Raw genomic sequence first — 55,693 nt, 5'->3', positions numbered from 1 at the left:
CTCGGAGGCGCCGGCACCCATCGGCCTCGTCCGCGTCGCAGGCCCCGTCTCAGCGTCCCGAATTGGCGGCCGCCGTGAGGCTTGGCGGAACAGGGGATGTGCTCGGCGCGGGCTCCGCCAGGAACATCCGGCCGGTCGCGAAGGCGGTCGCGTTGACGAGGCCCATGGCGACGAAGCCGGCCGAGAGGGCGACGAACATCCCGGTCAAGCCCAGCCCGAGCCTCGCCGCGATCCAGGTTCCCCCCAGGGCCACGGCCATCCGAAGGACGCTCGCGGCGAGCGGCCAGCCGACACGCCCGGCCCCCTGGGCCGCGAAGTAGAGGGCGAGGCCGGCCCCGAAGAATCCGTAGAAGGGTGCGACGACGCGCAGGTAGGTCGAGCCGGTGGCGAGCATCGCCGGATCGTGCCCGAACAGGCTGAGCCACCCGGCAGGATGGAGGGCGGCCGTGAGGCCGATGGCCTCCGTCAGGACACCCGCCACGAGGGCGCCGGTCAGCGCGGCCTGACGGGCGCGTGCGTGCATCCCGGCCCCGAGGGCGGTCCCGACGAGGGCGGCGATCGGCGAGCCGAGCCCGAACACCAGGGGGACCAGCAGGTACTCAAGCCTCGCGCCGGTCCCGTACCCCGCCACTGCCGCCGGTCCCGCCGTCCCGACGAAGCCGGTCGCGGCGATGACGGTGACGTTGGAGGTCATGCTGGCGATGCCGGAGAGCAGGCCGACGCGCAGGATCTCGCGGGACGGCGCCCAGGTCAGCCTCGGCGGACGAGGGCTCGGGCGCAGGACACCCCGGCCGGACCAGATGTAGGCGGCGAAGAGGGTGGCGCCGACGGCGTAGTAGGCGGCGAAGGCGACACCGCCGCCCACGACCCCGAGGCGGGGGAACGGCCCCCACCCGAAGATCAGCGCGGGCGAGAGCGGGATCAGCAGGACGGCCCCGGCGCAGGTCACGCCGGCCGGGAGCGCCATGTTGCCGGTCCCACGGATCACCGCCGCCAGCGCGTTGAACAGCCAGATCAGGATCGCGGCGCCGAACACGACGGTCGCGTAGGCCGTCGCGGCCCGGAGCGAGGCACCCGTACCGCCCATCGCCGCGTAGAGGCGCGGTCCCAGGGTCAAGGCGAGCAGGCTGGTCACCGCGCCGAGGCCGAGGCTGATGGCGGCGGCGTGCCACGCGAGCAGACCCGCCGCGTCCTGCCGACCGGCGCCCAGGGTGCGCGAGACCGCCGACTGGATGCCGCCGCCCATGCCGCCCGCGGACAGCATCTGGACGAGCATGACCACCGGGAAGACGAGCGCCATTCCGGCGAGGGCGTCGGTGCCGAGCTCAGCGACGAAGTAGGTCTCGATCAGGCCGATGGAGGTCTGGACGACCATGACCGCGACATTCGGCACGGCCATCCGGGCCAGCGTCGGCAGGAGAGGGGCCGTCAGCAGTCGGCGCGTCCTGATGTCCATGAAGGCTTCCTCGTCCGTGACAGCTTCGGCGGCCGGCTACGCGATGCCCGAGGAGCGAACTCGGGAGATCGGGCCCCCTCGTCCGGCTTCGGGGGGATTGGACAGGAGCCCCGGCCGGCCATCCGAGACCCGGATGTTGGCGTCGACGATCGTCACGCCGGTGGGGCCTCCGAACTGCCCAAGGCCCTCGATCTCGGCGCCGCTACCCTCGACCATCCCCGCGGCCGGCACGACCTCGGTGGCCTGGACCAAGGCTGGCTTCAGGGTCACGGAAATCCGGGCCGGCCAGGCCGGTGCGTACGATGACCAGCCCGCATCCATCGCCGGCTCCCCCGCGGACCCTCGACGGTTCGATATGACGCTCATAATCTATTATGATCGTCATCTATCGTCAACGGCCTTCCCGTCTGCCAAGCGAGGCTTTCTTGGACAATCGGGCCGCGCATCCCGAGCCGGCGGTCGGCGAGGCCCGGGGCCCACGCGAGGTCCTCGAAGCCCGGGGTGTTGCCTGTGTCAGCGCCGATCTCCCGGCCGTCGCGACACGCGGTCGTCACGCCCTCCCTGGTCAAAGGGATTCTGCGGAACCTCGAGCCTTTCGCGACGCCCGATGCGCTGAACCCGATCCTGGCCCGCTTGCCAGCAATCCGCTCGCAGCAGTGCGGTGACACGGCAGCAGCCGCAGCGCCCGCACTCGGATGCCAGGGTGATGATGGCAGGGGTCAACGCGTCCTCTTCGGCCGACACGGAGGGTACATCGCGTCGCGTGCCGCGGCGCTGGTCGACGGTCCGGCAGGCGTGGCGTTCCGGAAGACCGTACCTCTCCCGGATATCTGCAACCGCCTAGCGGCGTCGCTCGGATGCTACGAGGCTCCGGCCGCCACGTCCGCCAACATCTGCTTCTTCAAGGTCAGATCGGCCACGAGCCGCCGCGGCCGAGCCTTCTCGCGGTCTGGATCCTTCATCTTCCGAGCCTGATCGACTCGGAGACCGGCGTACGCCTTGCGCCAGCGAGAGGCACTCTGCTCAGAGATCTCCGCTTCCGCGCACGCATGCGCCAAGTTCTTGCCCCGGGCTGCCTGCACCTCGATCTGGTGCAGCTTCGGCGCGACCTGCTCCGCGCGCGTCGTCCGACCGCGCCGCCTGTCCGGCTCCTCCGGTCCTGGCAGATCCTCTCGATCAGCTCGGTCCGAAGGCGGCCGGTCAGGTCAGCCTGGACGCAGGCCGGGCGCCGTCCTCGTCGGAGGTTTAAACCGTCCCGCCTGCCCACGCGTCGACCGGGCCTCGGCATGCCCTCGAGACTACTGCCTTCAGACCCGACGGCACCGTCGCGCGGGACGTTCTCGCTGCCGCTGCACGCCCGCCGGGGCTCGAATCCGGACGGGCCGCCCGGTTCGCCGGTCGGAGCCTTCTTGTCTCGCCCCTAGGCTTTCATCTCGGCGAGCATCTTCGCGCCCTCGGTCAGAAAGAACGCCTTGATCTTCGGGTTGCGGACCCGCAGGGCACAGTGCCTCGCGATCTCGCTCATCGACCGGTTCTTCGGATTGTTGAGGAGATCGATCAGGTACGTCTGAGCCAGGGCCTCGGTGTCGATGGTGAATGGCTGGGGGTCCACGAAGCACCTCTCGCTTTGACCTGCCCGGCGCGCCGTGGCGCGCCTCGATGCCCCGCCGACCGATGAATGGCGATGCCGTGTCGAGCGCCCCTAGCGCGTCGCCTGCAAATCGATGATTGGGCCGCCGATGTCGAAGAATTCGTCGTCGGTGAACTCTGCCAACTCGATCTCCTCGCGCGGACGCTGAAACGGCAGGAACGCGGAGATCATTCCGAGACACAGCGCCCCGGCAATCAGGACGGCCAACAGCGCGAGGGTCATGGTCAACATCGGAACGCAATGCGATGTCAGACATATAGAACGGTAATCTTAACACTTGCTTTCGGTGCATGGGATACCGCCCGGTAACCGCGGGCCGCGAACCTGCCGCCGGGCCGCGTTGCGTATCGGCTCGGCTCACACGCTGGTGAGATCAGGCGCTCCCCCGCCCCGTGAGCAGATCGGGGCGGGGCCGAGCGGGCTTACCGACCGAGCGACGGGCCGCCCGACGTGCCGCCAGTGCCGGGCGGCCCACTCGTGGGGGTGCCGCCAATGTTGACGCCCGGCGTCGTGCCCGGGATCGACGAGTTGCTCGGGTTGGCCTCATTTCCACGGGTGACCGGGCTCGGTCCGAGATCCCGGGCACCCGAGCCGGCACCTCCGGTTGTCGCCGGCGGGGCGACCCCGGTGTTTCCCGCGCCGCCCGTCACCGTTTGCGCTGAGACCGGCGCGGCCAGGGCGATGGACAAGGCTCCTGCGAGCGCCGCGAGCGTGCGAGTCATGAAGTCGTCCCTGCGATTGCTGTGGCACAGGAACGGTTGATGTCGAGGGAAGTTCAGGGACGGGCGCGTCCATCACCCGCGCGCCGTTCGCCAGCCCGCGGCCTCCACCTCGCGGCAGAGTAAGCGCTCCCCGGAGCCCGTGTCGATCACGGTCCGGTCGTAGTCCCTGCTTCCGGGAAGCTGGTCGATCTCGTCGCCCTTGCGCGGGATGTCGCCCTCGATCGCGCAGACAGCCCGCGTGAGCGCTGCCGTGGGCGCCGCGGGCTTCTCCATTTCCGGCCGGTCTCGACGCCACTGGCGCAATCGGCACGCTTCCAGTCCGACGGCGGATGCGGGTCCCGCAGATCACCCCGGTGTCGCCGTCGGTGACCGAAACGCGGCTGATCGGTAAACGCTCGGATCAGCCCGCAGCGATGAAAACCGGTCAGCCTGACCTCACCCGCAGCCTGTTCCCTCGGCGACAGCGCTATCGAGGGGGGCAGCAACGGCGGTGCGCATCCCGGTGCACCCCGAGGGTGACTGATCTGAGCAGGCTTCTCGCTGGTCCAGAAATAAAGAGTTCGTCGCGGGACCGTCGAGCATTTCGCCTGCGCGAGACCACCATTCGCGCTCGAATGTATCACCACGCGACGTTATTTAGTTGCAGGCCCGCGCATTGGCCGCGATTCCAGCTCAATCGAACAATGTTATATCATCATCGACGGGTAAATTATTACTGAATTATCATCTGGCCGACATCGAGGCTCAGCGTATGGAAATATAGATCCAGCTCGTCCGGCTGAATTCTGCAGTGGCCCCTCACTGCCGCCGGAAGGAACCGCATCCCATGTGCATCGTGAGACAAAAGTGCAAGTGCTCGACCCGCGTTCGGTATCAAATCGGGCAATCGCTTGGTTCACGCAACAAGTGCGCGCATCCGGTCGTGCGCTGGATCGGCTTCTCTAAACGTCGACGTAGTGAGATATCTCGGAGACGATCTGTCGGACAAGTAAGAATCAGCGTCATTCAGTTGAGTTGGGCACAGACATTTGGTCGACCGGTCAGTGTAGCGACGACCGGAATCGTTCAGCCTATGGCGACGGTGGTGCCGTTCGAATCGCCCTCGCGTTGACCGGCTCGAAGCCGATCGCGAGACGAAGAGACCGTTCTCGAGACGGCCGGTCTGGGGGTTCGCGGCCAAGGGGCGCGGCTAACGATCAGCCATGCAGGCTGTCGGCGACGTCGTCGGGGATCTGTACCCCACTGACCGGAAATCGTGACGCTCTCCGCCTCGCCGGTCTCACCGCCGGCCACCACCTTCGGCGCCGCTGCGCCCGGCATCCGGCGTCCGGCATCCGCTTGGCCAGATTCTCGGCCTTCTTCGCCACCCCGCTCCCGGCCCGCGCCGGCGTCCTGTCCGCGGCCGACGGTTCCTCGAAGGCGCGCTGGAACTGCCCCGCTGGCGCGTGCCGAACCCGCCCGCCACCTTCCTGCGGCGTAGCGCGGGCTCGTCAGGGAGGGCGCCGGCAAGTTCGCGTTGCGCACCCCGCGTTGCGCGACGCAAGTGAGCGAACTGCCGGTTGCGCACTTACAGGGTTCGCACCGTCCGGCTTCGCGACTGCCGGGGGTGGAGAGCGGAAGCCACCTCAGGCCAAGGGTCGACACTGGACAGGCGGTCTCGCGCAGCTGAACGTCAAGATTGACGCGGATCATTCTGCGGATCCCGTCGTATCTACGCTTTCGCCGTTCGACGGGGCAGCGCAAGCGTCGCCGTCGCGCTAGGATGGTTGAACGTCGTGATGAAGCGATCATGAAACCGGATCGACCGGACGGTGTGAAGCCGCGTCGTGTCCTCTTCCTGGGAGCGACCGGCACAATCGGCCGGGCAACGGTTCGGGCACTGGTCTCGCGCGGCCACGAGGTCGTCTGCCTCGTCAGGCGCCCTGCCGAAACCGCAATCCCGTCAGGCGCTACCGCGCGCATCGTGGATCTGACCGACACGGTGTCGCTGGCGCGCGACGGTATCCGCGGCGAACGCTTCGACGCCCTGGTGTCGTGCCTCGCCTCGCGCACGGGGCTGCCCGACGATGCCTGGGCGATCGATTACGGCGCGCAGGTCGAGGCATTGCACGCGGGCCGCACGGCCGGCGTCACGCATGTCGTGCTTCTGTCGGCGATCTGCGTCCAGAAGCCGATCCTCGCTTTTCAGCGCGCCAAGCGCGCCTTCGAGGCAGAGCTGATCGCATCGGGGCTCGACTACACGATCGTTCGGCCCACCGCCTTCTTCAAATCGCTCTCGGGACAGATCGAACGCGTGAAACGCGGCAAGCCATTTCTGGTGTTCGGGGACGGGACCTTGACGGCCTGCAAGCCGATCAGCGACGACGACCTTGGCCGCTATCTCGCGGACTGCCTCGACGATGGGGACCGCCGCAATCGCGTTCTGCCGATCGGCGGCCCGGGCGAGGCGATCACGCCGCGCGCGCAGGGCGAGCGGCTCTTCGCCCTTCTGGGGCGCGAACCGCGCTTCACGCACATTCCGGTCGTGCTGCTGGACGCGATCGTCGCCGTTCTGACGACGATGGGCCGATGGGTACCGGCCCTGGCCGCCAAGGCCGAACTCGCGCGGATCGGGCGCTACTACGCGACGGAGTCCATGCTCGTCCTGGACCCGGCGACCGGGCGATACGATGCCCAGGCCACTCCGTCGACGGGATCGGAGACGCTCTTCGACTACTATGCGCGCGTGGTCCGTGGCGAGGCGGTCGCCGAGCGCGGCGACCACGCGGTGTTCTGACGACGCGCGACAGGAGGTGTCGACTTTTCCGGCAGTTTCACTCCGGAGCAGACCGGCATCTTTCGGCCAGCTTCTGCCGCGGCGCATGGCTCTCCCCAACGTCTTAAATGGATGGTTCCCTGCCCGACCGCATCTGGATTGTGGACGCATCGAAGCGGGCGTAGCCGTGGACATCGCTCGAGATCCTCTCGAGGTCGCTCGCTGCATCCGCTTTGCGCACCTGAGACAAGGGCGGTTAACTCCGCGGGTGGAAGATGCAACCACGCCCTCTGTGGTCGTCTCTTCATCATTCCAGCGTTGGCTAACCCGCTCCCATGATCCGCATTCTCGGCAAGGCCAGTTCGATCAATGTTCGCAAGGTGCTTTGGACCTGTGCCGAGATCGGATTGGATTACGATCGCCAGGACTACGGCAGCGATTTCCAAGCAACGGATACCCCGGAATTTCTGGCTCGCAACCCGAACGGCCTCGTGCCCGTGATTGAAGACGCGGCAGGGGCCTTGTGGGAGTCAAATACGATCTGCCGCTACCTCGCTGCGAGCGCCACTCGGACGGATCTGCTCCCTGCTGACCCACGTGGACGCGCTCTGGTTGAACAATGGATGGACTGGCAAGCGACCGAGTTGAACGCGTCTTGGCGGGCGGCTTTCCTCGGCCTCGTTCGTCGTGATCCGGCCTACGCCGATCCAGACCGGATAGTGGCGGGGGTCGAGGCCTGGAACGCGAATATGGGGATCCTTGACCACCATCTCTCCTCAACCGGAGCTTATGTGACCGGAGGAGCCTTCACGTTGGCGGATGTCGTTCTCGGCTTGTCCGTAAACCGTTGGCGCATGACGCCAATGGAGCGCCCGAGCTATCCCGCCGTCTCGGCCTATCATGATCGCCTTCTCGCTCGATCCGGCTACCGAGACCACGGGGCGAATGGGATTCCTTAGTGGGATGCCAACCGCGCCTTCAATCCGAGGTTGCTGGACGATCGATAAGTGGCGGCTTTCGGCAGGCAACGACCGCTCTCCGAACGCCTGGGTTGGGTAGCTTGCGAGTCGGCAACGTGGCGTGGATTCCCGCCGGTCAGCTTCGGCGTCGCAGATCTGTCGGAGCGCACGCCGTCATCCGGCCGCGTCGATATCCCTTCCGGCCCCCGGCGGGTACAGGTCAATGATCGGAACGTGCAGAACAAGAACTTCATTAGCGCTCTTGCTTTTTGTGGCGAAGGCTATAGACAGTACCGACGACTAAGATGATAAATCAACAGCCTCCGCGTCGGCGCAAAGCGCCACTCTCGAGTTCAAGAAAGACGTTCTTGGTCGGCATCTTACCAAGAGAATGGAGCAAAATATCTGCTTCGGCCGCCACAGCTCCGTTCATTTATTTGCATCCAAGTCCGTTCGATTAAGACTGTGGCCCCAAATGAATACGCGCTCACTCGATAGCAAGAACTCGAGAGGCCACCCGTGACCGAGAGATGGTCTGATTGTTGCTCCGACCGCAGAAGATAGCAATCCGTTTCGTCAGGACATCATCATGCGATATGAACATGGTGTTTCTGTTGTTCTTGCCACGCATAACGGATCGAGATTTATCCGCGAACAGCTCGAAACTCTCGTCGGACAAACAGTACATCCTCTTGAGATCATCGTTTCCGACGACGCATCTACGGATAACACGCTGGAAATTGTCCGAAATTTCTCTTGCGGCAGCGCAATCGAGTTCAAAATCCATGAGAACGTGCCCGCGCTCGGCTTTCGAAGCAATTTCTTGAGAGCCGCTCGGTTGGCGCGTGGAAAATTCGTCGCCTTCTGCGATCAGGACGATATCTGGGACACGAAGAAGATCGAGTTTTGCTCGCCCTATCTGGACGATCGCAGCGTCTCGATGATCGCCCATACGGCCATCACTATCGACTCCAGCAATCGCGAGCTTGGCGTCTTTCGGCAAGGCATTCATCGTACCGGCCTCAGAAAACCGCTCACCTACGATCCGTGGTTGACGTTCTTCGGATTTTCGATCGTCTTTCGACGGGAACTCTTGGATCTGTGGGATGTCGATGACCGTTTTATCGATTTCATTGTCCCCAGCGAGATGATCGCTCACGACCGTTGGGTAATGTTCCTGGCGCAAGTCGTCGGTCAGACCGTCGAGATCGATGTACCCCTGGTCCGCTATCGGCAGCACGCCCATAATCTGTTCGGACACGGTGAGCGCGAGCGGAGCGCGGGTCGGAGGACGGTAGCTGGGGGCTTGGATCCCTACAGGGAAGCCACGACCGCCATGATCGATATCGTCGAACGGCTTCCGGAAGCGACGGCTGAGCATTTTCCACTCTTCGATCGGGCAAGGGCGGCCGCTTTCTTTCGCAGCGCGCTTGACCAGCTCGAGAAGCGCGAAGCGATCTATCGAACTGAGACGCGCCTAGAGGCGCTCCAGGGCCTGTCGGCACGTGTCGCCGGCGGAACCTATCGGGCGGTTCACAACGGCCGTCCACGATGGCGATCGATCGCGAAAGATCTCAGATTCGCACTCCTTCGTCGTTGACTGCCTTGACGGGCTTGCAACAGGCCCCGTCGAACGTCTTCATGCAAGCCTTTACGACACAGCATCGCCTGTCCTTCCGACTTAAGCTTCGGTTTTACCGGACACTGGATTTAGGCTTGCTATGCCGCCGAGATTTACCGGCGATCGGCGAAAATTTCGCTCCACGACGAGCACTGCGATCGAGCGGGGAGTTTGGGCCAACGCTTCGGACGGTCGCCGCATCATTGTCGAGATGCCGGGTCCCGCCCCGAACAAAGATTGCCGAACCGCCGGCGGATGGCCGCTCGCGAACCTTCATACAGACCTCGCCACATGGTCCCGCGTCACCGGATGGCTGCGTTGCGCAGCCAGTCGATCAGCACCCCGATGCGTCCCGCCTGGGCCGGATGTCGCGGGTGGACGACCCAGTAGGGGTGCGCGTCGAGGACGGGCCCGAAGGGTTGAATCAGCGTGCCGCTCGCCAGGTCGTCGGCGGTCAGTACGACCGAGACCAGCGCTATACCCTGACCGGCGATCGCGGCCTGGATGACGTGGCCTTCGTCGCTGAAGCGAATGCCCGCACCGCCATCGATATCGGTGATCCCGGCCTTCCGCAGCCAAGCCGGCCAGGTCGGCGTCTCGTCGGTCAGGTCGGGCCACTCGAAGTGCAGCAGGGGGTGGCGGGCCAGATCGCTCTTGGATCGAATGGCGAGACGCGGACTGCAAGCGGGTGCGACTCGGTCGACCACCAGCCTGTGCGCGTCGAGGCCGGGATAGGGACCGGGCCCGTATCGGACGGCGACGTCCACGCCGTCGCGGGCGAAGTCGAACAGGCTGTCGGACGCGTGCAGTCGCAGATCGCAATCGGGATGCGCGGCCCGGAAGTCGGCAAGCCGAGGCACGAGCCACTTCGCCACGAAGGCGGTCGGGGCCGAGAGCGTGAGAACGCCGGCCGCGTGCCGGCCGCGGATCTCTTCGATGGCTCGGGCGAACGCGTCGAAACCGTCGCGCAGCACGGGCAGCAGAACGGTGCCCTCGGCGGTCAGCCGGACCCGGCGCGTCTCGCGGTGGAAGAGACGCAGCCCCAGGATCTGCTCGAGAAGCCGGATCTGATGACTGATGGCGGTCGCCGTGACACCCAGCTCGTCGGCGGCAGCGCGGAAGCTCAGGCGGCGCCCGGCCGCCTCGAAGGCCCGGAGCGCCGCGAGGGGGGGAAGCGATCTCCGCATCGTCATGGCTGAACGTAGCTCATCGACCCCGTGAGGAGAACGCGTTCGTCATCCCGCAGCCCGGCTGACACAAGGTTGGCCGGTCAGGACGGGAGGCCCTCTTGAAGGCGATGGTGTTGACGAAGTTCGGGGGGCCGGACAGCTTCGAGCTCCGGGAGCTGCCGGACCCTCGGCCGGGACCCCGGCAGGTCCGCGTGGCCGTGCATGCCACGTCGATCAACCCGCTCGACTGCCAGATCCGCCGCGGCGACTACGCCGATCAGGTCGCGCTGCCGGCCATCATCGGGCACGACGTGTCCGGCGTCGTCGACCAGGTCGGATCCGACGTGACCGAGTTCCGCGCGGGGGATGAGGTCTATTACACGCCGCGGATCTTCGACGGTCCGGGATCGTACGCCGAGTACCACGTGGCGGATGCCGGCATCGTCGCGCGCAAGCCGGTCAACCTCACCCATTCCGAGGCCGCGAGCGTCAGCCTCGTCGGCGTGACCGTCTGGGAAGGGCTGGTCGAGCGGGCCCGATTGCAGGTCACAGAGACCGTCCTCGTCCACGGCGGTGCCGGGGGCGTCGGGGCGATCGCCGTCCAGGTCGCGAAGGCCATTGGGGCACGGGTCCTGGCGACGGCGCGCGGCAGCGACGTGGCGCGCGTCGAGCGGCTCGGCGCCTCCGCCGTCATCGATTTCGAGCGCGCGGACTATGTAGACGCCGTCGATCGCCTGACCGAGGGCAGGGGCGTCGACGTCGTCCTGGACACGATCGGCCGCGACACGCTCGCGCGCTCCCCGCACATCCTCCGCGAGGACGGGCGCGTCGTCACCCTGGTCGACACCGCGACGCCTCAGAACCTCATCGGCGCCTGGGGCCGGAACGCCACCTACCACTTCGTCTTCTCACGCCAGGACGGCCGGAAGCTCGACGCCGTGACGCGCCTCCTCGAGCGCGGCCTCGTGATGCCGCGAGTCGGCCTGGAGTTTCCCCTCGACGAGGTCGCCAGCGCCCACGCGCGCTCCGAGGAGGGTCGGCTCGGAGGCAAGATCGTGCTCCGGGTGAGATCGTGAGGCGGCCGGACCTCGATCGCTGTCCCTGACCTGACACCGGCAGCGTCCGGCGCCGCGAAGGGAAGCGGCTCACCTGAGATCGAACCCGCGGAAACCGTGATGTCGCACCGTGGCAAGCCCGACCGGTCGGCGGGTCGAGCGGCACCCGGAGGCACGCGATCCTGCCGTCGACGACCTCGGTTACGTCCGTTCCGGTGACCGCGACCGGCCCGATCCCGATCCGCCTTACATCGTAGGGATCCCAGGCGGTGGTTCCCGACGGCCACGTCGACCGGGGTGAACCGGTTGAGGGTCGGGGATCCTCGCGCGACCTGGGCACGACGGATCTTCCCGGCGGCAACCCGACCCGACCGCGAACTTAAAGATCTGAGACGCCGGACACTCGGCCGGTGCCGGTCGAATGCCGACCTACGCGCGCCCGAAGTGACGGAGCACGAGGGGCTCGGTCCGGGTAAGCTTGAGGCCGCGCGGCTGCGAGCGGCCGCTCCGGCCGGCGACGACGGCCAGGCCGACGAGGCCGACCGATCCTGTCAAAGCCACGGCCACACACCACCAGAAGGCGACATCGAGCATGGCTGTCCACGGGGCTCCGGTTGCACCGGAACTGTCGGACCGTACGGTAAACGGAGCGTTAAACGCGCGTTCGACCGAATAGCGTAAGCGCCTGCGGCCCGAGCGCCGTGTACTGCCGAGACATGGGCGCCGAATTCGGGCGCCGGAGAGCGTCGCTGAGCTCTCGGCGCGTCGATCCTACGCCCAATTGATGAAGGCGCGGAACGGAGCGCTGCCGCTACGACCCGAATCCGGTGCGGATGACCTTCAGGGACAGAGATGCAGATCGGGATCGTCGGCTGCGGTTACGTCGCCGACTTCTACATGACGACCCTCGTGAACCACCCCGAACTGCGCCTCGCCGGCGTCTACGACCGGGACCCGGAGCGGCGCGCCGTCTTCTGCCGTCACTACAACGCCCGCGCGTTCGACAGCCTCGAGGCCCTGCTCGCCGAGCCGGAGATCGGCCTCATCCTGAATCTGACCAATCCGCACAGTCACTACGTCGTGACCAAGGCCGCCCTGGAGGCCGGCAAGCACGTCTACTCCGAGAAGCCGCTCGCCATGGAGTACGCCCAGGCCGAAGCGCTGGTGGAACTCGCCGAGGCGAAGGGCCTCTCGCTGAGCGGCGCGCCCGCGAGCATCCTGGGCGAGGCGGGCGCGACCGTGCGGGAGGCCGTCGCGTCCGGCCAGGTCGGGTCGGTCCGGCTCGTCTACGCCGAACTGGAGGACGGGCCGGTGTTCCGGGAGCCGGTGCATGAATGGCGGAGCGTGACCGGCGCCCCCTGGCCGGCCGAGGACGAGTACCGGGTCGGCTGCACCCTGGAGCACGCCGGCTACTACCTGACCTGGATGAGCCTGATGTTCGGCCCGGTCGAGCGCATGACCGCCTTCGCGTCGCGCCTGTACCCGGACAAGGGCACCGGCCAGCCCCCGGACTCGGTCGCCAACGACTTCTCGACGGCGTGCCTGGAGTTCCGATCCGGCGTCGTCGCGCGGATCACCTGCGGCCTCGTCGCGCCGCAGGACCGATCCCTGCACATCATCGGCGACCGGGGCGTCCTGACCGTGACCGATTCGTGGGCCAGCCAGGGCCCGGTCTATCTCCGTTCGCCGAGCGGCGAGGCGCCCGGGCGGCTCGGCCGGCTGCTGCACCGGATCCAGCGCTACCTGCCCGGGCGGATCTTCCTCGGTCGGAAGCTGCCGACTCCCCGCTTCGGCGGCAAGCTGCCCAGCTACCCGTCGCAGATGGATTTCGCCCGCGGACCCGCGGCCCAGGCCGCGGCGATCCGGGCGGGCGTTCCGGCGCCGCTCCCGGCGCGGTTCGTGCTGCACATCACCGAGATCGCGCTCGCCATGCAGAATGCCGGCGGCGGCGCCGTGATCCAGCTGAGATCCAGGTTCTAGCCATGGCACAGACCGTCTCGTGGGGCGTCCTCGGCACCGGGGTCATCGCCCAGCGCTTCGTCAGCGACCTTCTCGGGCGGCCGGACGCGCGCCTCACCGCCGTCGGGGCGCGGAGCACCGGGAGCGCCCAGGCCTTCGCCGCGGCCTTCCCCCAGGCGTCCGGCGCGCCGGCCGCCGTCGCCGGCGTCGAGGCCCTGGCCGCGCGGCCGGATATCGACGTCGTCTACATCGCCACGCTTAACAGCGACCACATGGACAGCGCGCTGGCCTGCATCGAGGCCGGCAAGTCGGTCCTGATCGAGAAGCCGATCGCGCTCTCGGGCGGGCAGGCGCGGCGCATCGCGGAGGCGGCGCGGCGGAAGGGCGTCTTCTGCATGGAGGCGATGTGGATGCGCTTCACGCCCGGCGTCGTGCGGGCCAAGGCGATGCTGGAGGCGGGCGAGATCGGCGATCCCCTGCATCTCGACGCCCGCCTGTTCTTCCCCCGCGCGCCGAACCCGCCCGGACGGACGGACGTTCCGGCCGAAGGCGGGGTGATCCTCGATCTCGGGGTCTACCCCGTGTCGCTGGCGCTCCACCTGTTCGGCGCACCCACCGAGGTCTCGGGCGTCGGCCTCGATCGGGGCGGTGCGGCGCCGCAGCAGGCCGCGCTCGCGCTCGGCTGGAACGCCAGGACCGCGACCCTGAGCTGCGGCTCGACCGGAGAGGCCGACAACGCCGCCGTGATCGTCGGCACGCGCGGCCGCATCCACCTGCACCGGCAGTTCCTGTGCCCGCCCTTCCTCACGCGCGTGCGCACCGCGGCCGCGCCGGCGCCCGCCGACCGTGCCCCGCCGCGCCGCCAGGCCATCGGCCGACTGGCCTTCGCGAAACGCCTCCTGCAGCCGCTGGACTTCCGCCGCGTCGCGCTGATCCCGACGCCGTACCTCGGGTTCGGGCTGCGGCATCAGATCGACGAGGTGCATCGCTGCCTGCTCGCCGGCGCCCGCGAGAGCCCGATCATGCCGCTCGCGGACAGCATCCGCACCCTCGACATCCTCGATCGCGTCCGCGCCCGGCCGCAGCCGCTGGAGGCCGTCGCCTAGGAGGGGTGTCCGGACCGGGTGCCCGTCCCGAGCGGATGATCCGTCCGGGCAGGTCGCGGCGCCGTTCCCGGCGGTCGAGGTCAGGTCGTCTTCGTCGCCTTGGCGGGAGGCAGCCTGCGCAAAATCCGCGCGATGTGCGCGCGCAGGGCCGACGTCTCGGATTCCGGCCCGGCCTGCCCGGCGGGTTCGGCTGGCTCCTGGAGGGTGACGAGAAGGTCGGTCATCGACGAGGGCGCTGTGATGGGAGACCGACTCTACCGTCGAGCCTGGCCGGTGAATACATCATTTCATAGATTTTCTCGACCGGGACTTAAAGTGTTTAGGCCGGCGATAGACGCGACCCGATGTCGGAAACAGGGGTGTGTGTCCCGCCGGCCGCGACATTCGCGCCGGTGAATTGCATCGCCGATGTCTTGATGGAGACCCGCGGCCGCAGTCCCACCACAATGCCGGCCGCATCACATATCCGTCATCGTCCGCCACGACGATCGGAGGCCTCGGTACTTTACCACCCCTTCGACCGATCTCCGATGTATCGTCGCGCACGGCGACTGAGAGGCTGCCGTAGCCGGCGAAGACAGGCGCAGGAGGGAAACCGTCTGTGCGCTGCGTGACGGATACAGTTGACCATTGCGGTTACACCGTCCCTGGGCGTACAACCAACAGCCAAGCCATGCGTCCAGTGCAACTAGGAATTGCGCAACTTATTGGTGCGCTAAGCAGTTTTCGGTTGTGTTTTTTTCCGCGACTCTGGGTAAGTGCCACTCATCCAGCATGCTGAAGGTTTCCGTTCGATGTCGTCCTCCCCGAAGCCCAAGTCCGCCACCGAGACCGATCGCTCGATCGGCGGCCGCATCGCGGCGCTCCGCGTGGCACAGGGCCTGAGCCAGACCGATCTCGGTCAGGCCATCGGCGTCAGCTTCCAGCAGGTTCAGAAGTACGAGAAGGGGCGCAACCGCATCGGCGCAGGGCGTCTTCAGGCCATCGCCGACCTGCTGAGGGTGCCGGTGGACACGTTCTTCGCGGATCCGCGGGACAACGGCGGCGGACGCGTCGGACCCGCGGCCCTGTTCGAGGATCCGAAGGTCATGGAACTCGTCCTGGCCTTCACCAGCATCACCGACGAGACGACCCGCGGCGGGATCCTGTCGATCGTCAAGGCCGCCGCCACCCTCCAGGAGAGCCGCGCGGCCGCGCAGCGTCCGGACGCCGTCGACGAGGCGTGACGGCGCGGCCCTGTCCATCTCTTCCCGCGACGGGACATACCGGCGCCCCCGAGCCGCGCGCAGCGTGGCGGCGCGATTTAATCCAAATTAAACCAAGACAAAGACCCGTAAAGATGTAGAGAAGCTGCCGCGTCCGGAGCTGATCTACAGCGCATGAGCGGACGGCATGCTTCGCTCTGACGTTGGAAACCGGGTCCTGACCATGCCGATCGAGACGTCGAGAGCCTGGGGCCGCGGCGAGCTGTACGAGACCCTGTGCCTCCTCGTGATCGGCGTCGGGATCTGGTTCGTCGGCGTCACGCTCGGGACCTTCGCGTATCTGAACAGCGTCGTCGCCACCTACAACCTCACGGACCTGCTGCTGCTCGCCGCCTGCATGGGCGTGGCGCAGTGGGGCGCCAGCATCCGCAAATCGATCATCCTCCGGCGGCTCATGCTCGAGCGCGCCGCCGCCGCCGCGCAGGCCGAGGCGATCGCCCGGCACGACGGGCTGACCGGTCTGGCGAACCGTCGCCGCTTCATCGACGCCGTGGAGCGGGCGCACGCGCCGGGCGCCGCGGACGCGGCGGTGCTCCTCATCGACCTCGACCGGTTCAAGCCGGTCAACGACCTCTACGGCCACGCGGCCGGGAACGCGGTCCTGTGCGCCGTGGCCGAGCGTCTCCAGCGGCTCGTGCCGTCGGGCGGCCTGGCGGCCCGTCTGGGCGGCGACGAGTTCGCCATGCTGGTCCCGCTCCGCTACGAGAGCGAGGCGCTGCGGCGCCTCGCCCAGGCGGTCATCGCGCGCATCGCCGAGCCGGTGACGTGGAACCAGAACGACCTGAAGGTCGGGGCCACGGTCGGCGTCGCCGCGGTGTCGGCCGAGCACGGGGACGCCGACGCGATCCTGCACGCGGCCGACCTCGCCATGTACCAGGGCAAGAAGGACGGGCGCGGCAATGTCCGCTTCTTCCGCAGCGCCATGGACGCGGAGCTGCGCGCCCGCGCCCGCATGGAGACGGAACTTCGCCTCGCCATCGAGACGGGCGCGATCGAGCCCTTCTACCAGCCGGTGGTGTCGCTCCCCGAGAAGGAGATCGTCGGGGTCGAGGTCCTGGCGCGCTGGCGCCACCCGACGCGCGGGGTGGTGGGCCCGAGCGAGTTCATCCCGGTGGCCGAGGAAACCGGGATGATCGCGGATCTCAGCTACAGCCTGATCCGCCGCGCCTGCCTGGATGCCCGGGCTTGGCCGCCGCACCTGATCCTCGCGGTGAACATCGCCCCGCAGCAGTTCCAGGACGCGTGGCTCGCCCAGCGCATCCTCGGGATCCTGACCGAGACCGGCTTCCCGCCGCAGCGCCTGGAGGTCGAGATCACCGAGAGCGCCCTGATCCAGGACCTGGAGGCGACCCGGACGACCCTGCTGTCGCTGCGCGAACTCGGCGTGCGCATCGCGCTGGACGATTTCGGAACCGGCTATTCCAGCCTGTACCACCTGCGCGAACTGAAGTTCGACAAGCTGAAGATCGACCGCAGCTACGTCGACGCCATCACGATGAGCGACGAGCGGGCGAAGCTCGTCGACGCCATCATCAAGCTCGGGGCGAGCCTCGGCCTCTCCACCACCGCCGAGGGGATCGAGACCGACGCCAGCCTCGACTGGCTCTCCGAACAGGGCTGCCATTTCGGCCAGGGCTACCTGTTCGGCCACGCCATGCCGAAGGCCGAGATGGACGGCGTGCTCGCCGCCGCGCGATCCCCGGCCCCGTTCCAGGATCTCGCGCGGGCCTCGTGAGGCGCGGGATTCCGCCCGCGCGGCCGCATCGCGCCGGTCAGCGCGGCGCCCTGTAGGCGGAGCCGTCGGCGGCCCCGAGCGGGTTCTCCACGAACCGGCCCGTCTCTGGAACCGCGACCCGGTCGAAGTCCGCCGCCAGGGCGTCGAGGGCGCGGCGCATCTCGGGCCCCTGCAGCGGCCGGCCGTGTCCGGTGATGACCCGCTCCGGGGCGAGCGCGGCGAGCGCCCGCACCGAAGCGCGCGCCGCCGGCCAGTCGATCGTCAGGTACATCGGCGGCCCGTGCAGCTCCGGCGCCTGCGTCGCGACCGCGTAGGCGGATTCCTGCGCCGTGGTGATGAAGGCGTCGCCCGCGATCAGCGTCCGGTCGGATTCGCGCCAGAGCGAGACATGGCCCGGCGCGTGGCCGGGCGTGTGGATCCAGCGCCAGCCGGGCAGGGGCGGCACCGAACCGTCCTCCGGCAGGAGGCGGAGCCGCCCGGAGACGTCGACCGGGCTCGTCGGGAACAGCGGCGACAGGCGGCCGAGGAGTCCGCCGCCGACGCTCGGATCCGGCGTCGGGTAGGCGGCGCTGCCGTCGAGATAGGGCCGCTCCAGGGCGTGCACGTAGACCGGGACGTCCCAGTCCTCCGCGAGGTCCTCCAGGACGCCGACATGGTCGAAATGGCCATGGGTCAGGACGATCGCGGCCGGCCGGGCGCCTTCGCCGAAGCGGGCCCGGGCCGCGGCCTCGATCCCGCGCTTGGCGCCGATCACGCCGGCATCGATCAGGACCCAGCCCCGGTCGCCCGCGCCGGGGGGCCCCACGAACACGACGTTGACCAGGACGTGGCGCTGATAGGCGACGTCGTCGGCGATGGCGTGGGTGGCGTCGTCCCGCTCGGCGTCGCGGCGGGGATCGTCGGCCCGGGCCTGCGGGTCGACGGGGATCTGCTGGGCCATCTGGGGCGGCTCCCGTGCACGGTCGCGGAGGGGACGGTCGGGCCCGCGGCCCGGGTGTCCCGGCGCCGGATGGCGCGAGCGCCCGTACCCTGGCCAACCGGCCGCTCCCGGGCGTGTTCCTGACGTCGTCGCCTCTCCAGGTCCGGCCCCGCACGGGAGGCCGCGGCCTCACGCCTGTCGACACGGACCCCATATTGGCGGCATCGATACCGGCCACCCCGACGCGCCGTCGCAGGTCACAGCATGGCACCGAGCCCTCTCGCCCTCATCGCCTCCGCCGCCCTCGTCGCCGTGATCGCTACCGGCACCGGGGCGATCGTCCTCCAGCAGGGATCGCGGTTCAGCCATTCCCGGAAGGTCGGCGGCCCGTTCACGATGGCGGATCTCGACGGCCGCCCGGTGACCCAGGCCGATCTCCGCGGCAAGCCGTCCGTCCTGTTCTTCGGCTTCACCCACTGCCCGGATGTCTGCCCGACCACGCTCGCGACCCTGGCGTCGGCCCTCGGCCGGATGGGCCGCGACGCGGACCGCCTCAACGTCGTCTTCGTCACCCTCGACCCGGAGCGGGACACGCCCGACACCCTGCGGGCGTACCTGGCCTCGTTCGACCCGCGGATCCGCGGCTTCGTCGGCACGCCGCAGCAGGTCGCCCGCATGGCCGATGCCTACCACGTCGCCTACAAGCGCGTGCCGACTAAGGACGGCGACTACACGATGGAGCATTCCGCCACCGTGGCGCTGTTCGACAGGACCGGCCGCATGGTCGGCGAGATCGGCTACGGCGAGGACGAGGCCAACACCTTCGCGAAGCTGATCACCCTGGCGCTGCCGGGGCAGTGCCCGCCGGGGGGCGGCGCCAACCTCTGGACGACCGACGGCAGCACCGGCAACTGCGGTCCGCGGAGCTGAGCCGCGGCCGGGAAATTGCGCCGCCGCGCCGGCGTGGCTAGAGGGCGGCGCGGGTCGCGAGGCCCGACCGAATCCGGGGGTTCCAGCTTGATCACGCGCCGCGTCCTGACCGCCATCGGGCTCCTCGCCCTCGCGCCGTATCCCGGCCTCGCCCGGGCCGCCGGCGGCGGGCCGCGCCTCGCACCGCCCGAGCCCATGGACCTCGACCGGCTGAAGGATCTCGCCCGGACGCTGCGGGACCGGCCCTACGCGCCGCCCCCGGAGGCGCCCGCCTCGGCGGCCCTCGACGCCCTGACCTACGGGCCGCTCCAGGAGATCCGCTACCCGCCGGGCCACGCCCTGTTCGCCGACAGCCCGTACCCGGTGACCTTCTTCCACCTCGGAAACTTCTTCCGCCATCCCGTGAAGGTCTACGCCCTGGAGGGCGGGCAGGCCCGCGAGGTGCTCTACAGCCACGACCTGTTCACCTACCCGCCGGGCAACCCGGCCAAGGACGTTCCGGACGGGGCGGGCTTCGCGGGGTTCCGGTTCCAGAAGGCGCCTGCCGGGCAGCCGGGCGACGACGGCGACTGGCTGGCCTTCCTGGGCGCTTCGTATTTCCGCGCCGCCGGGGACGGCGCCCAGTACGGGGCCTCGGCCCGAGGCATCGCGATCGACACGGCGCCCGGGCCCGGGAAGACCGAGGAATTCCCGGTCTTCACGCGCTTCTACGTCAGCCCGGCCGCGGACGGCGCCGTGACCGTGCTGGCGCTCCTCGAGGGTCGGAGCCTCACCGGCGCCTACCGGTTCGTCGCCCGGAAGGAGCCGCACGTCGTCATCGACGTCGCCTGCACGGTCTACATGCGCGAGGCGGTCGAGCGGTTCGGCATGGCGCCCCTGACCTCGATGCTGTGGTACTCGGAGGGCATGAGCCGCTTCCTCGCGAGCGACTGGCGGCCCGAGGTGCACGATTCCGACGGGCTGCTGATGCAGACCGGCGCCGGCGAGCTAATCTGGCGGCCGCTCAACAACCCGCCCCGCCTCAGCGTCAGCGCCTTCGCCGACCGGTCGCCGAAGGGCTTCGGCCTGCTCCAGCGCGACCGCGCCTACGAGAACTACATCGATGACGGCTTCGAGGAGAACCGTCCCGACATCTGGGTCGAGCCGCAGGGCGACTGGGGCCGCGGCAGCGTCCAGCTCGTGGAGATCCCGACCCATCAGGAGACCGACGACAACATCGTCGCCCTCTGGGTGCCGGACGACGCGCCGCAGGCCGGGTCAGACCGCAGCTTCGCCTACCGGCTGCGCTGGACCGTCAAGGAACCGGTCGCCACCGACCTCGCCCGGTGCGTCGCGACCCGGGCCACCAAGGCCGCGTGGCTCGCGGATGCCGACAGACGCCCGGGCCGGGCCAACCTCATGCGGCAGCTCGTGCTGGAATTCGAGGGCGCGGCCCTGTCGGGCCTCGATCCCGAGAAAGCCACGGTCGCGCTCACCCTGTCGCGCGGCAGCGTCGAGGAAGTCGGCGCCACCTGGGCGCCCTACGGCAAGCCGAGCCCCTGGCGGGTCTTTCTCAAGGTCTACGCCGAGGGTCCGGATCCGGTGGAGATGCGTCTACAGCTGAGATCCGGGGATCGGCTGCTGTCCGAGACCTGGGCCTACCAGTACTACCCGCAGGCACCCGGCACGGTGCTGTGAGCGGCACTGCCGCCGGATCTCGGGTCACCCGGACAGGTTCGGCGCCGGGCGGGCGCGACCCGGCCCGGGCCATCGTCGCATCGGAGACCGCCATGACCGGCGAGACACCGCCCGGCCCGCACCTCCCGGAGGTGCTGACGCGGCTCCTCAAGGCGCCCCGGGCGGCGATCTGGCCGACTCCGGAGGACCGGAATCGCCTGCGGCCCGGCCGGTCAAGACCGCGGCAACCGAGCCGCGCCGTCCTGGGTGTCTGGATCTGGGCGATCCTCTACAACGTTCTCGGCTTCGCGATCCTCGCGGCCCTGTGGTGGACGATGCGCTGACCCGATGAGCCGACACGCCCTGATCCCCGGCCGAGCGCTTCTCGCGGCAATCCTCCTGCTCGGCCTCGCCCCCTCCGCGGCGCAGAGCCAGGGGGACGCGCTCAATGCCGACGACGGAACCGGGGCGGTCAAAGTCTGCTCGCCCGTGGCGATGCCGCGCTGGCGGTCCATGACCCCGGTGCCGAAGACCTGGACCTTCCTGGACTGCATGGGCTTCGCGGGCGAGATGGGCGCGACCCACTTCCAGCTCGGCTGCCTCTTCGCCAACGTCACGCCCCACGCCCAGAAATACGCCTGGGGCGCGATGGTGCCGATCGAGAAGTCGGCCATGGCCAAGGCGCAGCCGCCGATCCCCAATTGCGGCTGGTAGGGCCCGCGCTCAGCCGTCGGCGGGCTGCCAGTCCAGGTCGAGGGCGAGGCGGGCGCGGAAGACCGTGCTGCCGGTCGCGTCGCGGACCCGCGCCTCCAGCACCAGGCCCGCATCTCCGGGGGCCGGCCGGTCCGCCCGGACGCGGAGCCGGTCATGCACGGCCTCGATCAGGGCCTCGGTCGCCGACAGGCACGCCTCGTGACGATCGGCGAAGGGCAGCCCCTCTTCGTCGAGGGACAGGCCGCGGTCGTCGGTGAAATCGGTGAAGTAGCGCATGGCGCAGAACCTCACGGCCAGCTGAGGAGCGTGCGCCGCGACCTGAGCGGTGTCGTTAACCTGTGTGTGGGCGCCGCACGGCCTCGCGCGACGGGCCGCCGGATCCTCGCGCCGCGGCGACCGCGCGGAGAACGCGGTCGCGCGGGCTGCGATCCACCCGCCCTCAGAAAAATGTATGAGTGTGGACAGACGCCGCGCGTGCGGCCGGACTGATCCGGCCCCGAACCCTCTGCACGAAAGTACGATATGGCCGGCGCGGTCGGCCCGGTACCCCTCGGTGCGCGAGCTGCCGCAGCCGCCCTCGCGCGGGTTGCCCTCGCTCGGGCTGCCCTTGCGCGGGCCGCCCGTCTCGGCGGACACTCGGCGGCCGGTAAGCCGCGCGGCGTGGTTCGCGCCGATCCGACACGCCGCTCAGGCCCGCGGCGCCGCTCCCGATAGCGCGGCACGCAGTCTTCGGCGGGCGCCCCGAAGGCCCCGCTGGCCGATCCTCGAAGGGGATGTGACCTGCCCCGCTTCTTCCTCAACGTCCGGCGGCACGGCACGCTGATCGCCGATCGGGAGGGCGACGAGCTGCCCGATCGGACGGCGGCCGAGCACCTCGCCCGCGACATCCTGCGCGAGATGCGCCGCCTGCCGCATGTCTACGGCGCGCCGCGCGGCTGGCGCGCCGACACCTTCGTGATCACCGACGAGGCCGGCGCGGTGGTGGCCGAAGTCCCCTACGCCAGCGTGCTCTGAGGCCGCCGCAGCGGGCCGATCAGGCGCTCGTACTCGGCCTCGGCCGGGCCGTAGGTCTGGCCGGCGGCCTCTTCCAGGCGGGTGCGGCTCAGGACCCGGATCCGGCCGCGCCGGGCCCGGATCAGGCCGGCGCCCTCCAGGGTGTGGATCGCGACCGTGACGGTCGGCCGGCGCACGCCGAGCATGATCGACAGGAACTCGTGCGTCACCGACAGGTCGTCGCCGTCCTGCCGGTCGTGGTACATGAGGAGCCACCGCGCGAGCCGCTCCTCGGCGGGCGCGCCCGCGTTGGCGATCGCGGTCTGGGCGACCTGGACCAGGAAGGTCTGGACGTAGCGCAGCAGCAGGTTGCGCAGCGACGGGCTGGATTTCAGCGCGTCGCGCAGGGCCGGCACGGAGATCCGGCGCCCCCGGCCGGCGACCTGCATGAAGATCTGGTACGGGATCGTGTCGGTTCCGAGCAGCAGCGCCGGCGCGGCCATGCCGTCGCGTCCGAACAGGCCGATCTCGATGCGGCCGCCCTCTGCGAGGGTCGACACCACCGAGCACAGGCCGGTGTCGATGAAGACCGCGTGCGGAATCGCGGCGGCCGGCTCGACGAGCACTTTGCCGAGGGGCAGGTCGATCGCCTCCAGATGAGGCCCGAGCAGTGCGCCGTCCGCCTCGGATAGGGCGGCCAGAAGGCGGTTCTGATGCGGCATCGGCAAACGCGTACGCAGAGATCGATCGCCGCGCTCCGACTCTCGTGCGGGAACCGCGGCGCATCCCCGAGCCATGCTCGGATCACCACGCAATAGCGAGCGGATATTGCATCTAGCAGGGGAAGCGTCTGCAATCAGACAAAGCTTTAGGGACGGATTTCGGATGTCCTGGCAACCGCGCGCGGATGAATGCGCAAACCTTCCTTTAAGATCTGCCCGCAGACTGCCGGGTGCCGGATCGCGATGTGATCGGGATGTGATGGGGGTGCGGCGAGTCCCGAAGCGCCGAGCACTTGCCACGAGCACTTGCCAACAGCGGCCTGCACGGTCGCGCTTTGACGCGCGGGTCGGATCGCGTTACAGAAAGTGCGACGGAGCAAGCAAGAACCATGCCGTGAGCAGCGTGGCTCCGGCTGGCGAACCGCGCCGGAAGGGCATCGGGGCCTCGCATGAGTTTGGTGCAACGGCTGGAAGTGCGTCAGGGCCAGGCCCTGGTGATGACGCCGCAGCTCCTGCAGGCGATCAAGCTTCTCCAACTCTCGCACCTCGATCTCTCGGCCTACGTCGAGGCCGAGCTGGAACGCAACCCGCTGCTGGAGCGCGCCGAGCCGGACCTGCCGGGTGCGGGCGAATCCGCCGAATCGGGCAGCCATGCCGAGGAGGCGGGGACCGACGGCTTCGACGCGCCGGAGCCCGACTCGTGGCTCTCGGCCGACCTCAACCCGAGCCGCGGCGAGATCGAGAGCGACTTCGACACACGCCTCGACAACGTCTTTCCCGACGAGAGCCCCGTCCAGGCGCGCGAGGCGGGCGGGGGCGACATGCTCTCGCTGACGCCGCCGCCCTACGGCAGCACCGGCGGCAGCTTCGACGCCGAGGCGCCCGATTTCGAGGCGACCCTCACGGCCGAGACCTCGCTGCGCGAGCACCTCGCGGGCCAGCTCGACCTCGCGACCCGGGAGCCGGCCGAACGGCTGATCGGCGGCTTCCTGATCGACGCCGTCGACGAGGCTGGCTACCTGCGTGAGACGGTGGAGGGCGTGGCCGAGCGGCTCGGCGCCGACCCGGCCCTCGTCAGCCGGATGCTGGCGCTGGTCCAGACCTTCGACCCGCCCGGGATCGCGGCCCGCGACCTCGCCGAGTGCCTCGCGATCCAGTTGCGCGAGCGCGACCGGTTCGACCCGGCGATGCAGGCGCTGGTCTCGCGGCTCGACCTCGTGGCCAAGCGCGACTTCGCGGCCCTGCGCCGGCTCTGCGGCGTCGACGACGAGGACCTCGTCGACATGCTGGGCGAGATCCGCCGCCTGGATCCGAAGCCCGGCCGGGCCTTCGGGTCGAGCGCCGTCGAGGTCCTGGTCCCGGACGTGTTCGTGCGCGCGGCGCCGGACGGTTCCTGGCTGGTCGAGCTGAACAGCGAGGCGCTGCCCCGGGTCCTGGTGAACCAGAGCTACTACGCCCGCGTCTCGCGCAACGCCGCCGCGGAGGGCGACAAGGCCTTCCTGTCGGAAGCGCTGCAGAACGCCAACTGGCTGACCCGCTCGCTGGAGCAGCGCGCCCGCACCATCCTGAAGGTCGCCACCGAGATCGTCCGCCAGCAGGACGGATTCTTCGTCCACGGCGTCACCCATCTGCGGCCGCTGAACCTCAAGACCGTGGCCGAGGCGATCGGCATGCACGAATCGACCGTCTCGCGGGTCACCTCCAACAAGGCCATCGGCACGAGCCGCGGGACCCTGGAGATGAAGTACTTCTTCACCGCCGCGATCCCCGGGGCGGCCGGCGCCGCCGCACACTCCTCCGAGGCGGTGCGCCACCGCATCAAGCAGCTCGTCGACGGCGAGACGCCGGACGACGTGCTGTCCGACGACGCCCTGGTGCAGAAGCTGCGCGGGGAGGGCGTCGACATCGCGCGGCGCACAGTGGCGAAGTACCGGGAATCCCTGCGGATCCCGAGCTCGATCGAGCGCCGCCGGGAGCGCTTCGCCCACGGGTCGGGCCAGCACGTCGCCCTGGCGCTGCGCTGATCGGCCCGGACGGGGTTGCGCCGGGCGCCCGTCCGGCCCATCCGTCTCGGCCCTCGATCGACGCTTGGATCTGCGATGACCCCGACCGGAACGCCCTCGCGCAGCCTCACCGCCATCGTGCTCGCGGCCGGGAAGGGCACGCGGATGCGCTCGGACCTGCCGAAGGTGCTGCACCGGATCGCCGGGCGCAGCATGCTCGGCCACGTCCTGGCCGCCGTCCAGGCGGCGGGCGCGGGCCGGATCGCCGTGGTGGCCGAGCCCGGCCGCGACGACGTCGCCGCCGAGATCGCGCGGGCCGCCCCCGGCGCCCGGGTCTTCCCGCAGGCCGAGCGCCTCGGCACCGCCCACGCGGTCCTGGCGGCCCGGGAGATCCTGGCCGACCCCGACGACGACGTGGTGATCGCCTTCGGCGACACGCCGCTGGTCTCGGCCGACACCTTCCTGCGCCTCCGCGCGCCCCTGGCCGACGGCGCCGCGGTGGCCGTGCTGGCCTTCGAGACGGCGACGCCCACCGGCTACGGGCGGGTGCTGACCGAGGGCGACCGCGTGCTCGCCATCCGCGAGGAGAAGGACGCGAGCGCGGCCGAGCGGGCCGTGACCCTGTGCAATGCCGGGCTGATGGCGCTCGCCGGACGGCACGCCCTGGCCCTGCTCACCCGCATCGGCAACGACAACGCCGCCGGCGAGTACTACCTGCCCGACGCGGTGGCGCTCGCCGTCGCCGACGGGCTGCCCGTCACGGTCGTGCCGGTGGACGAGGCCGAGGCGCAGGGCGTCAACGACCGGGTGCAGCTCAGCGTCGCGGAGGCCGCGATCCAGGCGCAGCTGCGCCGCAGCGCCATGCTGGGGGGCGCCACGCTGATCGCCCCCGAGACGGTGTTCCTCAGCCACGACACGGTGCTGGGACGCGACGTGATCGTGGAGCCCAACGTGGTGTTCGGCCCCGGCGTGCGGGTCGCGGAGGGCTGCACCGTGCGGGCCTTCGCGCATCTCACCGAGACCAGCCTGGAGGCGGGCGTGAAGATCGGGCCGTTCGTGCGGCTGCGCGGCCACGCCGTGCTGGAGGCCGGCGCGGAGCTCGGCAATTTCGTCGAGCTGAAGAACGCCCGGATGGGGGCCGGCGCCAAGGCCGCGCACCTCACCTATCTCGGCGACGCGGAGGTCGGCGCCAAGGCCAATATCGGCGCCGGCACGATCACCTGCAATTACGACGGCGTGCTGAAGCACCGGACCACGATCGGCGCGGGCGCGTTCATCGGCTCGAACTCGGCCCTGGTCGCCCCCGTCTCGGTGGGGGAGGGCGCCTACGTCGCCTCGGGCTCGGTGATCACCGACGACGTGCCGGCGGACGCCATGGCGGTGGCCCGGGGCCGGCAGGCGGTGAAGCCGGGCTGGGCCGGGGAGAAGCGCGCGGCGCTGCAGGCCGAGAAGGCGCGGCGCGGCAAGGCGTGAGGCCGGGCACGCCGCGCGGGCGGGGCTGGCCCTGCGCCGTGCCGATCCGGTAGAAGTCCCGCTCGGCCCCGCACGGCGCGGGGCGGCCCGGACCTTGCGCACGACCTGCGCGCGGCCATCCGGGCGCGACAGCGAGAGACACTCCTATGTGCGGCATCGTCGGCATCGTCGGGCGCGACGCGGTGGCGGGGCAGGTGATCGAGGCCCTGCGGCGGCTCGAGTACCGCGGCTACGATTCCGCCGGCATCGCCACCCTGGAGCACGGCCGGCTGGCGCGGCGCCGGGCCTCGGGCAAGCTGGTCAACCTGGAGGCCAGGCTCGCACAGGAGCCGCTCACCGGCACGATCGGCATCGGCCACACCCGCTGGGCCACCCACGGCCGGCCCAACGAGACCAACGCCCACCCGCACGCCACCAAGCGGCTGGCGGTCGTGCACAACGGCATCATCGAGAACTTCCGCGAGCTCAAGCAGGAGCTGGAGGCCGACGGCGTCGTCTTCGAGACCGAGACCGACACCGAGGTCGTCGCCCAGCTCGTCAGCCGCAACATGGATCGGCAGATGGGGCCGGTGGAGGCCGTGGCCGCCGCCCTGCCGCGGCTGCGCGGCGCCTTCGCGCTGGGCTTCCTGTTCTCCGGCGAGGAGAACCTGCTGATCGGGGCCCGCCACGGCGCGCCGCTGGCCATCGGCTTCGGCGAGGGCGAGACCTACCTGGGCTCCGACGCCCTGGCGCTCGCCCCGTTCACCGACGCCATCACGTATCTCGACGAGGGCGACTGGGCGATCCTGTCCCGCGGCGGCGCCGAGATCCGCGACGCGTCGGGCGCCACGGTCGAGCGCGCCCGGCAGACGATCGCCACGCAGGCCTACCGGATCGACAAGGGCGAGTACCGCCACTTCATGGCCAAGGAGATCCACGAGCAGCCCGAGGTGGTGGGCCGCACGCTCGCCCACTACGTCGACATGGCGCAGGGGCGGGTGGCGCTGCCCGAGGCGCTGCCCTTCGACTTCGCCAAGCTCAGCCGCGTCTACATCACCGCCTGCGGCACGGCCTACTACGCGGGGCTCGTCGCCCGGTACTGGTTCGAGCAGGTGGCCCGCCTGCCGGTGGAGATCGACGTCGCCTCCGAGGCCCGCTACCGCGAGGCGCCGCTGGAGAAGGACGGGCTGACGCTGGTCATTTCGCAGTCGGGCGAGACCGCCGACACGCTGGCCTCCCTGCGCTACGCGAAGTCGAAGGGCCAGCACACGCTGAGCGTGGTCAACGTGCCGACCTCGACGATCGCGCGGGAATCCTCCGTGGTGATGCCGACGCTGGCCGGGCCGGAGATCGGCGTCGCCTCCACCAAGGCGTTCTCGTGCCAGCTCACCGTGCTGCTCTGCCTCGCCATCGCGGCGGGCCGCGCGCGCGGCACCCTCGACGCGGCGGGCGAGCGGCGGCTGATCGACGGCCTGATCAAGGCGCCGGGCCTGATGGCCGAGGCGCTCACCCACGAGGCGGCGATCGAGGGTCTGGCCCGGGAGGTCGCGAAGGCGCGGGACGTGCTCTATCTCGGCCGCGGCACCAGCTACCCGATGGCGCTGGAAGGCGCGCTGAAGCTCAAGGAGATCAGCTACATCCACGCCGAGGGCTACGCAGCGGGCGAGCTGAAGCACGGGCCGATCGCGCTGATCGACGAGAGCGTGCCGGTGATCGTGATCGCGCCGCACGACGCGGTGTTCGAGAAGACCGTCTCGAACATGCAGGAGGTGGCCGCCCGCGGCGGGCGCATCGTGCTGATCGGCGACGCCAAGGGCGCGGCCGAGCACGGGCTCGACACGCTCGCGACCTTCACCATGCCGGCGCTCGACCCGACAGTGGCGCCGATCGTGTACGCGGTGCCGATCCAGCTGCTCGCCTACCACACGGCGGTGTTCATGGGGAAAGACGTCGACCAGCCCCGCAATCTCGCCAAGTCGGTCACTGTGGAATAGCCGCCGCCGATCGCACCCACGTCCGGTTCGGAAGCGGCGCCGTCTTTGCGAGCGGAGCGAAGCAATCCAGTCCGCGCTATGCTGCCAGAGGTTGCGCGACGCTGGGTTGCTTCGCTGCGCTCGCAAAGACGGTCTGCGCAATCCTGCTGACCCCGGTACGAGGCCCCCATGACCGCCCATGACACCGACGTCCTCCGCTGGCTCGACGGGCAGGAGGGCGCGATGCTGGCGCTCCTCGAGGAATTGGTGAACATCGATTCCGGCTCCTACGACAAGCCGGGCGTCGACGCGGTCGGCATCCGCATCGCGGAGTTCCTCGCCGGCCACGGCATCCCGGTGACCACGATCCCGGTCGACGGCTACGGCGACGCGCTGAAGGCGAGCGTGGCCGGATCGGGCGGCGGCAACCGGCCGGTGGTGCTCATGGGCCACCGCGACACCGTCTTCCCGAAGGGGGAGCCGGCCCGCCGGCCGTTCCGGGTCGCCGACGGCCGCGCCTACGGGCCGGGCGTCGCCGACATGAAGGCGGGCCTCGTGATGAACGCCTTCGTTCTGGCCGCCTATCACCGCGCCGGCGGCGCGCCGGTGCCGCTCGTCGGCCTGTTCACCAGCGACGAGGAGATCGGCTCGCCGGCCTGCCGGCCGATCATCGAGGAGACCGCCCGGGGCGCCCGCGCGGTGCTGAATTCCGAGCCGGGGCGGCCGACCGGCAACGTCGTCACCGGCCGCAAGGGCGGGGTGTTCATGCACCTCGAGGTGCTCGGCAGGGCGGCCCATTCCGGCGGCAACTACGCCGACGGGCGCAGCGCCATCCTGGAGCTCGCCCACAAGACCGTCGCGCTCCACGCGCTCACCGACCTCGACCGCGGCACCACGGTGAATGTCGGCCTGGTCTCCGGCGGCCAGTCGGTGAACACCGTGGCGCCCCGGGTGACCTGCGAGATCGACCTGCGCTACGTGACCCCGCCCGACCGCGAGGCCGCCATGGACCGGATCGCCGCGATCGTGGCCGGATCGACGGTGCCGGACACGACCGCGCATCTCACCATCAAGGGCGAGTTCCTGCCGCTGGTGCAGGACGAGGCCTCGCGGGCCCTGTTCGAGACCTACGCAAGGGTGAGCGCGGAGGGCGGCAACCCCGTCACCGGCGAGTTCGCCGGCGGCTGCGCCGATTCGGGCTTCACCGCCAGCGTCGGCTGCCCCACGCTCTGCGCCGTGGGCCCGGTGGGCGGCAAGGCCCACTCGCCCGAGGAGTACCTGGAGGTGGGAAGCCTCGTGCCGCGGGCGCGCGCGGTGGCCGAGACCATCGCGGCGCTCTGACGGCTCAGAGACCGACCATCGCCAGCCCGGCCGCGCCGTAGCGGTCGCCGGTCACCGCCTCGGCGGGCATCGCGTCCGCGATGGCCCGCAGGTCGGTCTCGGCCAGGACGAGACCGGCCGCCGCCGCGTTCTCCTCGAGGTTCCGGATCTTGCGGGCGCCCGGGATCGGCACGACGAAGTCGCCCTGGTTCAGCACCCAGGCGATGGCGAGCTGGGCCGGCGTGACGCCCTTGTCGCGCGCCAGGGCGGCGAGCGTGTCGAGCAGCCGCTGGTTGGCCGCGAGGTTCTCCGCCGCGAAGCGCGGCATCGTGCGGCGGTAATCGTCGGCGGCGAGGCTGTCGCGGTCGCGGATCGCGCCGGTCAGGAGTCCGCGCCCCAGGGGGCTGTACGGCACGAAGCCGATCCCGAGTTCGCGGCAGGTCGGCAGCACCTCGGCCTCGGGATCGCGGCTCCAGAGGGAGTACTCGCTCTGCACGGCGGCGATGGGGTGGACCGCGTGGGCCCGCCGGATCGTGGCAGCGCCGGCCTCGGACAGGCCGAGCGCCCGGACCTTGCCGGCCCGCACCAGATCGGCCATGGCGCCGACCGTGTCCTCGATCGGCACCGCCGGATCCACCCGGTGCTGGTAGAACAGGTCGATGACGTCGACGCCGAGGCGCCGGAGCGAGGCCTCGCAGACCGCCCGGACGTGCTCGGGCCGGCTGTCGACGCCGATGATCCGGTCGGGACCCTGGCCGGTCTCGGAGATCTTGAAGCCGAACTTGCTGGCGATGATCACCCGGTCGCGGACCGGCGCCAGGGCCTTGCCCACCAGCTTCTCGTTCTCGTAGGGGCCGTACATCTCGGCCGTGTCGAAGAGGGTGATGCCGAGGTCGACGGCGCGGCGCAGGGTGGCGGTGGCCTCGCCCTCGGGCTGGCCGCCATAGGCGTAGCTCATGCCCATGCAGCCGAGGCCGAGGGCGGAGACGGTGAGTTCGGTTCCGAGTCGGCGGTGATTCATGCGGGCCTCCCGTGATGCGGCCCGGACTTCGCACGGGCCGACGGCGGCGATAATCCGTGACCTGCGGCGCAGGCTGTTCTATGCGGCTCAACAGTGAGACGCGCCGACCTCCCCGCCCTGTCGCTCTTCGCCGCGGTCGCGGCACGCCGGAGTTTCCGCGGCGCCGCGCGCGATCTCGGGCTCTCGGTCTCGGCGGTGAGCCACGCGATCAACGGCCTGGAGGCGAGCCTCGGCGTGCGCCTCCTCGCGCGGACGACCCGCAGCGTCGCCCCGACCGAGGCGGGCCAGCGCCTGCTCGACGGTCTCGAGCCCGCCCTCTCGGCGATCGCCGACGCGGTCGAGGCGGCGACCGCCGCGGAGCGGCGGCTCACCGGGACGCTGCGGATCTCGGTGCCGCGGTCGGCCGCCGAGATGCTGCTGGTGCCGCTCGCCGTCACGTTCACCCGCGCGCATCCGGGCGTCGAGATCGAGATCCGCGCGCAGGACGGCTTCCGCGACATCGTCGCCGAGGGATTCGATGCAGGCGTCCGCTTCGCCGAGAGCCTGGACCAGGACATGATCGCGGTGCCGCTCGGCCCGCCGCAGCGCGGCGCGATCGTCGCCGCGCCGGACTATCTCGCCCGCCACGGGACGCCCGCGGACCCGCAGGACCTGCACCGGCATGTCTGCGTCCGGCGCCGCTTCCCGAGCGGCGGCCTCTACCTCTGGGAACTCGAGAAGGACGGGATCGCCCAGTCGATCCCGGTCACCGGCACCCTCGTCCTCGACGATGACGGGCTGGTGGCCGAAGCTGCGCGCGGCGGCGCAGGCCTCGCCTACCTCTTCGAGGCGCAGGTGGCGGCCGACATCGCGGCGGGCCGCCTGATCCGGGTCCTCGACGCGTGGTGCCCGCCCTTCCCGGGCTTCTTCCTCTACTACCCGAGCCGCCGCCTGATGCGGCCGGTCCTCCGGAGCTTCGTCGATCACGTCCGGGGCGGCTAGCGCCGCCGGCCCGCCTAGGGGCGCAGGGCCGCCACGAGGCGCAGCAGGAAGCCGTCCAGGGCCGCCTTGTCGATCCAGCGCAGGATCGCGACGAGGTCGTGCTCGGGGTCGCACCAGATCACGTTGTTGCCCGCCCCGAGGGCGCTGAAGGCCGAGGCCGGCAGTTCCGGCTTGGCGGCCGCGCCGCGGTTCAGCCACCAGAGGTAGCCGTAGCTGTCGAGGGTCGGAGAGGGCGTCAGCATGGCGCGGATCCAGCGCTCCGAGAGCAGCTGCCGCCCGTTCCAAGCGCCGCCGCGGGCGACAAGGAGGCCGAAGCGGGCGTGGTCGTCGGCCCCGATGAACAGGCCGCCGCCCCAGTGGCCGCCGCCGGGGACCGACTGGACCCGCGCGCCGTCGACCGCGACCCAGGCCGTGTCGTAGCCGTGCCATGCCCAGTCGCGGGAGGCGCCGATCGGATCCATGATCCGCTCGCGGAGCACGTCCGGGAGGGCCCGGCCGAAGCGGCGCATCAGGCAGTACGACAGCAGGTTCACCCGGACGTCGTTGTACTCGTAGTAGGTGCCGGGGCGCCGCAGCGCCCGCGCCTCGCCCTTGCGGCTGTTGTCGGCGCCCGGGCCGATCTGCCGGAAATGATCGACCTGATCGGACTTGCCGAACAGGGTCCCCTGCCACTCGCTCGACTGCTGCAGGAGGTGGCGCCACGTGATCGCGCCGTTGTGCGGGCCGTCGAGGAGCGGGTCGGGTACGCTGTCGCGCACCGGCGCGTCGACGTCGGGGATCAGGCCGTCGTCGTGGGCGAGGCCGGCCAGCACCGCGAGGTAGCTCTTGGCGATCGAGAAGGTCATGTCCGGGCGGGCCGTGTCGCCCCAGGCGGCGACGCGCCGGCCGCCCTTCAGGATTACGCCCGCCGGGCCGCCGCGCGGGCGCACCGGCCCGTCGACGGTGCTCCAGGGCCCCGTCTCGTTCCACTCGACGATCCCGACGTAGCGCCCGTCGGGATAGTACAGGCTGCGCGGCCACGCGCTCTCGTGGGCCTGCGCGAACGCCACCGCGTCCGCGAGCCGCCCGGCATCGAGCCCCGCCGCACCCGGGTCCTGCTCCGCCCAGTCATCCGTCGGCCAGTACGGCCCGGTCGCTTCGGTCACGCGCGTCTCCTGACGGTCCTCTCCGGTCCGGGCGCATGCAGGGCCTGCGCCGCGGATCGGACCCTCCGTAGAGCCATCGGCCCCGCGAGGGCAGGGCGCGCGGGTGGGTTCAGGCCTCGCCCCGCACGACGGGGCCGGATGTGTCAGCCCTTCCCGGTGAAGCGCACGGCGCAGCCCGGACGGGCCGCGACGAGGTCCGCGCCGCGCGCGCGGCCCAGGACCATGCAGGCGGTCGACAGCCCGTCGGCGACGAGCCCCGTCGGCGCGGTGACCGTCACCGACGACAGGCCGCGCGGCGACCGGCCGGTGGCCGGATCGAAGATGTGGTGGTCGGTGCGGTCGTCCGAGAAGCTCATGTTGTAGTCGCCCGAGGTCGCGGCGAAGCCCGTGAACGGCGCGATGACCGCGGCGACCGCCCCGGGATCGCGCGGATCGGCCAGCCCGAGGCGCCAGGGCGTGCCGTCCGGATGCGCGCCGGCAGCACCGAACTCGCCGGTATCCACGAAGGCGTCGTCGATGCCGCGCGCCCGGAAAGCCGCCATGACCTGGTCGGCCGCGTAGCCCTGGATCAAGGCGTTCAGGGTCAGGGCCGTCCCGGGCTCCAGGACGATCCGGTCCGTCGCGACCCGCACGCGCCGCCAGCCGACCCGCGACAGGGCCCCCCGCAGGGCCTCCGCCCCGGGGCGCTCGCCGCGGGCGGCCGCGCCGGCCCAGACCGGCCAGAGCGGCTGGACGGTCGGGTCGAAGGCGCCGCCGGTCTCGGCCGCGAGGGCGAGGGCGAAGCGCAGCAGGGCGAGCAGGTGCGGGCCGGGCGCCTCGAGGGACCCGTCCCGGTTGAGGCGGGCCAGGGCGCTGTCGGCCCGGAACAGGCTGGCGGCCGCCTCCACGGCGCGCATCGCCGCGAACCCGTCGTCGAGCGCGGCCTCGACCGCGGACGGGTCGGGCCCGGCGGCGGTCAGGGCCACGGTGGTGCCGAAGGCGAGGCCGGCGCGGGTGCGCAGCGCCAGCCCGCGCGACGCCGCGGCGGCGCGGAACGCCGCGACGCCGCCGAGCGCGGCCAGCCCCGCGGCCCCGATGAGGAGCCGGCGCCGGGCCGGCGCGAAGGGCGGCGGCGCGCTCATCCGACGGTCACCGGCCGGGGCGCGGCGCGGCGGCCCCGCTTGCGCGCCACGACCTGCGGCACGCACTGCCCGGGATCGTGGATGATCGTCACGCACTCCATGCACTGGAAGCACTCGGCGTAGTCGACCCGGCCGGAGGGCGCGATGGCGCCGTAGCGGCAGCGGACCTTGCAGAGCTGGCACGGCGAGCCGCACTCCGCCCGGCGTGGGATCCAGTCGAGGACGCGGACCCGCCCGAGGAGGGCGAGGGCGGCGCCGAGCGGGCACAGGTAGCGGCAGAAGCCCTTGTAGACGAGCAGGTTGAGCACCAGCAGCCCGGCCGCGTAGGCGACGAACGGCCACGCCCGGACGAAGTACAGGGTGATGGCGGTCTTGAACGGCTCGACCTCGGACAGGGTGTCGGCGAGGGGCGACCCCGCGGCGGCGGCACCGAGGATGCCGGCGAGCACGACGTATTTCAGCGACCGCAGCGGCCGGTCGAGGCCGGGCGGCACCGCGACCGGGCGGATGCGCAGCGGCCGGGCGAGCAGCGCGACGAGTTCCTGCAGCGCGCCGAAGGGGCAGAGCCAGCCGCAGAACGTGCCGCGCCCCCAGGCGACCAGGGCGGCCAGCGCGAAGGCCCAGAGCACCAGCGAGGGCGGGTCGTAGAGCAGGAAGGCGAGGTCGTGGGTTACCGTCGCGGCCCGCACGAGGCCGACGAGGGTCACGATCGAGAGTTGCGCCTGCGCGTACCAGCCGACGAAGCCGAGGGTCAGCGCCAGGAAGCCGAGGCGGAAGAGGGGGAAGCGGCGCTGGTCCGCCACCAGCGCGCGCTGGCGGCTCAGGACCGGCACCAGCACCGCGAGCATCGGCCCGATCAGCGCGAGTTCGGGCGCCCGGGCCCGCCAGGGGTCGGTCCAGCTCGGCCCGTCATCGGGCCGGACCCGCGTGAACAGGTCGGCGGGCAAGGCGGTCTCGACCGTGAAGGTCCGGGCGATCTTCTCCGACAGGATCTGCCCGCGCTCGCGGACGATCGTCTCGGTCAGCACCCAGGGCGCGGACGGGTCGAAGCCGGCGGCCTGGTCGATCCGCAGGATCGTCCAGGGGCCTGGCGGCAGCCCCTCGGCGAGGCCGGCGTCGCGGCGCTCCACCGCCATGTCGCGGGCGTTCACGATCAGGCCGGCCTGGCCGATCGCCAGCCGGTCGGGGACGGCGCCCAGCACGAACCGGTCGCCGACCGGGTTCTCGGGCGCGTCCTCCGGCCCGGCGCTGACGACCATCACGGCGTGGTTGCCGGCGCCGAGCTCGCGCATCAGCGCGTCGTAGCGCAACGGGCCCAGCAGGTTGCGGCCGATCGAGGGCGGGTCCAGGGCGGCGACGAAGAGGTCGGTCAGCACGGCGTCGGCCGGCCCCTCGGACGGGTCCGCCACGCCGGTGCCCCGGAAGGCCGCGGCGGCGTCCGCGTTCGTCACCGTCAGCCGCCGGACCCAGCCCCGGGCGAGCAGGTCGGCCAGGGTCAGCGGCTCATAGAGGTCGAGCTTCGCCTCGACCTTCAGGCCGACATTGGCCGCCCCGAAGCCGAGCTTCGCGCGGGCGACCGCCAGCGCCGAAGCCAGGACGGACTGGTTGATCACCCGGGTCGAGGCGGTGGCCATGGAGATGCCGTCGACGGTGGTCTGCGGCGCGGCGCCGGCGGCCCGCGCGTTGGGCCGCCCGACCCGGATCGCCTGCCGGGCCGACAGGCCGGCATACTGCTCGACGAAGGCGAGGAGCGGCTCCGAGCCGAGCCCCTCGAGGAAGACCGGCTCGTGGTGCGAGAGCACCGTCACGTCCCGGAAGGTCCCGTCGGGGGCGAGCGCGATCAGCAGGTCGGGGGGCGTGCCCCCGAAGCCCGGGATCGGCGCGAGGTCGACGGATTCGAACGCGTAGGCGAAGACCTCGTAGGACCCGGCCTGCTGCTTCAGGATCGGCCAGACCGGGAGCCTGTCGTCCTTCTCGCCGACCACCAGCGGGGGCGGGAAGTGGCGTTCGACGCCCGCGCGATCGAGCTGGCCGGCCCGGGCCGGAAGGGTCGGCAGGAGCAGGGCGAGAAGGAGCAGCGCGGCGCGCAGGAGCAGGCCTGCGCCCAGGCCCACCGCGGTTCGGAGCGCGGATGGGCTGGGAGACGCTGCGCTCCGCAGCGGCCGCGCCTTATCCCTCCCTCCGCCCCCGGCCGCGTCGTTCACCCATCCGGACCGAGCACGGACGCCGGCGGCAGTGCGCGACGGGCCCCCTCTCCCGTGCGGGAGAGGGTCGGGGTGAGGGACGAGGAGTTTCAGGATGGAGCAGGGTCTCGACCCGCGGTCGCCTCGCGCCTCGTCCGACCCGCCCTGATCCCTCACCCTGTCCCTCTCCCGAACGGGAGAGGGGACCCGCGCTCCGGACTGCGGACGAGTCACGGCACCGCACCGGCGGCGCGCTCGTCCGTCGCCTGCGCCGAAGGCATCGGCCGCGCCGCCGCGCCCCAGGGGAAGCGGCCGACCTTCACGGTCTTGATCGGCCGGAACGTCGCGGCGTCGATCACCGTCACGTCGCCGGAGACGCCGTTGGTGGTGAAGAGCCGCGTGCCCGCGGCGTTGAGCGCGAGCTGCCAGACCCGGCGGCCGACCAGGATGTAGCTCTCCACCCGGTAGGTCGCGGTATCCACCACGGCGACCCGGTCGGACGGCCCCAGCGCCACGAAGGCGTGGCGCCCGTCCTTGGCCATCTGGATGCCCACCGGCTGGATCCGGTCGGCCGCGATCCCCTTCACGGCGAACTCGATCGTCGCGATCACCGCGCGGGTGGCGACGTCGATCACCGACACGGTGCCGCCGATCTCCGAGGACGCCCACAGCCGGGACCCGTCGGCCGTGAAGGCGGCGAAGCGCGGTCGCTGCCCGACCGGCGTCGCGTCCACGGCCGCGAGGGTCTGCGTGTCGATCCAGTGGACCATGTTGGTCGTCTCGGAGGTCGTGACGGCCGTGCGCCCGTCCGGGCTGACCGCGACGCCCTCCGGCTCGATGCCGACGTCGATCTGCGCCAGAACCTTGCGCGTCTGCGCGTCCACCACCGTGGTGGTGGCGTTCTCCTCGTTGGCGATGAACAGGGTGCGCCCGTCCGGCGCCAGGGCGAACTGCTCCGGATCCTCGCCCGAGGGCAGGTCGTGCCGGACCTGCCCGGTCTCCGGGTCGATCACCTGCACGGCGTCGGAATCGCTGGCGCAGACGTAGAGCGACCGCCCGTCGCGCGAGAAGGTCAGCCCGCGGGGCCGACGGCCGACCGGGAAGGTGCGCAGCACCTCCAGGCTGTCGCCGTCGATCACTGAGACGGTGTTGTCGCGCTCGTTCGAGACGAAGATCTCCTCGGCCCGCGCGGGGCCCGCGAGGCAGAGCAGCAGCGCGAGGGCGGCGAGCCGGGTCATTCTGACGTCCCCGAGAAGGCGCGGCAGGCACTCTCGGGCGCGTCGAGGCCGAGCGTGTCGAGTTCCGTGCGGTGGTGGAGGAAGCCCTCGATCGGCGCCGTCGCGGTGACGGCCCCGGGCCAGAGCAGGAAGACCGGCTGGCGCAGCTGCCCGTCCCAGGCGCGGAAGCTCAGGGGGCGGCCCTTGAAGCCGCCGATCTCGAAGCCGGGCGCCGTCAGGGCGGCGCGGACCGTCGCGGGGTCGGTGCTGCGCGCCTTCACGGCCGCCTCGCCGACGGCGTGCACCGCCATCCAGCCGGCCCAGTCGACGGGCCGCATGGCGCGGCCGGCGAGCTTCCGGAACCGCCCCTGGAGCTGGACGGCGGCCCAGGCCTCGACGGGCCGCCCCCAGGCGGCCGGCGCGAGGCCCTGCGTGCCGACGAGGGGCCGGGGCGAGGCGGTGTTGTAGTTGAGGCTCGCGCCGAACGCGCCGGCCTCGTCGGCCACCGCGACCACGTCGTGCTCGGGCCCGCGGGTCGGCAGGGCGAACTCGCGCAGGGCCGTGTCGCGGACGTCGCCGCCCTGCGGGTCGTAGCGCGACTCGGCGACGATCCGCGCGCCGAACTTCCTCGCGCTGCGCCGCAACGCCTCGGCGAAGAGCGCGTCGCCCGGCGCCGGACCGGTGACCAGCAGGATCCGGGACCAGCGCTTGAACGCCAGGAACTGCACCAGCGCGTCGGCCAGCATGGCGCGGGACGGCAGGACGTGGAGCAGGTTCCTTCGGCAATCGGCGTCGCGCAGGCGCGTGTCCGGGGCGCCGATGTTGAGGAGCACGCTGCCCTTCGCCTCCGGCAGGTCGGCCAGGGCGAGGACGTCGGCGGCCGGGGCGTTGAGCACCACGAAGCGCCGGTCGGCGAGGTCCCGGAAAGCTTGGCGGATGTCGGCGCCCGGCTCGACGATCGTGGTGCCGAGGTCGAAGCCGAGGCCGAGGAACCGGCCGGTGGCGTTGGAATCGCGCAGGCCGAGTTCCGCGCCCTTGGCGCCCTCGTCGTCGGGGATCGGGTCCTCGTTGTTCAGCGGCGCCGGCCGCTCGACCCGCCGCTCCAGGTAGCGGATCGTCAGGGGCGGGCCTGCCGGCGCGGGCGCGGCCCGCCCCTGCGCGACCGGCGCCAGGGTCGCCATGGCCGCCACGGCCGCCAGCACGACGGCGCGCGGCAGGCCGGCCCATGGCCCGCCGCGCATCCCGGGCCGCCGCGCACCGGAGGACACCATCCCCGCCCGTCTCCTCCAGCCCCGCGGCGCTCGTCTTTGGCCGGGAGTCTAGGAGCGGAGTTGCGCCCTCCGATATTAGACCAAGGTGCACAAACCGGGTTTGATGCAGTGCAACACAAGTCGTCGATGGCGCTAATCTGGCCGATCCGTACCAAAGCATAATGGGTCCGCCGCCCGGTACTTGCTAACCGTCGTGCAACGACGACGGGAGGGGCGGATGCGCACGATGAAGACGGCGGCGGGCGGCGTGCTCGCGGCGCTGGGACTGGCCCTGGCCGCCGGCGGCGCCCTCGGGCACGGCGATGTCCAGCCCCAGCCGGTCAACACCGACGGCCTCAAGCCGCTGGGCGCCGAGTGGGTCGCCGAGAACCCCTACAAGGACGACAAGCACGCCATCGCGATCGGCGCCTCGGGCTTCAACCAGAACTGCGCCCGCTGCCACGGCCTGGAGATGATCTCCGGCGGACTCGCCCCGGACCTGCGCTACCTGCCGCAGGGCAAGGAGGGCGACGAGTACTTCGTCGAGCGCATGAAGCACGGCGCCGTCATCAACGGCGTGACCAAGATGCCGGCCTTCGAGGGTGTGATCTCGCAGGAGGGCCTGTGGGCGATCCGGAGCTACATCGAGTCGAAGCATGAGGAGTAGCGCGCGGCTCCTCCTCGCCTGCGGCCTGCTCGCGGCCCTCCGGTTCCAGCCGGAGGCGGTCGCGCGCCCCCTGGACCAGGTCGTGGCCGACGGCACCCTGCGGGTGGCGGTCTACGGCGACAACGCGCCGTTCTCCGGGGAGGAGACCGGCAAGCCCCGCGGGATCGACGTCGATCTCGCCCGCGCGATCGCCGACAGGCTCAAGGTGAAGCTCGACCTGCGGGTGGTCGACGCCGGCGAGAACGTCGACGGCGACCTGCGCCTGACCCTCTGGCGCGGCGACCTCGCCGGCACGCCGCTCGCCGACCTGATGCTGCACGTGCCGACCGACCGGCAGCTCGCCCTGCGCAACGAGCAGGTGTTCTTCACGGCGCCGTATTTCGAGCAGGAGATCGCCTTCGCGTACCGCAAGGGCGCGCTGGACGGCTTCGACAGTCTCGACGACATCGGCGACCGGAGCGTCGCGCTGGAGGGCACGGGCGCCGCCGACCTGATGCTGCTGACCGCCCAGGGCGGCCGCTTCCGCCCGAACCTGAAGCATTACAGGAGCTTCGAGGAGGCCGCGAAGGCCTACCTCGCCGGCGAGGCGCCGATCCTGGCCGGGAGCCGCGCGGCGATCGAGGCGGCGCTGTCCGCCGCGAAGGCCCCGAAGGACGACAACCCGATCGCCACGGTCCCGTCGACGGGGCTGGTGAAGACCCGCTGGGAGATCGGCGGCGCGGTGAGGATCGATTCCCGCGACCTCGCCTACGCGGTCGGGGACGCGATCACGGCACTGAACGCGGAGGGTCGGCTCAGGGCGATCTGCGAGAGCTACGGCGTCACCTACGCGCCGCCGAAGGGGTATTGAGCGCATCCGTCATCGCGAGCGCAGCGAAGCGATCCAGACAGCGCGCCATCGTGGGATGCTGTGCTGCCCTGGGTCGCTTCGCTGCGCTCGCGATGACGGTAACAGCGAACATCAGACCTCCCGAACGAGACCTCCCGAACGAGACCTCCCTCGGATTCGCGCAAATCCGAGCGCCGATCTCGACGAATACATTGAATTCACCGGTCCGCAGAGTGGCCTTATTGGACCAATGGCCAATAAGACTTTCCTGAGAAGCTCGATAGCTTCGTCCTCCAAGGGGGCGCCCCGCGACTCGTGCGGCCCGCGTCGAAACCCGGATGCCCCGGCCACACGGACCGGGGCCGACCACGGAGGACACGTCATGAGAATGCGGACCCGGTTCCTCGCCGCGGTGGGCGTCGCCGCCCTCGTGGCGGGCGGCGCCCTGCCGGCCATGGCCCAGGGGGTCACCGAGCAGGACATCATCAACGACGCCAAGACGCCCGGCGACGTGGTCACCTACGGCCTCGGCCCGCAGGCCCAGCGCTTCAGCCCGCTGAAGACGCTCAACCGCGACAACATCAAGGGCCTCGTCCCGGCGTGGTCGTTCTCGTTCGGCGGCGAGAAGCAGCGCGGCCAGGAGAGCCAGGCGCTGGTCAAGGACGGCATCATCTACGTCACGGGCTCGTACTCGCGCATGTACGCGATCGATTCCCGCAGCGGCGAGAAGAAGTGGGAGTACGACGCCCGCCTGCCGGAGGGCATCCTGCCCTGCTGCGACGTCGTGAACCGCGGCGCCGCGCTCTACAAGGACAACGTCTATTTCGGCACGCTCGACGCCAAGCTCGTCGCGCTCAACACCAAGACCGGCAAGGTGGTCTGGCGGAAGGAGATCGACGACTTCAAGGCCGGCTACAGCTACACGGCCGCCCCGATCATCGTGAAGGGCAAGATCATCACCGGCGTGTCGGGCGGCGAGTTCGGCGTGATCGGGCGCATCGAGGCCCGCGACGCCGAGACCGGCGAGGTCGTGTGGAAGCGGCCCGTCATAGAGGGCCACATGGGCGAGCTCAACGGCAAGCCCTCGACCATGACCGGCAAGGTCAACGAGAGCTGGCCTGGCGACATGTGGAAGTTCGGCGGCGGCGCCACGTGGCTCGGCGGCACCTACGATCCCGAGACCAACCTGATCTACTTCGGCACCGGCAACCCCGGCCCGTGGAACTCCTGGCTCCGGCCGGGCGACAACAAGTGGACCTCCTCGCGACTCGCCCTCAACCCCGACAACGGCGAAATCGTCTGGGGCTTCCAGACCACCCCGCACGACGGCTGGGACTTCGACGGCGTCAACGAGTTCGTGCCGTTCGACCTGAACAAGGGCGGCAAGACCATCAAGGCCGGCGCCACCGCCGACCGCAACGGCTTCTTCTACGTCCTCGACCGGACCAACGGGAAGTTCATCTCGGCGACGCCGTTCGTCGAGAAGATCAACTGGGCCAAGGGCATCGATGAGAACGGCCGCCCGATCTACAACGAGGAGAACCGCCCCGGCGACCCGAGCAAGGCGACCGGCGACGACAAGAAGGGCAAGTCGGTCTTCGCGGTGCCGAGCTTCCTCGGCGGCAAGAACTGGATGCCGATCGGCTACAGCCCCGACACCAAGCTGTTCTACGTGCCCTCCAACGAGTGGGGCATGGATATCTGGAACGAGCCGGTGAACTACAAGAAGGGTGCCGCCTACCTCGGCGCCGGCTTCACCATCAAGCCGGTCTTCGACGACCATATCGGCTCGCTCAAGGCGATCGACCCGGCCTCCGGCAAGGTCGTGTGGGAGTACAAGAACAAGGCCCCGCTCTGGGCCGGCGTGCTCACCACGGCGGGCAACCTCGTCTTCACCGGCACACCGGAGGGCTTCCTGAAGGCCTTCGACGCCAAGACCGGCGAGGAGGTCTGGAAGTTCCAGGTCGGGACCGGCGTGGTCTCCTCGCCGATCACCTGGGAGCAGGACGGCGAGCAGTGGGTCGGCGTCGCGGCCGGCTGGGGCGGCGCGGTCCCGCTCTGGGGCGGCGAGGTCGCCAAGTCGACGGCCGGCATCAACCAGGGCGGCAGCTTCTGGGCGTTCAAGCTGCCGAAGACGGTGGCGTCGCGCTGAGGGCCCGCAACCGAAAGCGTGCCGGCCCCCGCGGGCCGGCACGCCCAGGTCCCGGGGCCGGGCTGTCGTCTCAACACCCGCTTGCGCCCCGGGGCCGCATCGATCACCTTCGGACCTCCCGCCCGCGTATTCGGCGGATCCTGTGAGGATCTCGAGCGAAGGACCGAGGTCTCCGTGCATCTCCTGATCGTCGATGACCACCCGCTGTTCCGCGACGCCCTGGCGGCCACGATCCGGCTCGCAAACCCGGACGCGGTGCTGCACGAGGCCGACGGGATCGAGGCGGCCTGCGCGGTGCTCGCCGCGAACCGCGGCATCGACCTGACGCTCCTCGACCTGTCCATGCGCGGCGTGACCGGCTTCGACGGGCTGATCACCATCCGGGCGAGCTTCCCGCGCATCCCGATCCTGATCGTCTCCGGCCACGAGGATCCGCGCATCGTCCGCGAGACCCTGCAGCACGGGGCGGCGGGCTTCGTCCCCAAGGCCATGGACAAGGCGACGCTCACCCGGGCGATCACCGAGGTGATGAGCGGGGCACTGTTCCTGCCGCCCGGGCTCGCCGAGGCGGGCGCGCCCGCGCCCCGGTCCAAGAAGGCGCCGCTGGCCGAGCGCCTCGCCCGGCTGACGCCGCAGCAATTGCGGGTCCTGATGATGATCCGTCAGGGCAAGCTCAACAAGCAGATCGCCCACGAGCTCCAGGTCGGCGATTCGACCGTGAAGGCGCACGTCTCGGAGATCCTGCGCAAGCTCGAGGTCATCAGCCGCACGCAGATCGTGATCGACACGGCGTCCCTCGACTTCGACCAGATCCACAACAGCCACTCGGCCTGACGACGCGATCGCGGGATCCGGCCTGCGGCTCGGGGATCGCCGCGACCGCGGCAGCGCGTCCGGACGCGCCCCGTGCAGCGACCGGATCATATGCGCCCGCCGCAGAACAAACCCAAGTTATTGGTCGACTCATTCTTCTGGCGCAGCCCTGACCCCCTCGCGGCATCCCTCAATCGAGATCGATATGAGGCTATCTATCGGCGTGCGAGCCGATTGATCCGGTGACCTCGCCGGCTCCTCGCGACGGTGGATCAGGTTGTGACCGGCATCGATGGTCCGACGACGCGCGGGCGACTGCAGCAGATCGACACCCACGCCCTCCTGACCACCGGCTGCCACCGGAGCCGCGCCGCCGTCGGGGCCGCGCCCGAGCCGGAGCCGGTGCCGTGACCCTCCCCGGATGGCGCGACTGGGCCTTCGCGCTGAAGACCTACGCGGCGGCGATGCTCGCCCTGTACCTCGCGCTCTGGATCGACCTGCCGCGGCCCTACTGGGCCCTCGGCACCGTCTACATCACCAGCCAGGTCCTCTCCGGCGCGACGCGCGCGAAGGCCGCGTACCGGGTCTGCGGCACCGTGCTCGGCGCGGCGGTCAGCGTCGTGCTGGTGCCGAACCTCGTGAACGCGCCGCTCCTGCTGAGCCTCGCGGTGGCGCTCTGGGTCGCGCTCTGCCTCTACGTCTCCCTCCTCGACCGGACCCCCGCGAGCTACCTGCCGATGCTCGCCGGCTACACGGCGGCGCTGATCGGTTTCCCCGCCGTCGACGATCCCGGGGCGATCTTCGACACGGCGGTGGCGCGGGCCGAGGAGATCTCCCTCGGTATCGTCTGCGCCAGCCTCGCCGCCACGCTGATCCTGCCGCAATCGGCGGCCCCGCTCATCGTCGGACGGCTGAACGACTGGTCGGCGGAGGCCCGGGCCTGGATCCGGAGCGCCCTCGCGGCCGCCCGCGCGCCGGAGGCCGCCGGGCCGAGCCAGGGCCGGCGCCTGCGCCTCGCCTCGGACGCGATCGGCCTCGACGCCCTCGGCCTCGCCCTGCGCAACGAGGCGACGGGCGCGGAGCGCGCCGCCGAGGCCTTCGCGCCCCTCCGTCAGCACATGCTGATGGTCCTGCCGATCGTCGCCGCCGTGGCGGGCCGCGTCGCCGCCCTCGAGCAAGCCGGCGCTGTTCCGGCGCGGGTCCGGGCCTTCCTGTCGGACCTCATCGCCTGGCTCGCCGACGAGGTCGACGATCCGGATCGCGCCGCGCAGCTGCGCGACCGGATCGACGGGTTCGAGCCCGCCCTCGGCCGAGCGCCGGGCTGGAACACGCTCCTCCTCGCGAGCCTCGCGGCGCGCCTGCGCGACGTCATCGACCTGCGCCAGGATCTGCGGGCACTGCGCGGCCACCTCGCGGCCGGCACCGCGCCCCGCGCGCCACTCGCCTTCGCCTACACGGCCCGCGTCCGGTCGATCCGCCACCGGGACCACGGGCTGGCCGCGTTCTCGGCCTTCGGGGTGTTCGCGGGCCTGCTCGCCTGCTGCACCATCTGGATCGCCACCGGCTGGCCGGACGGGTCCGCGGCGCCGATGATGGGCGCGGTCGCCTGCTGCCTGTTCGCCGCGCAGGACGATCCCGCGCCGCAGATCCTGAGCTTCGCCAACTCGGCGATCGTCGGCGCCCTGGGCGCGGGCCTCTACCTGTTCGCCGTGCTGCCGCTCGCCACCTCCTTCGAGATGCTGGCGCTCGCGCTCGCACCGGCCCTGATCCTGTGCGGCCTGATGATGACGCAGCCGCGCACCGCCCCGATGGGCATGGGCGCGGCGCTGAACGGCGCGACCCTGCTGGCCCTCCAGAACGGCTACAGCGGGGACTTCGCGCCCTTCGCCAACGGGGTGATCGCCTCGGTGGTGGGCATGTGGATCGCCGCCGCGGTGACCCGGGTGATCCGCTCGGTCGGCGCCGGCTGGAGCGCGCGGCGGCTGATCGGGATCAACCGGCGCAGCCTCGCGGCCGCCGCGGACGGGCGCGGCACCGGCCACGGGCTCGAACTCGCGGCCCTCATGCTCGACCGCGTCGGCCTGATCGCGCCGCGGCTGGCGAGCCTGCCCGCGGACACGTCCGCCTCCGTGGGCGACCTGCTGGCCGATGTCCGGGTGGGCATCAACCTCGTGGAGGTCCGCCGGGTGCGCCGGCGGCTGACGGGCCCGGCCCGCAGCACCGTCGACCGGGTCCTCGCGCTGGCGGCGCGCCAGCTGCGCGGCCGGACCGACCGGCCGGACGCGGCGCTGCTCGCGGCGCTGGACGAGGCGCTCGACGCCGTCGCGGGCGCGGCCCCGTCGCCGGAGCGGCGCGCCGCCCTGATCGGCCTCACCGGCCTGCGCCGCGGGCTCTTCGCCGACGCGCCGGCCTACCGGGCGGCGCCCGCCCTGGACCACCGGGAGATGGCGGCATGATGGGCGAGATCGACCTCTGCGGCGTGTTCGTGCCGGGCCTCGCCCTCTGGATGGCGCTGGCCTTCGCCCTCGGCCTGCCGCTGCGCCGCCTGCTCGCGGCGACCGGCCTCTACCGCCTCGTCTGGCGCCGACCGCTCTTCGACCTCGCCCTCTACGTCGTCCTGCTCGGCGGCGTCGTGACCCTCGCCCACCGGACCCTGCCATGACCGCCCTGTTCTCCGCCCTCGGCCGCCTCCTGGTCACCCTCGGCATGGTCGCCGCGGCGCTGATCGTCGGCCTCGGCCTGTGGGACTATTACATGGACGCCCCCTGGACCCGGGACGGGCGCGTGCGCGCCGACGTGGTGGCGGTGGCCCCCGACGTCTCCGGCCTCGTCACCGAGGTGCTGGTGGAGGACAATCAGGTCGTGCGGAAGGGCGACATCCTGTTCCGGATCGATCCGGACCGGTTCCGCCTGGGGCTGCGGCAGGCGGAGGCGATGGTGGAGGGCCGCAAGGCGACCGCCGAGCAGGAGGCGGCCGACTACGCCCGCTACAGCAGGCTCTCCGACGCGGCGGTGTCGCAGCAGCGGGTCGAGGCCGCCAAGGCGGCCGACCTGTCGGCACGGGCCGCCTACGAGCAGGGCCTGGCGGATCGCGACCTCGCCAAGCTCAACCTGGAGCGCTCGGCGGTGCGCGCCCCGGTCAACGGCCGGATCACCAACATGGAGCTGCGGCCGGGCGCCTACGTCACCACGGGTCGCGGCGTGATGGCGCTGATCGACAGCGACACCGTCCGGGTCGAGGGCTACTTCGAGGAGACGAAGCTGCCGCGGATCCGCGTCGGCGCGCCCGTGACCGTCGAGCTCATGGGCGAGGACGGGGCGCTCCGCGGCCACGTCGCCAGCATCGCCGGCGGCATCGGCGAGACCGGCCGCAGCGACGCCTCCAACCTGCTCGCGAACGTGAACCCGACCTTCTCGTGGGTGCGCCTCGCCCAGCGCATCCCGGTGCGGATCAGCCTCGACGGCGGCACGGCAGACCCGCGGCTGGTGAGCGGCCGGACCGCGACGGTCTCGATCGCGCCGGCGGCCGGCGGGGAGGCCCTGCGCTGGCCCTGGACGGCGTGGCGCGAGGCGCGCGCCCGCTGAAGGCGCGACCGAACCATCCGGGCGCGCCCGGGTTGGCCTCACACCACAGCCCAACGACCTGTCAGGAGGCCCCATGTCGAAGACGATCCTCGCCCTCGCCACGTCATTGGTACTCGCCACGTCCGGGGCGGCGCTGGCCCAGGCGCCGCAGACCGGCGGCGCCAACCAGGGCAACGTCAACAAGTCCGGCGCGGTCGGCGGCACCGGGACGGGGACCGGCTCCATGGAGAGCACCGGGTCTACCGGCGCCGGCATGGCGCCCGGCACCAGCGGCGGCCCGCGGGTCAGCACGCCCGGCGCCCCCGCCGGCAGCAGCTCGGGCAACGGCGCCACGGGCAGCGGCGCTGCGCCGAGCGGGAAGTAGGCCCCGCCGGTTCTCCCTCCCGCCTGCGCGGGGGGAGGGAGAACCCGTCAGGTCCCGATCCGGACCGGCGTGTGCCCCGGCCCTACGCGCCGAGGCCGCCCACGCACAGGTACTTGGTGTTCAGGTAATCCTCGATGCCCTGATACGAGCCCTCGCGGCCGAGTCCCGATTCCTTCACACCGCCGAAGGGCGCCACCTCGGTGGTGATGATCCCCTCGTTGATCCCGACCATGCCGTATTCCAGCGCCTCCGCCACCCGGAAGGTGCGGCCGAGGTCGCGGGTGTAGAAGTAGCAGGCGAGCCCGTACTCGGTGTCGTTCGCCATGCGGATCGCCTCCGCCTCGTCGCGGAAGCGGAACAGAGGCGCCAGCGGCCCGAAGGTCTCTTCCCGGGCCACCGCCATGGCGGGGGTGGCGCCGGTGATCACCGTCGGCTCGAAGAACTGGCCGCCCAGCGCGTGGCGATGGCCGCCCGCCACCACCCGACCGCCCTTCTCCACGGCGTCGCGGATATGGGCCTCGGTCTTCTCCACCGCGGCCATGTCGATCAGCGGCCCCTGGGCGACGCCGTCCTCGACGCCGTTGCCGACCTTCAGGCGGTTGGCCGCCTCGGCCATCTTCTCCGCGAAGGCGTCGTAGATCCCGTCCTGCACCAGGAACCGGTTGGTGCAGATGCAGGTCTGGCCGGAATTGCGGTACTTGGCGAGCATCGCGCCGGCCACCGCCTTGTCGAGGTCGGCGTCGTCGAACACGATGAAGGGCGCGTTGCCGCCCAGCTCCATCGAGACCTTCTTCACCGTGTGGGCGGCCTGCTCCAGCAGCACCTTGCCGACCTCGGTGGAGCCCGTGAACGTGATCTTCTTGACGAGCGGGTTGCCGGTCATCTCGGCGCCGATCGCCCGGGCCGAGCCGGTGAGGATCGAGACCGTGCCGGCCGGGAAGCCGGCGCGCTCGCACAGCACGCCCCAGGCGAGGCCCGAGAGCGGCGTCTGCGAGGCGGGCTTGATCACGATCGGGCAGCCGGCGGCCAGAGCCGGGGCGATCTTGCGGGCGATCATCGAGGACGGGAAGTTCCACGGCGTGATCGCCGCCACGACGCCGACCGGCTCCTTGGTGACGAGGATCTTGCGGTCGCCCCAGGGGGAGGGGACCACGTCGCCGTAGACGCGGCGCGCCTCTTCGGCGAACCACAGCACGTAGGCGGCCGACATGGCGACCTCGCCGCGGGACTCGGTCAGCGACTTGCCCTGCTCGGCGGTGAGGATCTGCGCCAGATCCTCCTGATGCTCGGTCACGAGCGCCGCGAGCTTGCGCAGCAGCACGGCGCGCTCGTTGGCGGTCTTGGCGCGCCACGGCGGGTAGGCCTCGTGCGCCGCCTTGATCGCCTGCCGGGTCTCGTCGGCGCCGGCATTCGGCACCTTGGCGATCAGCGCGCCGGTCGCCGGGTTGGTGACGTCGATGCTGCCGGAACCGGCCTTCGACCATGCGCCGCCGATCAGGCAGGCATCGACCAGCAGGGCGCGGTCCTTCAGGGTGGGGGTCTCGAACTCAGGCATCCAACGGTTCCTTCGGCGGCCGCGGCATGTCGGGCTGGGACATGCCGGGCCGCGGCTTGAGAGGCACGCTCTGGGCCGTATTCCTCGCCTGCGCCTCGGCTTTTGTCTCGAAGACATGGGGAGCCAGGTCACGGCTCGCCAACGAGGCGCCGAGTTTCAATCGCAAGAACGCGCTCGTGGTATACCGGGACGCGGTCTCGTAATAGCGGTTTTCGAGATAGGCGATCGCCGAGAAGTAGGCGTCGCTCACCGTCGGGTCGATCTCGAACCCGTCGTAATTGGCGATCAGGTGGACCTTGCGGCCGATCTCCTGGCAGGCGCGCTCGTATTCGCGGCGCACCAGCTCGACGTCGTCGATGGTCCGGACCTGGAAGCCCTCGAGGTTCGAGAACAGGATGTTGCGCTCCGGGTCGTAGCTGATCCGCTCCGACAGCGAGAGGCCCAGCAGCCAGGGCTCCAGCGCCATCACGGACTCGCGGAACAGGCGCGGATCCATCGGCTGCGGATCCTGCACGATCGGGGTGAAGCCCATCTGGCCGAGGATGTCGCGCGCGATGTCGATGCCCGGCGCGACCTCGACCAGCTCCATGCCGGCCCGCGTCCGGCGGAACACGCAGCGCTCGGTCACGTAGAGCACCGGCTGGCCGCGCTCGGCCGCGTAGGCCCCCGAGAAGGTCACCTGCTCGACCGCGGCGATGAATTTCCGCGAGCGGCCCTCGCTGAGGATCCGGATGCCGCCGTCCTCCACCGCCACCTTGAGGCCGTCGGCCGTGAAGGTGCCGGCGAAGACGAGGCTCTTGGCGTTCTGCGAGATGTTGATGAACCCGCCCGCGCCCGCGAGCTTCTTGCCGAACCGGCTGACGTTGACGTTGCCCTCGGCGTCGCACTGGGCGAGGCCCAGGCAGGCGAGATCGAGGCCGCCGCCGTCGTAGAAATCGAACTGCTGGTTCTGGTGCAGCACGGCGGCCGGGTTGAGGGCGGCGCCGAAATCCAGTCCGCCCTGCGGCAGGCCGCCGATCACGCCCGGCTCGGCGGTGAGCGTCAGGTACTTGAGCACCCGCTCCTCGGCGGCGACCGCCGCGACGCCCTCGGGCATGCCGATGCCGAGATTGACCACGCCGCCGGGCGGGAGCTCGAAGGCGCAGCGCCGGGCGATGACCTTGCGGGTGTCGAGCGCCATCGGGGCGATCCGGTCGAGCGGCACGCGCTGGCGGCCCGTGAAGGCGTGGTTGTAGGGCGTGCCGTAGGTCTGGCGGTGGTTCTCGGGCGTGCTGAGCACCACGCAATCGACCAGCACGCCGGGCACCTGCACCTCGCGCGGGTTGAGCGAGCCGGCCTCGGCCAGCCGCTCGACCTGGGCGATGACGAAACCGCCGGAATTCTTCGCCGCCATGGCGGCGGCGAGGTTGTCGAGGGTGAGCGCCTCGCGCTCCATGGTGATGTTGCCGGCGGGGTCGGCCGTGGTGCCGCGGATCAGCGCGACGTTGACCGGGAAGGCCTTGTAGTGGAGCCAGGATTCGCCGCCGAGCTCGACCACGCTGACGAGGTCTTCCTGCGTCACGGCGTTGAGCTTGCCGCCCTCCAAGCGTGGGTCGACGAAGGTGCGCAGGCCCACCTTGGTGATGTGGCCCGGCGTGTGGGCGGCGATCTCGCGGTAGAGGTGCGAGACCACGCCGAGCGGCAGGTTGTAGGCCTCGATCTCGCCCGCCACCGCCATGGCGCCGAGCTTCGGCACGAGCGCCCAGTGGCCGCCGACGACGCGGCGGACGAGGCCCGGGATCGCGAGCTTGTTGAGGCCGCGCTCCTTGCCGTCGCCGGGGGCGGCGGCGAACATCAGGCCGATCCCGTGCGGGCCGTTGCCGGATTCGAAGCGGCGGGCGAGCGCCAGGATCAGCTCGTCGGGCGTGCCGATCCCGACGAAGCCCGAGACCGCGACCATGTCGCCGTCCTGCAGGATGGCGGCGGCCTCGTCGGCGCTGACGATCTTGTTCTTCAGGCTGCCCATCGGGTGGTCCTCGGCGCCCGGGATGCGGTTCGCCTCCCGCGCAGGGAGGCTATGATGTCCGCCGGACTGGATCGATCGCTGGCGTTGGTGACAGACCGCGACACGCCCCCTCTCCCGTGCGGGAGAGGGTCGGGGTTAGGGACGAGAAGCTTCAGGATGGAGCGCGCCGTCGAAGCGCGTGCATGGCGCGGCTTCTCCGGACCAACCTGATCCCTCACCCTGTCCCTCTCCCGCACGGGAGAGGGAACCCGCGCTCGATCCTGCCGCCACGGCGCCGCGCACGATGTGCGTATCCAGTGGCCGTCCCGGCAGAGGTGGGAGGGGAGGGGCGTCGCGCTCATCGAGGACCGTCGGGCAGACATCCTACCCCCGCTTGCCGAGCCAGTCGGCGATGCCGGAGCCCAGCAGCTTCTGTGCCTTGCCGCCGACGAAGACGCCGACATGGCCGCCGGGCAGCCCCATCTCGGTGTAGTCGGTGGTGCCGATCCTGTCCTTCAGCGCCTGCGAGGTGGCCGGCGGGATGATGTGGTCGTCCTGAGCGAAGACGTTCAGCACCGGGCAGGTGATGGCCTTCAGGTCCACCCGCCGGCCGCCGAGCTCGAAGGCGCTCTCGACCAGCTTGTTGTCCTGGTAGAGGTCCTTCAGCCACTGCTTGGCGGCCTCGCCGGGATGGTCCGGACGGTCGGCGATCCACTTCTCCATCCGGAGGAAGTTCAGGAACTTCTTCTTGTCGTCGAGGGCGTCGAGCAGGTCGAGGTTGTACTTCGTCATGGTGCGCATCGGCGTCATCATCGAGAACACCGAGCCCATGAAGGCGCCGGGCAGCGACCCCTGCGCCTCGATCAGCCGGTCGACATCCTCGGGCGTGAGCGAGCGGGTCCAGACGTTGATGAAGCCGTGGCCGGCCCGGTTCTCCCGCGTGTCGGCGTGGAAATCGATCGGCGTGATGGTCAGCACCATCGCGTTGACGGTCTCGGGGTAGAGCGCCGCGTAGCAGGTGGTGAAGACGCCGCCCTCGCAGATGCCGAGCAGGCTGATCCTCTCCCGCCCGGCCGCCTCCTGGATGAAGGCGACGCACTCGGCGAGGTAGCCGTCCACGTAATCGTCGATGGTGACGTAGCGGTCGGCCCGGCCCGGATTGCCCCAGTCGACCACGTAGAGGTCGAGGCCGAGATTCAGGAGGTTGCGGACGAGCGAGCGGTCCTCCTGCAGGTCGGCCATCGTGTAGCGGCCGATCAGCCCGTAGACGATCAGCACCGGCGGCAGGCCCTTGCTCTCGGCGAGCGGCCGGTAGCGGTAGAGGCTGACCTTGTCCTGGCTCCAGACCAGATCCTTCGGCGTGGTGGCGATCTCGACATCGGCGTCGCTGACATCGGCGAACAGCCTGGCGCCCTCGCTGATGCGGCGGCCGAGGGTGCCGACCTCGGCCAGCAACGCGGCCGGGGTGAGATTCAGCGGGGCGGCCGGCCCCTTCGGCTTCTCCTGATCAGCCATGGGCGTCCTCCCCGACCCGTGAACCGCCGGCTCTCGCGGTCTTGCCGGCCTGCCGACGCTCGCGGCGGAGCGCCCGGACTTCCCGGCGCAGCTCGGTCAGGCTCTTGTGGACGTCGTCGAGCTCGGCCCGGGTCGGCTGGCCGTAGAACTCGGACAGGAAGGCCGCGACGTCCTGCTGGGCGAGCCGGAGGTCCGTGGAGGCCCGCAGGACCGCCCGCTGCGAGGCCAGGAACGCGTCGGAGCGCTGGACCTCCAGGAGGACCGCGTTGGCGGTCTCGATCCACCGGCTCATCATCTCGCGGGCGGAGGCGAAGCTCTCGCCGTTTTCGGCGCGGGCATTGGCCTCCTTCGCGAAGGTCCCGGCCGCCCGCGTCCAGGCCTGCAGCATCACGGCCTGATGCTCGCTCTGCGCCCGCCGCAGGCTCGCCCAGGCGGTGAACAGCGCCGCGTAGCGCCGCTCGGTCTGCCACAGGTCGGCGAGTTGCGGCCCCTCGGCCATGCGGGTGAGGGCGGCGTCGAACTCGGCCGAGCCGCCGAGCCAGGCCTGCGGATCGAAGATCCGGGCGAGCACCGCTCCGGCGGTCGGGTCCGGCGCGCCGGGGCCGCCCTGGAGCGAGCGCGTCAACGTCTGCGAGAGGGCGCTGGCGGCGGTCCAGGCCTCGGTCAGCTTGGCCTGCGCCGCGGCGAGATCCGCGAGGTCGCCGCCCGGGAAGGCCGGCCAGCCGAACCCGGGCGCGGACTGCCCGGCGCCCGGGGTGAAGAAGCCCGCACCGGCCCGCGTCCAGAACTCGCTCATCGCCCGGAACGCGTCGAACTGGTCCATGCTGGCGTTTCTCCTCACAGCCTCAGGGCTGAAGTCTTCGAACCCGCCGTCTCTGCGAGCGAAGCGAAGCAATCCAGCAGCGCCATGCTCAACGACGGCGCGTCTCCCTGGGTCGCTTCGCTGCGCTCGCGATGACGGTGTGGGCTGGACTGATCGGGCGACAGCCCCAGCATCACCGCCGTCGTCATGCTCACGCCGCCGGCCGCGCCTCTCCCAGCGCCTCGGCGTAGATCGCGAAGGCGTCGTCGTAGGTGACCTCGCGCGGGTTGTTCACGAGGAGCCGCGTCTGCTTCATCGCATCGGTGGCCATGCGCTCCAGGTCCTGCCGGGCGACGCCGACCTCGGCGAGCGAGGCCGGAACCTTGCAGTCGCGGCAGATCGCGTCGAGGCTCTCCACGAAGCGCTTGGCGGCCTCGGGCCGCGGCAGGTCGGCGGCCGCGGGGTCGAGGATCGGAGCGAGCTCAGCGTAGAGTCCTTCAGCGTGCGAGAGGTTGAAGCGCATCACCCCCATCAGCACCAGGGCGTTCGAGAGCCCGTGCGGCACGTGGAAGATCGCGCCGACCGGGTAGGCGAGGGCGTGCACCGCCGCCACCGGCGCGTTGGCGAAGGCCATGCCGGCCAGCATCGAGCCGAGCAGCATGCCGGAGCGCGCCTCGAGGTTCTTCCCGTCCGTGCAGGCGGTCCGGATGTTGGCCGAGAGCAGCGCCAGGGCCTGCTTGGCGAGCTGGTCGGAGATCGGGTTCTTCTTGTTCTTGCTGGTGAAGGCCTCGATGGCGTGGACCATGGCGTCGATGCCGGTCGCCGCGGTGACGTGCGACGGCAGGCCCAGCGTCAGCTCCGGGTCGAGCACCGCCCAGTCGGGCAGGAGCTTCGGCGCGACGACGCCCTTCTTCTCGGTGGTCGGCGTCGTGACGATCGAGATCGGCGTCACCTCCGAGCCGGTGCCGGCCGTGGTCGGCACCAGGATCAGCGGCAGGCGGTCGCCCTTGGCGAGGCCGACGCCGTAGATCGAATCCAGCGGCTCGTCGGACTTGGCGAGGTAGGCCACCAGCTTGGCGGTATCGAGCGCCGAGCCGCCGCCGATCGACAGGACGAGGTCAGTCCCGAGCTCGCGGGCGCGCTTGGCCGCCGCCTCGATCACCGTCGAGGGCGGGTCGGCGACCACGTCCTCGTAGACGTCGAGGGTGACGCCCGCGGCGGCCAGGGCCGCCTCGGCGGCCTGGGTGAGGCCGGCGCCGCGCACGCCCTTGTCGGTGACGAGGAGGACGCGCTTGGCCCCGAAGCTGCCGACGATCTCCGGCAGCTTCTTCGCGGCGCCGGCCTCGAACAGCACGTTCGGCGTGGTCTGGAAGGTGAACGGGTTCATCGCGCTGCCCTGTCTTGCGTGCCGACCATCTGCGAAACCGGCCTCACTCGGCCGGCTCGAAATCCTTCACCTTGGCGCGCAGCTCGTCGACCAGCACGCGGGTGTTCTCCGAGTAGTCGATCGGCACCGCCACGAGGTGCACCCCGCCCGCCGCGAAGGCCCGGTCCAGCGTCGGCACGAGGTCGTTGACCGACTCGACCCGGTGGCCGGTCGCACCGTACGACTTGGCGTAGAGGACGAAGTCCGGGTTGCTGAAGGTCATGCCGTAATCGGCGAACTTGTCGACCGCCTGCTTCCAGCGGATCATCCCGTAGGCCGAGTCGTCGAGCACCAGCACCACGAGGTTGAGCTTCAGCCGGACGGCGGTCTCCATCTCCTGGCTGTTCATCATGAACCCGCCGTCGCCGCAGACGGCCATCACGCGCCGCTTCGGGTAGAGCATCGCCGCCATCATGGCCGAGGGCAGGCCCGCGCCCATCGTGGCCAGCGCGTTGTCGAGGAGCAGCGTGTTGGCGACGTAGGTGCGGTAGTTCCGGGCGAACCAGATCTTGTACATGCCGTTGTCGAGGCACACGATCCCGTCCTCCGGGATCACCCGGCGCACGTCGCGCACGAGGCGCTGCGGTGTCACCGGGAAGCGGTCCTCGCCGGCCCGGTCGGCGATGTGGCCGAGGATGTGCTCGCGCAGGTGCAGCAGCGCGCCCGCGTTCGTGAGCTTGCCGTCGAGCTTGTCGGCCAGGAGCTTCAGCGTCGGGCCGAGGTCGCCCACCACCTCGGCATCCGGATAGTACACCTGCTCGACGTTGGCCGGCATGTAGCCGATGTGCACGACCTTCTGGTCGGCCTGGCCCATGAAGAACGGCGGCTTCTCGATCGTGTCGTGGCCGATGGCGATGATCAGGTCGGCCTTGTCGATCGCCTCGTGGACGTAGTCGCGCTCGGAGAGGGCCGCGGTGCCCATGTAGAGGTCGGTCCCGCCCGCCACCG

At 70.9% G+C, this 55,693-nt stretch carries 50 protein-coding genes and 2 pseudogenes; 28 read left to right on the top strand and 24 right to left on the bottom strand.

Annotated features, from left to right (window positions below; all coding sequences use genetic code 11):
* Positions 1 to 49 precede the first annotated feature (49 nt).
* From ACLBYB_RS09305 to ACLBYB_RS09280, 6 genes and pseudogenes are all read right to left on the bottom strand, one after another.
* Complete coding sequence (locus ACLBYB_RS09305; RefSeq protein WP_447698605.1) at positions 50 to 1,456, bottom strand: MATE family efflux transporter; 1,407 nt, start codon at positions 1,454 to 1,456, stop codon at positions 50 to 52.
* 36 nt (positions 1,457 to 1,492) lie between these two features.
* Positions 1,493 to 1,726, bottom strand: a complete 234-nt coding sequence (locus tag ACLBYB_RS09300) for a hypothetical protein (protein WP_447698604.1) — start codon at positions 1,724 to 1,726, stop codon at positions 1,493 to 1,495.
* Positions 1,727 to 2,035: 309 nt separating this feature from the next.
* A pseudogene (locus ACLBYB_RS09295) lies at positions 2,036 to 2,622 on the bottom strand (IS3 family transposase); the annotation flags it as partial.
* Positions 2,623 to 2,876: 254 nt separating this feature from the next.
* Positions 2,877 to 3,068 (bottom strand): hypothetical protein, encoded by a 192-nt coding sequence (locus ACLBYB_RS09290; protein ID WP_447698603.1) that lies wholly within the window; start codon positions 3,066 to 3,068, stop codon positions 2,877 to 2,879.
* A gap of 90 nt (positions 3,069 to 3,158) precedes the next feature.
* Positions 3,159 to 3,329 (bottom strand): hypothetical protein, encoded by a 171-nt coding sequence (locus ACLBYB_RS09285; RefSeq protein ID WP_170855082.1) that lies wholly within the window; start codon positions 3,327 to 3,329, stop codon positions 3,159 to 3,161.
* Positions 3,330 to 3,901: 572 nt separating this feature from the next.
* The gene (locus ACLBYB_RS09280) at positions 3,902 to 4,102 is read right to left on the bottom strand and encodes a nuclease (RefSeq protein ID WP_447698602.1); all 201 of its coding nucleotides are present in this window, start codon (positions 4,100 to 4,102) and stop codon (positions 3,902 to 3,904) included.
* A 1,034-nt stretch (positions 4,103 to 5,136) separates the two neighbouring features.
* Here ACLBYB_RS09280 and ACLBYB_RS09275 point away from each other — a divergent pair.
* From ACLBYB_RS09275 to ACLBYB_RS09260, 4 genes and pseudogenes are all read left to right on the top strand, one after another.
* A pseudogene (locus ACLBYB_RS09275) lies at positions 5,137 to 5,322 on the top strand (hypothetical protein); the annotation flags it as partial.
* A gap of 296 nt (positions 5,323 to 5,618) precedes the next feature.
* Positions 5,619 to 6,605, top strand: a complete 987-nt coding sequence (locus ACLBYB_RS09270) for an NAD(P)H-binding protein (protein ID WP_447698601.1) — start codon at positions 5,619 to 5,621, stop codon at positions 6,603 to 6,605.
* Positions 6,606 to 6,919: 314 nt separating this feature from the next.
* Positions 6,920 to 7,543 (top strand): glutathione S-transferase family protein, encoded by a 624-nt coding sequence (locus tag ACLBYB_RS09265; protein ID WP_447683489.1) that lies wholly within the window; start codon positions 6,920 to 6,922, stop codon positions 7,541 to 7,543.
* Between the two features lie 589 nt (positions 7,544 to 8,132).
* Complete coding sequence (locus ACLBYB_RS09260; RefSeq protein WP_447683490.1) at positions 8,133 to 9,143, top strand: glycosyltransferase; 1,011 nt, start codon at positions 8,133 to 8,135, stop codon at positions 9,141 to 9,143.
* A gap of 323 nt (positions 9,144 to 9,466) precedes the next feature.
* Here the strand turns inward: ACLBYB_RS09260 and gcvA are convergent, their stop codons facing one another.
* Positions 9,467 to 10,357: a transcriptional regulator GcvA gene (gcvA, locus tag ACLBYB_RS09255; protein ID WP_447698600.1), complete on the bottom strand. Its 891-nt coding sequence runs from the start codon at positions 10,355 to 10,357 to the stop codon at positions 9,467 to 9,469.
* 95 nt (positions 10,358 to 10,452) lie between these two features.
* Between gcvA and ACLBYB_RS09250 the strand changes: the two genes are divergently transcribed.
* The 3 genes from ACLBYB_RS09250 to ACLBYB_RS09240 all read left to right on the top strand — a co-directional run bounded on the left by ACLBYB_RS09250 (position 10,453) and on the right by ACLBYB_RS09240 (position 14,453).
* Positions 10,453 to 11,409: a zinc-dependent alcohol dehydrogenase family protein gene (locus ACLBYB_RS09250; protein WP_447698599.1), complete on the top strand. Its 957-nt coding sequence runs from the start codon at positions 10,453 to 10,455 to the stop codon at positions 11,407 to 11,409.
* A gap of 831 nt (positions 11,410 to 12,240) precedes the next feature.
* Positions 12,241 to 13,368 carry a Gfo/Idh/MocA family protein gene (locus tag ACLBYB_RS09245; RefSeq protein ID WP_056527789.1) on the top strand — a complete coding sequence of 376 codons (1,128 nt, stop codon included), beginning with the start codon at positions 12,241 to 12,243 and terminating at the stop codon, positions 13,366 to 13,368.
* Positions 13,369 to 13,370: 2 nt separating this feature from the next.
* Positions 13,371 to 14,453 (top strand): Gfo/Idh/MocA family protein, encoded by a 1,083-nt coding sequence (locus ACLBYB_RS09240; protein WP_447698598.1) that lies wholly within the window; start codon positions 13,371 to 13,373, stop codon positions 14,451 to 14,453.
* A gap of 80 nt (positions 14,454 to 14,533) precedes the next feature.
* Here ACLBYB_RS09240 and ACLBYB_RS09235 read toward each other — a convergent pair whose 3' ends face one another.
* Complete coding sequence (locus tag ACLBYB_RS09235; RefSeq protein ID WP_447698597.1) at positions 14,534 to 14,677, bottom strand: hypothetical protein; 144 nt, start codon at positions 14,675 to 14,677, stop codon at positions 14,534 to 14,536.
* A 570-nt stretch (positions 14,678 to 15,247) separates the two neighbouring features.
* Between ACLBYB_RS09235 and ACLBYB_RS09230 the strand changes: the two genes are divergently transcribed.
* Together ACLBYB_RS09230 and ACLBYB_RS09225 are read left to right on the top strand one after the other, a co-directional pair.
* On the top strand, positions 15,248 to 15,679 hold the full coding sequence (locus ACLBYB_RS09230; RefSeq protein WP_056527784.1) for a helix-turn-helix domain-containing protein: 432 nt from the start codon (positions 15,248 to 15,250) through the stop codon (positions 15,677 to 15,679).
* A gap of 166 nt (positions 15,680 to 15,845) precedes the next feature.
* The gene (locus tag ACLBYB_RS09225; RefSeq protein WP_447698596.1) at positions 15,846 to 17,453 is read left to right on the top strand and encodes a putative bifunctional diguanylate cyclase/phosphodiesterase; all 1,608 of its coding nucleotides are present in this window, start codon (positions 15,846 to 15,848) and stop codon (positions 17,451 to 17,453) included.
* Positions 17,454 to 17,490: 37 nt separating this feature from the next.
* Here ACLBYB_RS09225 and ACLBYB_RS09220 read toward each other — a convergent pair whose 3' ends face one another.
* Positions 17,491 to 18,393, bottom strand: coding sequence for an MBL fold metallo-hydrolase (locus ACLBYB_RS09220; RefSeq protein WP_447698595.1), 903 nt, complete (start codon positions 18,391 to 18,393; stop codon positions 17,491 to 17,493).
* A 243-nt stretch (positions 18,394 to 18,636) separates the two neighbouring features.
* Here ACLBYB_RS09220 and ACLBYB_RS09215 point away from each other — a divergent pair, with 243 nt between their 5' ends.
* The 4 genes from ACLBYB_RS09215 to ACLBYB_RS09200 all read left to right on the top strand — a co-directional run bounded on the left by ACLBYB_RS09215 (position 18,637) and on the right by ACLBYB_RS09200 (position 21,672).
* A complete protein-coding gene (locus tag ACLBYB_RS09215; protein WP_020095041.1) occupies positions 18,637 to 19,302 on the top strand; it encodes an SCO family protein in 666 nt (221 codons plus the stop codon).
* Positions 19,303 to 19,389: 87 nt separating this feature from the next.
* Positions 19,390 to 20,979, top strand: coding sequence for a glucan biosynthesis protein (locus ACLBYB_RS09210; RefSeq protein WP_447698594.1), 1,590 nt, complete (start codon positions 19,390 to 19,392; stop codon positions 20,977 to 20,979).
* A gap of 92 nt (positions 20,980 to 21,071) precedes the next feature.
* Entirely contained in the window at positions 21,072 to 21,302 is a 231-nt protein-coding gene (locus tag ACLBYB_RS09205) for a hypothetical protein (protein ID WP_091976355.1), read from the top strand.
* A 4-nt stretch (positions 21,303 to 21,306) separates the two neighbouring features.
* The gene (locus ACLBYB_RS09200) at positions 21,307 to 21,672 is read left to right on the top strand and encodes a hypothetical protein (protein ID WP_447683498.1); all 366 of its coding nucleotides are present in this window, start codon (positions 21,307 to 21,309) and stop codon (positions 21,670 to 21,672) included.
* Between the two features lie 9 nt (positions 21,673 to 21,681).
* On the opposite strand, the gene ACLBYB_RS09195 is transcribed toward ACLBYB_RS09200, so the two are convergent.
* On the bottom strand, positions 21,682 to 21,948 hold the full coding sequence (locus ACLBYB_RS09195) for a DUF6894 family protein (protein WP_447698593.1): 267 nt from the start codon (positions 21,946 to 21,948) through the stop codon (positions 21,682 to 21,684).
* A gap of 477 nt (positions 21,949 to 22,425) precedes the next feature.
* On the opposite strand from ACLBYB_RS09195, the gene ACLBYB_RS09190 reads away from it, so the two are divergent.
* Positions 22,426 to 22,686, top strand: coding sequence for a DUF6894 family protein (locus ACLBYB_RS09190; RefSeq protein ID WP_447698803.1), 261 nt, complete (start codon positions 22,426 to 22,428; stop codon positions 22,684 to 22,686).
* On the opposite strand, the gene ACLBYB_RS09185 is transcribed toward ACLBYB_RS09190, so the two are convergent.
* A complete protein-coding gene (locus ACLBYB_RS09185; protein ID WP_447698592.1) occupies positions 22,668 to 23,387 on the bottom strand; it encodes a Crp/Fnr family transcriptional regulator in 720 nt (239 codons plus the stop codon). The two genes, ACLBYB_RS09190 and ACLBYB_RS09185, sit on opposite strands and share 19 nt — an antisense overlap.
* A gap of 449 nt (positions 23,388 to 23,836) precedes the next feature.
* On the opposite strand from ACLBYB_RS09185, the gene rpoN reads away from it, so the two are divergent.
* The 4 genes from rpoN (at position 23,837) to ACLBYB_RS09165 (ending at position 30,156) form a co-directional block, all read left to right on the top strand.
* On the top strand, positions 23,837 to 25,411 hold the full coding sequence (gene rpoN, locus ACLBYB_RS09180; protein WP_447698591.1) for an RNA polymerase factor sigma-54: 1,575 nt from the start codon (positions 23,837 to 23,839) through the stop codon (positions 25,409 to 25,411).
* 75 nt (positions 25,412 to 25,486) lie between these two features.
* Positions 25,487 to 26,863, top strand: coding sequence for a bifunctional UDP-N-acetylglucosamine diphosphorylase/glucosamine-1-phosphate N-acetyltransferase GlmU (glmU, locus tag ACLBYB_RS09175; RefSeq protein WP_447698590.1), 1,377 nt, complete (start codon positions 25,487 to 25,489; stop codon positions 26,861 to 26,863).
* 146 nt (positions 26,864 to 27,009) lie between these two features.
* Entirely contained in the window at positions 27,010 to 28,836 is a 1,827-nt protein-coding gene (gene glmS / locus ACLBYB_RS09170; protein ID WP_020095050.1) for a glutamine--fructose-6-phosphate transaminase (isomerizing), read from the top strand.
* Positions 28,837 to 29,004: 168 nt separating this feature from the next.
* Positions 29,005 to 30,156: a M20 family metallopeptidase gene (locus ACLBYB_RS09165; RefSeq protein WP_091927408.1), complete on the top strand. Its 1,152-nt coding sequence runs from the start codon at positions 29,005 to 29,007 to the stop codon at positions 30,154 to 30,156.
* A 4-nt stretch (positions 30,157 to 30,160) separates the two neighbouring features.
* On the opposite strand, the gene ACLBYB_RS09160 is transcribed toward ACLBYB_RS09165, so the two are convergent.
* The gene (locus tag ACLBYB_RS09160) at positions 30,161 to 31,156 is read right to left on the bottom strand and encodes an aldo/keto reductase (RefSeq protein ID WP_447698589.1); all 996 of its coding nucleotides are present in this window, start codon (positions 31,154 to 31,156) and stop codon (positions 30,161 to 30,163) included.
* A gap of 93 nt (positions 31,157 to 31,249) precedes the next feature.
* Here ACLBYB_RS09160 and ACLBYB_RS09155 point away from each other — a divergent pair, with 93 nt between their 5' ends.
* Positions 31,250 to 32,137 (top strand): LysR family transcriptional regulator, encoded by an 888-nt coding sequence (locus ACLBYB_RS09155; RefSeq protein ID WP_447698588.1) that lies wholly within the window; start codon positions 31,250 to 31,252, stop codon positions 32,135 to 32,137.
* Positions 32,138 to 32,151: 14 nt separating this feature from the next.
* Here ACLBYB_RS09155 and ACLBYB_RS09150 read toward each other — a convergent pair whose 3' ends face one another.
* The 5 genes from ACLBYB_RS09150 to ACLBYB_RS09130 form a co-directional block, all read right to left on the bottom strand.
* Positions 32,152 to 33,282: a serine hydrolase domain-containing protein gene (locus tag ACLBYB_RS09150; RefSeq protein ID WP_447698587.1), complete on the bottom strand. Its 1,131-nt coding sequence runs from the start codon at positions 33,280 to 33,282 to the stop codon at positions 32,152 to 32,154.
* A gap of 143 nt (positions 33,283 to 33,425) precedes the next feature.
* On the bottom strand, positions 33,426 to 34,403 hold the full coding sequence (locus ACLBYB_RS09145; protein ID WP_447698586.1) for an FAD:protein FMN transferase: 978 nt from the start codon (positions 34,401 to 34,403) through the stop codon (positions 33,426 to 33,428).
* Positions 34,400 to 36,517, bottom strand: a complete 2,118-nt coding sequence (locus ACLBYB_RS09140; protein ID WP_447698585.1) for a 4Fe-4S binding protein — start codon at positions 36,515 to 36,517, stop codon at positions 34,400 to 34,402. The genes ACLBYB_RS09145 and ACLBYB_RS09140 overlap by 4 nt, the downstream gene beginning before the upstream one ends.
* A gap of 299 nt (positions 36,518 to 36,816) precedes the next feature.
* The gene (locus tag ACLBYB_RS09135; protein ID WP_447698584.1) at positions 36,817 to 37,824 is read right to left on the bottom strand and encodes a YVTN family beta-propeller repeat protein; all 1,008 of its coding nucleotides are present in this window, start codon (positions 37,822 to 37,824) and stop codon (positions 36,817 to 36,819) included.
* Positions 37,821 to 39,074 (bottom strand): ABC transporter substrate-binding protein, encoded by a 1,254-nt coding sequence (locus ACLBYB_RS09130; protein ID WP_447698583.1) that lies wholly within the window; start codon positions 39,072 to 39,074, stop codon positions 37,821 to 37,823. The genes ACLBYB_RS09135 and ACLBYB_RS09130 overlap by 4 nt, the downstream gene beginning before the upstream one ends.
* A gap of 217 nt (positions 39,075 to 39,291) precedes the next feature.
* Between ACLBYB_RS09130 and pedF the strand changes: the two genes are divergently transcribed.
* The 9 genes from pedF to ACLBYB_RS09085 all read left to right on the top strand — a co-directional run bounded on the left by pedF (position 39,292) and on the right by ACLBYB_RS09085 (position 47,463).
* Positions 39,292 to 39,720 carry a cytochrome c-550 PedF gene (pedF, locus tag ACLBYB_RS09125; protein WP_234082757.1) on the top strand — a complete coding sequence of 143 codons (429 nt, stop codon included), beginning with the start codon at positions 39,292 to 39,294 and terminating at the stop codon, positions 39,718 to 39,720.
* Positions 39,710 to 40,570: a substrate-binding periplasmic protein gene (locus ACLBYB_RS09120; protein ID WP_447698582.1), complete on the top strand. Its 861-nt coding sequence runs from the start codon at positions 39,710 to 39,712 to the stop codon at positions 40,568 to 40,570. The genes pedF and ACLBYB_RS09120 overlap by 11 nt, the downstream gene beginning before the upstream one ends.
* 361 nt (positions 40,571 to 40,931) lie before the next feature.
* Positions 40,932 to 42,701, top strand: coding sequence for a PQQ-dependent methanol/ethanol family dehydrogenase (locus tag ACLBYB_RS09115; protein WP_056527719.1), 1,770 nt, complete (start codon positions 40,932 to 40,934; stop codon positions 42,699 to 42,701).
* Between the two features lie 174 nt (positions 42,702 to 42,875).
* Positions 42,876 to 43,535, top strand: coding sequence for a response regulator (locus tag ACLBYB_RS09110; RefSeq protein WP_447698581.1), 660 nt, complete (start codon positions 42,876 to 42,878; stop codon positions 43,533 to 43,535).
* Positions 43,536 to 43,793: 258 nt separating this feature from the next.
* Positions 43,794 to 43,925, top strand: a complete 132-nt coding sequence (locus ACLBYB_RS09105; RefSeq protein WP_447698580.1) for a hypothetical protein — start codon at positions 43,794 to 43,796, stop codon at positions 43,923 to 43,925.
* Positions 43,922 to 45,970: an FUSC family protein gene (locus ACLBYB_RS09100; RefSeq protein WP_447698579.1), complete on the top strand. Its 2,049-nt coding sequence runs from the start codon at positions 43,922 to 43,924 to the stop codon at positions 45,968 to 45,970. The genes ACLBYB_RS09105 and ACLBYB_RS09100 overlap by 4 nt, the downstream gene beginning before the upstream one ends.
* Positions 45,967 to 46,176: a DUF1656 domain-containing protein gene (locus ACLBYB_RS09095; RefSeq protein ID WP_447698578.1), complete on the top strand. Its 210-nt coding sequence runs from the start codon at positions 45,967 to 45,969 to the stop codon at positions 46,174 to 46,176. Before ACLBYB_RS09100 ends, ACLBYB_RS09095 begins: the two co-directional genes overlap by 4 nt.
* Positions 46,173 to 47,099 (top strand): efflux RND transporter periplasmic adaptor subunit, encoded by a 927-nt coding sequence (locus ACLBYB_RS09090; RefSeq protein WP_447698577.1) that lies wholly within the window; start codon positions 46,173 to 46,175, stop codon positions 47,097 to 47,099. The genes ACLBYB_RS09095 and ACLBYB_RS09090 overlap by 4 nt, the downstream gene beginning before the upstream one ends.
* A 73-nt stretch (positions 47,100 to 47,172) precedes the next feature.
* Entirely contained in the window at positions 47,173 to 47,463 is a 291-nt protein-coding gene (locus ACLBYB_RS09085) for a hypothetical protein (protein ID WP_091676543.1), read from the top strand.
* An 82-nt stretch (positions 47,464 to 47,545) separates the two neighbouring features.
* Here ACLBYB_RS09085 and ACLBYB_RS09080 read toward each other — a convergent pair whose 3' ends face one another.
* The 7 genes from ACLBYB_RS09080 to ACLBYB_RS09050 all read right to left on the bottom strand — a co-directional run.
* A complete protein-coding gene (locus tag ACLBYB_RS09080; protein ID WP_447698576.1) occupies positions 47,546 to 49,018 on the bottom strand; it encodes an NAD-dependent succinate-semialdehyde dehydrogenase in 1,473 nt (490 codons plus the stop codon).
* Positions 49,011 to 51,023: an acyl CoA:acetate/3-ketoacid CoA transferase gene (locus ACLBYB_RS09075; protein WP_447698575.1), complete on the bottom strand. Its 2,013-nt coding sequence runs from the start codon at positions 51,021 to 51,023 to the stop codon at positions 49,011 to 49,013. Before ACLBYB_RS09075 ends, ACLBYB_RS09080 begins: the two co-directional genes overlap by 8 nt.
* Before the next feature lie 363 nt (positions 51,024 to 51,386).
* Positions 51,387 to 52,517 carry a class III poly(R)-hydroxyalkanoic acid synthase subunit PhaC gene (gene phaC / locus ACLBYB_RS09070; protein WP_447698574.1) on the bottom strand — a complete coding sequence of 377 codons (1,131 nt, stop codon included), beginning with the start codon at positions 52,515 to 52,517 and terminating at the stop codon, positions 51,387 to 51,389.
* Positions 52,510 to 53,340, bottom strand: coding sequence for a poly(R)-hydroxyalkanoic acid synthase subunit PhaE (locus ACLBYB_RS09065; protein ID WP_331299021.1), 831 nt, complete (start codon positions 53,338 to 53,340; stop codon positions 52,510 to 52,512). Before ACLBYB_RS09065 ends, phaC begins: the two co-directional genes overlap by 8 nt.
* Before the next feature lie 14 nt (positions 53,341 to 53,354).
* Entirely contained in the window at positions 53,355 to 53,534 is a 180-nt protein-coding gene (locus ACLBYB_RS09060; protein ID WP_447698573.1) for a hypothetical protein, read from the bottom strand.
* Positions 53,531 to 54,706 carry an iron-containing alcohol dehydrogenase gene (locus tag ACLBYB_RS09055; RefSeq protein ID WP_447698572.1) on the bottom strand — a complete coding sequence of 392 codons (1,176 nt, stop codon included), beginning with the start codon at positions 54,704 to 54,706 and terminating at the stop codon, positions 53,531 to 53,533. The genes ACLBYB_RS09060 and ACLBYB_RS09055 overlap by 4 nt, the downstream gene beginning before the upstream one ends.
* Before the next feature lie 43 nt (positions 54,707 to 54,749).
* Positions 54,750 to 55,693, bottom strand: a 944-nt coding sequence (locus tag ACLBYB_RS09050) for a thiamine pyrophosphate-dependent enzyme (RefSeq protein WP_447698571.1), incomplete at its 5' end; no start/stop codon positions are given.

Source organism: Methylobacterium sp. D54C (genome assembly GCF_053345595.1).
This window is presented reverse-complemented; position numbering and strand designations above follow the sequence as displayed.

Excerpts from the sequence above, each read along its gene's own strand:
- ACLBYB_RS09305 (WP_447698605.1), bottom strand. The coding sequence starts at position 1,456 with ATGGACATCAGGACGCGCCGACTGCTGACGGCCCCTCTCCTGCCGACG.
- ACLBYB_RS09285 (WP_170855082.1), bottom strand. The coding sequence starts at position 3,329 with ATGACCCTCGCGCTGTTGGCCGTCCTGATTGCCGGGGCGCTGTGTCTC.
- ACLBYB_RS09280 (WP_447698602.1), bottom strand. The coding sequence starts at position 4,102 with ATGGAGAAGCCCGCGGCGCCCACGGCAGCGCTCACGCGGGCTGTCTGC.
- ACLBYB_RS09270 (WP_447698601.1), top strand. The coding sequence starts at position 5,619 with ATGAAACCGGATCGACCGGACGGTGTGAAGCCGCGTCGTGTCCTCTTC.
- ACLBYB_RS09265 (WP_447683489.1), top strand. The coding sequence starts at position 6,920 with ATGATCCGCATTCTCGGCAAGGCCAGTTCGATCAATGTTCGCAAGGTG.
- ACLBYB_RS09260 (WP_447683490.1), top strand. The coding sequence starts at position 8,133 with ATGCGATATGAACATGGTGTTTCTGTTGTTCTTGCCACGCATAACGGA.
- gcvA (WP_447698600.1), bottom strand. The coding sequence starts at position 10,357 with ATGACGATGCGGAGATCGCTTCCCCCCCTCGCGGCGCTCCGGGCCTTC.
- ACLBYB_RS09245 (WP_056527789.1), top strand. The coding sequence starts at position 12,241 with ATGCAGATCGGGATCGTCGGCTGCGGTTACGTCGCCGACTTCTACATG.
- ACLBYB_RS09240 (WP_447698598.1), top strand. The coding sequence starts at position 13,371 with ATGGCACAGACCGTCTCGTGGGGCGTCCTCGGCACCGGGGTCATCGCC.
- ACLBYB_RS09235 (WP_447698597.1), bottom strand. The coding sequence starts at position 14,677 with ATGACCGACCTTCTCGTCACCCTCCAGGAGCCAGCCGAACCCGCCGGG.
- ACLBYB_RS09230 (WP_056527784.1), top strand. The coding sequence starts at position 15,248 with ATGTCGTCCTCCCCGAAGCCCAAGTCCGCCACCGAGACCGATCGCTCG.
- ACLBYB_RS09225 (WP_447698596.1), top strand. The coding sequence starts at position 15,846 with ATGCTTCGCTCTGACGTTGGAAACCGGGTCCTGACCATGCCGATCGAG.
- ACLBYB_RS09220 (WP_447698595.1), bottom strand. The coding sequence starts at position 18,393 with ATGGCCCAGCAGATCCCCGTCGACCCGCAGGCCCGGGCCGACGATCCC.
- ACLBYB_RS09215 (WP_020095041.1), top strand. The coding sequence starts at position 18,637 with ATGGCACCGAGCCCTCTCGCCCTCATCGCCTCCGCCGCCCTCGTCGCC.
- ACLBYB_RS09205 (WP_091976355.1), top strand. The coding sequence starts at position 21,072 with ATGACCGGCGAGACACCGCCCGGCCCGCACCTCCCGGAGGTGCTGACG.
- ACLBYB_RS09200 (WP_447683498.1), top strand. The coding sequence starts at position 21,307 with ATGAGCCGACACGCCCTGATCCCCGGCCGAGCGCTTCTCGCGGCAATC.
- ACLBYB_RS09195 (WP_447698593.1), bottom strand. The coding sequence starts at position 21,948 with ATGCGCTACTTCACCGATTTCACCGACGACCGCGGCCTGTCCCTCGAC.
- ACLBYB_RS09185 (WP_447698592.1), bottom strand. The coding sequence starts at position 23,387 with ATGCCGCATCAGAACCGCCTTCTGGCCGCCCTATCCGAGGCGGACGGC.
- rpoN (WP_447698591.1), top strand. The coding sequence starts at position 23,837 with ATGAGTTTGGTGCAACGGCTGGAAGTGCGTCAGGGCCAGGCCCTGGTG.
- glmU (WP_447698590.1), top strand. The coding sequence starts at position 25,487 with ATGACCCCGACCGGAACGCCCTCGCGCAGCCTCACCGCCATCGTGCTC.
- glmS (WP_020095050.1), top strand. The coding sequence starts at position 27,010 with ATGTGCGGCATCGTCGGCATCGTCGGGCGCGACGCGGTGGCGGGGCAG.
- ACLBYB_RS09165 (WP_091927408.1), top strand. The coding sequence starts at position 29,005 with ATGACCGCCCATGACACCGACGTCCTCCGCTGGCTCGACGGGCAGGAG.
- ACLBYB_RS09160 (WP_447698589.1), bottom strand. The coding sequence starts at position 31,156 with ATGAATCACCGCCGACTCGGAACCGAACTCACCGTCTCCGCCCTCGGC.
- ACLBYB_RS09145 (WP_447698586.1), bottom strand. The coding sequence starts at position 34,403 with ATGAGCGCGCCGCCGCCCTTCGCGCCGGCCCGGCGCCGGCTCCTCATC.
- ACLBYB_RS09135 (WP_447698584.1), bottom strand. The coding sequence starts at position 37,824 with ATGACCCGGCTCGCCGCCCTCGCGCTGCTGCTCTGCCTCGCGGGCCCC.
- ACLBYB_RS09130 (WP_447698583.1), bottom strand. The coding sequence starts at position 39,074 with ATGGTGTCCTCCGGTGCGCGGCGGCCCGGGATGCGCGGCGGGCCATGG.
- pedF (WP_234082757.1), top strand. The coding sequence starts at position 39,292 with ATGCGCACGATGAAGACGGCGGCGGGCGGCGTGCTCGCGGCGCTGGGA.
- ACLBYB_RS09120 (WP_447698582.1), top strand. The coding sequence starts at position 39,710 with ATGAGGAGTAGCGCGCGGCTCCTCCTCGCCTGCGGCCTGCTCGCGGCC.
- ACLBYB_RS09115 (WP_056527719.1), top strand. The coding sequence starts at position 40,932 with ATGAGAATGCGGACCCGGTTCCTCGCCGCGGTGGGCGTCGCCGCCCTC.
- ACLBYB_RS09095 (WP_447698578.1), top strand. The coding sequence starts at position 45,967 with ATGATGGGCGAGATCGACCTCTGCGGCGTGTTCGTGCCGGGCCTCGCC.
- ACLBYB_RS09090 (WP_447698577.1), top strand. The coding sequence starts at position 46,173 with ATGACCGCCCTGTTCTCCGCCCTCGGCCGCCTCCTGGTCACCCTCGGC.
- ACLBYB_RS09085 (WP_091676543.1), top strand. The coding sequence starts at position 47,173 with ATGTCGAAGACGATCCTCGCCCTCGCCACGTCATTGGTACTCGCCACG.
- ACLBYB_RS09080 (WP_447698576.1), bottom strand. The coding sequence starts at position 49,018 with ATGCCTGAGTTCGAGACCCCCACCCTGAAGGACCGCGCCCTGCTGGTC.
- ACLBYB_RS09075 (WP_447698575.1), bottom strand. The coding sequence starts at position 51,023 with ATGGGCAGCCTGAAGAACAAGATCGTCAGCGCCGACGAGGCCGCCGCC.
- phaC (WP_447698574.1), bottom strand. The coding sequence starts at position 52,517 with ATGGCTGATCAGGAGAAGCCGAAGGGGCCGGCCGCCCCGCTGAATCTC.
- ACLBYB_RS09065 (WP_331299021.1), bottom strand. The coding sequence starts at position 53,340 with ATGGACCAGTTCGACGCGTTCCGGGCGATGAGCGAGTTCTGGACGCGG.
- ACLBYB_RS09055 (WP_447698572.1), bottom strand. The coding sequence starts at position 54,706 with ATGAACCCGTTCACCTTCCAGACCACGCCGAACGTGCTGTTCGAGGCC.